This is a genomic window from Pseudomonas sp. 15C, assembly GCF_055484735.1.
In genome coordinates this window covers 1-52,067 of record NZ_JBUDGD010000043.1, presented here as the reverse complement: position 1 = coordinate 52,067, position 52,067 = coordinate 1, and the positions used below count along the sequence as shown (strand labels likewise).

Genomic DNA, 52,067 nt, shown 5'->3' with positions numbered 1-52,067 from the left:
CACAGCGGAAGTAGGTGCAGCGAAGCAAACCGTAGCCGCTGCGCCCGGATCGATCCCGCAGCGAAGGAACCCGAGCCTGCGAGGGCCGAACGCAGGAGCCAAGCCTTTTGGTTCCTTTTTGGCGTTTGAAAAAGGGACTCGCCGTAAGGGCGAAACCGCCAGCCGCAACACCCGAAGCAACGGATATTCACCCAAAACACCAAGAGCCTGGTCGGCCCAGAGGCCGCCAAGGCCAAGAAAAAAACGACCTACCGCCGCTCCTCGACCCGCCCCTGACTCTTGCTCCAGTCCGTCAACAAACTATAAGCCACCGCCAACAAAGTAGGCCCGATAAACAACCCGATAAACCCAAACGCAATCAACCCACCGAACACCCCAAGCAACACAATCACCAGCGGTAAATTCCCCCCGCGACTGATCAGATACGGCTTGAGCACGTTGTCCACCCCACTGATGATAAACGTGCCCCAGATCCCCAGAAATACCGCCATCCCGTACTCGCCCTTCCATGCCAGCCAGGCCGTGGCCGGCACCCACACGAGCGGTGGCCCCATCGGAATCAGACTGAGCAGAAAGGTCACGATCCCCAGCACCAGCGCGCCCGGCACCCCGGCAATCAGAAATCCGATCAACGCCAGAACTGCCTGCGCCGCCGCTGTACCGATCACCCCGTTGACCACCCGCTGCACCGTACCCGCCACCAGCTCGATGTAATAGCCTGCACGCTCGCCGATCAAGCGTTCCAGCAGACTGTGCACGAACGCCGCCAGCCGTGGCCCGTCACGGTAGAAAAAGAACACGAAGACAATACTCAACGTCAGTTCGAGAATACCGCCGCCGATCTGCGCACTGCGCGCCAGCAGCCAGTTACCGACCTGCCCCAGATAAGGCTTTATTGACACCATCAGCGCCGCGCCCTGCTGATCGATGCTGTTCCACAACCCGACCAGCCGTTCCCCCACAAACGGCAAAGTCCCGAGCCAGTCCGGCGCCTCCGGCAGCCCGTCGACCTGCACATCCTTGATGAATGCGGTGGCATCGCGCACATGATCGGCAAGATTGAAGCCCAGCCAGACCAGCGGCGCCGCCACCAGCAGCATCCAGCCCAGGGTCAGAATGGCCGCAGCCAGCGACTCTCGGCCATTGAGCCAGCGCGTCAACAGGCGCATCAGTGGCCAGCTGGCGAACGCCAGCACCGCGCCCCAGAACAGCGCCGACCAGAACGGCGCCATTACCCACAGGCTGGCCCCGAACAGCACCAGCAGGAGGATTTGCACCAGCAGGCGATCGTTATTGAGCATGTGAGATCTCGGAAAAATCAGTCAGGCAAAGAGTAGGCGAACACGCCGTGCATGTTCGCCCGGTAGCTTATCGCAACAGGTCGATGCGCAGACCTTTGCCTTCGACAGTGCCGGTTTCCATGCGCGCCGCTCGCACTCCCTGACTGATCAGCGCCTGACGCCACGCTTCGGCCTTGGGCCCGGACAGCGTCACGCGCAACGTGGTATCGAGGTTGAGGCCACGGGAGATCAGCCTTAGCCAGGTATCATCCGGGGCATCGACGCGGTCCGGGAAATCCAGCTCGCCGGTGCTTTTGAGCTGGCGCAGCAGGGTTGCCGAGGTCGGCAGCAACTCACCTAATGGCGCCACTGCCTCGAACTGTTCGACATGCAGATAGGCTTTGCGATTGCCACGAGTGATGCTGTACAGCGCCACCAGTGTGTTGTCCCGCGGTGCGGCCAGGCGCAACAGCAGATACGCCTGTTGCTCATCGGCGCCATACAGTTTGGCGTTGCCGAATACCTCGTTGGCCCACAGGCTGCTTTCACCGCAATCACGCGCCTGACACCAGAACAGCAACTCGGCGTCCTGTTTCTGCAGGGCCTTGCGCGCCTCGGTGAAGGCTTCGGTGGCGGAATGTTCGGGCGGCAACTCGTAGGTGACCGCCGTGGTCTGGCCGCGTGCTGTGACCTGGCCGTCGAAGCGCAACTGGCCGCTGATCTTGCGGATCGAACCCAGCGGGTAGATCCGCTCAAGCTCGACTGGCGGGCGATAGTCGACGATCTGCGCGTCGGCCAGACGCGGCACGATCGGCAAATCCTGACTGCCCGGCACGTCGGCGGCGAACGAAACGGTGCTGAAACAGCACAGTGCCCACAGACTGATCAAGCGCATCGTCAGGCTCATCGGATCGGCATGACTGGGTGATTCGGGGTCGCAGCGGTGTAGAAATCCATTGTTGTCGTCTCCCATTTCAACCCGACCAGCCTCGACAGTTGCCCGCTGCAAGTCAAGGAATGGCGAAGAAGCGATTGAAACAGTCTGCGACAAGATCCGCGCCGGCCTCATCGTTGAGGTGCAAATGGTGCCCGCCCGCCAACTGTTCCCGGCCAAAGGGCAGACGCTCCAGCAGCTCGGGATGTTTGGCCAGCATGCCATCGGCTGCTATCACCAGTTGCGTCGGACAAGCGATGCGCGCAACGAAGGCCAGCGCCTGTTCCTGGGTCAGGCGTAATGGCGAGGGCAAGGTCAGGCGATTGTCGGTGCGCCAGGTGTAACCGCCGGGCACCGGCATCAGGCCGCGCTGGGCCAAAAGCTCAGCCGCTTCCCGACTCACGGCTACCAGCCCCTTCATGCGCGCTTCGATGGCGCGGTCGAGGGTCGGATAAACCGGTTTGCGCTTGTCACGCAGATCCAGTTGCGCTTGCAGGGCCATGCCCATGCGTTCGGCAGCATTTTCGCCTTTGTCTGTAGGCGGAATCACACCGTCGATCAGCGCCAGATGGCTGATGCGCTCCGGTAATGAGCCAGCCAACACCAGGGAAACGATTGCGCCCATGGAATGCCCGAGCAGGCCGAAACGCTTCCAGCCCAATTGCTCAGCGACCTGCAGCACATCGTGGGCGTAATCCCACAGCGCATATCCGGCACCGTTCGGCCGGTGCCCGGAGTGACCGTGCCCGGCCATGTCCAGCGCGATGATGCGCAATCCCTTGAGCCTGGGTGCCAGACGCGCAAAGCTGTTGGCGTTGTCGAGCCAGCCATGCAGAGCAATGACCGGCAAGCCGTCCTCAGGACCGAACAAATGCGCGGCCAGCTCGATATGCGGCAGGCTCAGGCGCACTTCTTCGAAGATCGGGCTCATGCGCAGTCCTTGTCCTGACGGATTTGCCAGCGGCTGAACAGGGTCTTCAACAAGCGCGCCGTATCCTGCGGGCGTTCGAGCGGGAACATGTGCCCGCCGGGCATGCTCAACGCCTCGCCTTGGGCCAGGCGCGAAACGAAACGGGTGTGATGGCGCATCACCACGCGGCTCTTGTGCCCGCGCACCACCGCCAGCGGCACCTGCAATTGCCGGGTATGAGCGGGACTGGTGTGCGGCACGCCGCGATAGATGCTGATTTCGGTGGCCGGATCGAAACGCAGGCGCAATTTGTCGCCGACCTTGTGCAAACCGTGGTGCAGATAGGCGTCGAAGCATTCCGGGTCAAAACCGCGAAACAGTGTCTTGCCGGCAAAATAACTGCGCGCGCTGTCGAGGTCGGCGAACTCTTCACGCCGGCCCAATGTGCGTCCGGCGGGCGTCAAGCGGTCGATAAAACCAAAGCGCTTGGCCGCACGGATGACCCATTGATCGGTGCGGGTCAGCACCGGCGAATCGAGCATCACCACACCGCGATACAACTCGGGGCAACGCAGCGCCGCGTGCAGGTGCAGCACACCGCCAAACGAATGGCCGACGCCCCACACTGGCTGATCCTGTTGCTGCAAGTGATGGATGAGTTCGTCGACGAGGTTGTACCAGTTGTCGTCTACGGGAAAACGCGGGTCGTGGGCATGCTGTTCCAGATGCGCTACCCGATATTCCGGCGCCAGCGCCGCGAACAACTTGCCGTAGGTGCCCGAAGGGAAGCCGTTGGCGTGGGCGAAGAAGATCGGTTGCGACATGCTGGGCAAATCCATGGATGGAAAACGTGGCGTTGATTGTCCGTAAGAGCGGCGCTCACAGCAATGACTGTAAGTGCCAGGAATGATGACAGTCTGGTCAGGGCGATGGGTGTCAATCAGATCGTCCCCCCTCACCCCAGCCCTCTCCCCCAAGGGGCGAGGGGAAAGGGAGCAGGTCGGGGGAGTATCCGGGACCTGAGCTCGACTCGATTTATCAGGTCGACGAGGATTGCGAAAACCACACGGTAGGCCCCCTCTCCCTCTGGGAGAGGGCTGGGGTGAGGGCTCGCCCTGACGGAACCCGATAAATGTCAACGCAGCGGCGGCTGCTCACCCAACGGCACCACCGCCATGGTCAGACGCGACACACAACTGGCCTTGCCCTCATCGCTGGTCAGGCGGATGTCCCAGACATGCGTGGTGCGGCCAATATGGATCGGCCTGGCCACTGCCGTCACCCGGCCACTGCGCAAGCCGCGCAAGTGGTTGGCGTTGATCTCAAGCCCCACGCAATAAAATTTGCTCGCATCGATGCACAGATAACTGGCCATCGAACCGACCGTTTCCGCCAATACGACCGAGGCGCCGCCGTGCAGCAAGCCGTAGGGCTGATGGGTGCGATGGTCGATGACCATGCTCGCCGTCAGCGAGTCGTCATCGAACGCCTCGAAACGAATGTCGAGCACTTCGCCGATGGTGTTTTTCTGAATCGCGTTCAACTGCTCGATATTCGGAGTGGTACGCCACACGCTCATCGCAGACTTCCTTTTGTTGTTCTGGTCGTCGCTCAATCCTGCCACAGCACCGCCTCGTTGCGCTCACTCCATTCTTCGAAGCGGCTGCCATAGGTGTCTTCGATGACATTGCGCTTGATCTTCAGGGTCGGCGTGAGGAAGCCGTTTTCCACCGCCCAACTGTCTTTGACCACCACCAGCCGGCGCAGGCGTTCATGCTTGTCGAGGGCGGCGTTGACCTCTTCCAGCAACTTTTCCAGACTCGAATGCAGGCTCGCCCGCCCCTCTTCCTGATTGACGCTCGACAACACGCACAAGCCCAACGGCGCGCTCAATCCGTCACCGACGACACAGACCTGCTCGATGCGCGAATGCACTGCTAGACGATTTTCGATCGGCGCAGGAGCAACATATTTGCCCTTGCTGGTCTTGAAGATTTCCTTCAGTCGCCCGGTCAGGCGCAGGCGCCCTTCGCCGTCCTCTTCACCCTTGTCACCGGTGCGCAGGAACCCGTCTGCGGTGATGGTTTCGGCGGTTTTCTGCGGCTCCTTGAAATAGCCGAGCATGGTCGCCTGACTACGCACCTGCACTTCGCCCGACTCATCGATGCGCACCTCGACCTGCGGGCACGGCTTGCCGATCCAGCCTTGGCGGTATTGCCCCGGCAGGCAGATGTGCGAATAGCCGCAGCCCTCGGTCATGCCGTACACTTCCAGCACGTCGAGTCCAAGTTTCTGGTACCAGGCGAGCAAGGTCTGCGGCACTGGCGCGGCGCCCGACAACGCCACGCGCAGGGCATCCAGACCGAGCCCGGCAAGGACTTTGTGGCCGACGCGCTTGCCGATAAACGGCAGACCAAGAAGAAAATCCAGACGCTTTGCCGGCATCTTGCTGTACACGCCCATCTGGAATTTGGTCCAGATCCGCGGCACACCGAACATCGCGGTCGGCCGCGCGCGCTTCAGGTCAGTGATGAAGGTGTCGAGGCTTTCGGCAAAGAACACCGTCTGCCCGGTATAGATCGACGCCAGCTCGACGAACATCCGCTCGGCGACGTGGCACAGCGGCAGGTAAGACAGCAGCCGGTCGTTCTCGTTGAGCCCGAACAATTGCGTGCCATGCGTCGTGGCGAACCCGAGATTGGCGAAACTGTGCATCACGCCTTTCGGCAGACCCGTGGTGCCGGAGGTGTAGATGATCGTCGCCAGTTGCTCGGCGGGCGGGCGCGGGTCGTCCTGGATCGGCGAACTTTTCAGCAGATCAGCCCAACTGAAATCAAATTCGCCGGGCGGATGCAGCGGCAGGCTGATCGTCGGCAGACCGGCCGGGATGCCCTTCGACATGCCCGGCCAGTCATCAAGCTTGCCGATAAACGCAAGCACGCTTTCGGAGTGCGTCAGCACCTGCGCCACGGAATCGGCAGTGAGATTGGGATACAGTGGCACCGAGACATGCCCGGCCATCCAGATGGCCAGATCGGCGATGATCCAGTGCGCGCAGTTTTTCGAGATCAGGGCGATGTGGCTGCCGGGTGGCAATTCACGCGCACGCAGCCAGTGCGCGGCGCAGCGGGCCTGATGGCCGACATCAGCCCACGTCAGGGTCTCGACCTGCCCGCCGCCGATCGGCTGCACCAGAAAGCGCTGGCGCGGGTGCCGGGCTTCCCGTTCGTAGAACACGTCCAGCGGCAAACGGAAGGCGGCAGACATGCGACTCGCTCCTGTTTTTTTGGTCTGGAGCAAGCGTAGTCAACCAAGCAAGTGCTTGGTTGGATTTTTCAAACAAATATTTCAGATGAATGCGTTCACCTGTAGGAGTGAGCCTGCTCGCGATAGCCATTCAATATCAGCGGTGAGTGACACACCGCTATCGCGAGCAGGCTCACTCCTACAGGGGGCGGTGTTTACAGCTTAAGGGTGTTTCAGGCTGTTGAGGGTCATGGAACCAATCAACAATTCGCTGTGCTCAAGCTCGGCCAGGCCAGCGGTGCTGACCCGCTCCGGCGGATGTCCGGCGCCATGCTGCAGATAGCTGAGCAAATTGCCCACCAACGGGTTGTGGCTGACCAGCAAGACATTGCTCACCGACACCAGTTGCTCGGCGACCTTGTCCGGATCGGACTCCGGAGTCAGCCACTCGACCGTGCGAATCTCCGGCTGGAATCCCAGTGCCTCGCGCACGATCTGCGCGGTTTGCTGTGCACGTATATAAGGGCTGGCATAAATGGCCGTCAGCGGCTGGCCGAGCAAATGCGCCGCGCTACGCAAGACTTCCTGGCGACCGTGTTCGGTCAATTCGCGCTCGGGGTCGACTTTCGAGCCATGAGGCACCGCCTCACCGTGACGCAATACCCAGAGTTTCATAGCTTCGGTTCCTCATCTCGAACCGGATGCGCGGCTGGCGCCACGGCATGCGGCGCTTCGCCTTCCGGGGTGCGCGGCGCCGGCCAGTCGGCGAACGGCCAAGGCTTCTGGTCACTGTGGAAGGTGCCGAAGCGGCCGATCTGCGCGAGAAACTGGCTCAGACTGTCACCGAAATTCATCAGGCTGGCGCTCGGCGCGCCGTAGATCAAACGGTAGATCAGTTGCACCAGGACCACGGCGCCGAGGATGAACTGCGCCACTTGCCAGACCAGCAGGTAAACGATCATCCACAACACCCGCAGAAGGATGGATTCGTACTGGGCTTCGGTTTTCGGATCTTGCATGGCTTGCTTCCTGTCCGTGTAACAGCTGAGTCAGTTGAACCCGCTGGTGGAAATAAAGTCGACGTCGGTTTTCGGCTCGGCGCGCATCAGTAGACCGATCACCTGCTCCAGCGTGCGGCCTTCGAACAGAATTGCATGGAGCCCGGCGACCAGCGGCATATAGACGCCGACTTCCTGCGACTTGGCCTTGAGCACTTTCAGGGTATTGACCCCTTCGGCGACTTCACCCAGACGCGACACCGCTTCATCGAGGCTCAAGCCCTGACCGAGAGCGAAACCGACCTGATAGTTGCGACTCTTCGGCGATGAACAGGTGACGATCAGATCACCGACGCCGGCAAGCCCGAGGAAGGTCATCGGGTTGGCGCCCTGATTCACCGCAAAGCGGGTCATTTCCGCCAGCGCGCGGGTGATCAGCATGCTCTTGGTGTTTTCGCCCATTTCCAGCGCCACCGCCATGCCGGCAATGATCGCGTAAACGTTTTTCAACGCCCCGCCCAGTTCGACGCCGAAACGGTCGGCGCTGGCGTACACACGAAAAGTCCGGCCGTGCAGCGCGACCTGCACCGCTTTGCACAGTTCTTCATCTTCGCTGGCGACCACCGTGGCGGTGAGCGCATGCTCGGCGATTTCCCGCGCCAGGTTGGGCCCGGACAACACGCCGATGCGCGCTTGCGGAGCGATTTCTTCGAGAATCTGGCTCATCAGCTTGAAGGTCTGCGCTTCGATGCCTTTGGTCAGGCTGACCAGCATCTTGCCGCTCAACCGCTCGGCGTGGGCGGCGAGTACCGTGCGCAACGCACTGGAGGGCAGCGCGACGAAGCACAAATCACAGGCGTCGAGGGTTTCCTGCAGGTCGGTGACCGCGGTCACTCCCGGGAGAATCTTGATGCCTTTGAGGTAACGCGGGTTTTCGCGATTGACCCGGATGGCTTCGGCCTGCTCGGGGTCACGCATCCACTGCCGGACTTGATGGCCGTTTTCGGCCAGCAGATTGGCCACGGCGGTACCAAAACTTCCGCCTCCCAGGACCGCAATCGGGCGCTGTTCAGTCATATGCAATCCGTTAATCCATACCAGTGGCGATGGCGGCATTATACGGGGCGACCCGGTCGCGGCCAGCCCCAGCAACAATTACCGACACTTGTAGGAAGAAGACCAATAAAACCTAGGAAAATGCCTGCAACGTAACTGGAAAAGTCGCTGCCCTCGGTTAACATGCGCGCCAATTCTTCGCTTTCAAGGCTCTGTCGTGTCCGCCGGTTCTCTTCCTTCGCGTTCATCCCTGTTGCTGGCGCTGCTGGTCTGCCCGGCCGCGCAGGCGGATGACCTGTTCGTTGACAGCGAAGCACTGCCGCAAGTGCTGACGGCCACGCGCCTGAAGCAAACGCCCGCAGAAGTGCCCGGCAGCATGACCGTACTCGACAACGAATTGATCAACGCCAGCGGCGCCCGCGACATCAGCGAACTGCTGCGCCTGGTGCCGGGCATGATGGTCGGCAACATCAGCGGCAATCAGGCCGCGGTCAACTATCACGGGACCAACGCCAGCGAAGCACGGCGCATGCAGGTGCTGATCGACGGTCGTTCGGTGTATCGCGCCGGGCTGGCGACGGTGGACTGGAGCGATATTCCGGTGGCCATCGAAGACATCGAGCGCGTCGAAGTCTTTCGCGGCCCGAATACCGTCAGCTATGGCGCCAATGCGCTGATGGCGGTGGTCAACATCATTTCCCGCCACCCGGCAGACAGCCACGGCACCCGGCTGAAGTACACCCGCGGTCAGCGCGGCATCAATGACTTTTATGCCAGCCAGGGCAGCAGCTGGAATGGCGGCGACTTGCGCCTGTCGTTGTCCGGTCAGGAAGATGATGGCTTCGACAGCGATCGCAGCGGCGCCGATTATCGCGACAGCCGCCGCCTGAATCGCCTGAGCCTCGCCGTCAGTCACACCCTCAGCGATGATCAGAGCCTCGATTGGCAGATCAACGCCAAGGACGGCACCAACCAAAGGCCATATACCTACCAACCGGTGTTCTCCGGGATTACGGCCGCCGGGAACAATTCGGACGTAGTGGCCAAGGATTACGCCGGCTCGGTGCGCTGGAACCTCGACATCAACCCGCAGCACAGCCTGTATGTTCAAGGCTCGGCGCAACACTGGGACCGTCAGCAAACCTGGCGCGCCTGCGATGCCGAGGTATCGTTCAGCCCCGAGCTGACGCAATTGTGGCAACTCAACCCCAATTACACCGAGCGGCTGGCGCGTAACATCACCCGTTTCACCGGCCCCGGCGCGGCACCCGGCACACCACAGGAAATGGCCCTGGCCAATCAGGTGCTCGACCAATGGCGCAACGGCGCGAGCCGAACCCTGTGCGGTGACATCGACCAGAGCGCACGTGAATCGCGCTATGACCTCGAACTGCAGGACACCCTCAGCCTGTCCGACAGCCTGCGCCTGGTCAGCGGCCTGAACTACCGTTACGACCGCGCCGACTCCGAAACCTATTTCAACGGCACGCTCGACGACACCACCTGGCGCGCGTTCGGCCAACTGGAATGGCGCGCGACCGAACACTGGCTGTTGCAGGGCGGCGCAATGTTCGAAGACACCCGACTGGTCGGCAATTCGCTGACCCCGCGCTTCGCCGTTAATTACCTGATCAACCCGCGCCACAGTCTGCGCGCGGTGTACTCGGAGGCGATCCGCTCGCCGGACATGTTCGAGAACAATGTCAACTGGAGCTATCAGGTCAGCAACCTGCGGCCCTCGGCCTATGGCCAATCCTCGGCACGCTACTTTGTCAAAACCCGTGGCCCGGGTGATCTCGATCAGGAGCACATGCGCTCGCGAGAGCTGGGCTATAACGGTTATTTCGCCGAAATCGGTCTGGCGCTCGACGTAAAGCTGTTTTACGACGAGATCACCGGAATGATCAGCGAGCCGCTGCGCAACAACCAATACATCGCCAGCAATGCCAATAATTCACGGTTTCGCGGCACCGAGACCCAGCTCGACTGGCGCGTGAGCCGCGCCGATCGTTTGCGCTTCACCTACGCCTTTGTCGAAGCCGAGGCGAGCAATCCGCTGGATCAGCAATTCACCTCGCGCAACAGCGGCTCGGCCGGCTGGCTGCGCGATTGGGGCCACGGCTGGAACAGCGCCCTCTTCTATTACGGCGACAACGCGCTCAATGGCTACCGCTTCGAGCGGGTCGACACGCGTATCGCCAAACGCATCCCACTGGGCAAGGCGCAACTGCAACTGGCCGGCGTGTTGCAGCAGCGCCTGGACCATGAACCGAACACCTTCGTCGACAATAACTACGACGAGCGCCGGGTCATGTATTTCAGCGCCGAGCTGGAGTTCTAGGATGCGCTACGGCCGGTCACGGAAGACGCCGACCCTGAGTCACTGGCTGGCCGGGGTGTTTCTGTTCGTCAGTGCGTGGCTGCACGGGGTCGCGGTGCAGGCCGCCGACATTCTGTTGACCGGCGCCGAAGACAGCCCCGGCGTGCAAGCCTTCGTCCAGGCGCTGAGCGAGTTGCGCCCGACCGACAGCGTGCGTTTCCAGCCATTGGCCAGTCTGCCGGCGCCGGGCAAATTACCGGCCAGCCTGCGCTTGGTTCTGCTGGATCTGCCGAGTCTGGACTGGCGCCTGCAAGAACCCCAGGGCCCGGCGACGCTGGTGTTGCGCATCAGCCGCTTGCAGGCGCGGCAACGCTTGGGCAGCAGCCAGCCGGCGCGCTTGAGCCTGCTCTGGAGTGATCCGCCGTTGAGCCGGCAATTGCAATTGATCCGGCAAATTCTGCCGCAGGCGCGACGCGTGGGTGTGCTGTTCGGCGAGCACAGCGAATTTCTCCTCAAGGAACTCAACCTCGCCGCCGAACCGTTGGGCCTGCACGTGTTCAGTCAACGCTGGGACAACATCCACGACAGCCGCCCGTTGCAAGCCGTGCTGAAAAACAGCGATGTGCTGCTCGGCCTCGACGATCCCGACCTGTACAGCCCGAAAACTGCGAAAAACCTGTTGCTCAGCAGCTACTCGCGGCAGACGGCACTGGTCGGCCCCAACATCGCCTTCGTCCGGGCCGGCAGCCTCGCCAGCACCTACAGCGATCAGCACGACTGGCTGAGCCTGCTCGACCAATTGCTCGACCAGCCACCGGCCAGTTGGCCGCGAGCGCTCTATCCCGCACGCTTCAAAGTCTCAAGTAATGCGCAGGTGGCTCGTTCTCTGGGTATCGAACCGCCCGATGATGTGTCTGTCGCCAGCCTGCTGGCCGAAGGAGAGCGCCGCCCATGAATTTCCGTCGCCGTTGGGACATCAACACCCGTACCCAGTTGATCAGTCTGGGCCCGGCGCTGTTGCTGACCTTGCTGTTGATCAGCTTCTTTACCTTTGTGCGGATTCAGGATCTGCGTCAGGAACTGACTCACACCGGCCAGTTGATTGCCAATCAACTGGCGCCCGCCACGGAATACGGAGTGATTTCCGGCAATAACGAGGTGCTGGAAAGCCTGCTCAAAGCCACACTCGCTACGCCCAACGTGCGTTTTCTTGAGGTCCAGGACAGCGCCAACCGGATTCTGGTCTACGTCGAGCAACCCGCCGATGCGCACCGCCGACCGCATCAGGTCGAAGTGTTCCAGGCACCGGTGCGCCTGCAACGCATCGCTCTGCACAATGATTTTTTCCAGGATGGCAAAGTCAGCAATGGCGGGACCGGCGAGGATTATCTGGGGCGGGTGATCGTCGGTCTGTCCAACGATGCGTTCAGTCAGCGCCAACAGGAAATCCTCCTCAAGGCCGCCATTCTCGCGTTGTTCGCCCTGCTCTTCACGTTTGTGCTGGCGCGGCGCCTGGCCGGCAGTCTGTCGCAGCCGATCCGTGAAATCGGCGATGCGGTCAAGGCGATCCAGGACGGTGACTACAAAGCCCCGCTGCCGATTGTCGATGACACCGAACTCGGCGCCCTGTCGCAACACATCAACAACCTCGCCCAGGCTCTGGAACAGGCCAGCCGTGAGCAGCATCAGGCGATGGCGCAGCTGATCCAGACCCGTGAAGAGGCAGAAAAGGCCAACAACGCCAAATCCGACTTTCTGGCGATGATGAGCCATGAACTGCGCACGCCCATGAACGGTGTGCTGGGCATGCTGCAATTACTTGAAACCACCGAGATGACCGAGGAGCAGGTCGAATACGCCGCCCTCGCCTCGGAGTCCACCGAACACCTGCTGAAGGTGATCAACGACATTCTCGACTTCTCGCGCATCGAGCGTTCGGAACTGGAGCTTGAGCACATTCCGTTCAACCTTGCCGAACTGATCGGCGCCTGCGCCCAGTCGTTCCAGCACAGCGCGGCGCAACGTGGCCTGGCCTTGAACCTGCGCATCCCCGATGACCTGCGCGGCCTTCAGGTGCAGGGTGATCCGACGCGGATCCGACAGGTTCTGGTCAATCTGGTCGGCAACGCGCTGAAGTTCACCGAACAGGGCCGTGTCAGCATCGAGGCGCAGTGGCAATCGCTGGATCACGAACTGCTGTGGTTCACCTGCTCGGTGCGCGACAGTGGCATCGGTATCTCTTCGGAAAGTCTGGAGTTGATGTTCAACGCTTTTCAGCAGGCCGACAGCTCGATTTCGCGGCGTTACGGTGGCACCGGTCTCGGCTTGCCGATCGCCCGTACGCTGGCCGAGCGCATGGGCGGCACGTTGCGCGCGCAAAGCGAGGAAGGTCGCGGCTCGGTATTCACTCTGGAAATCCCCCTGGCGCTGTACAAGCAGGCCTTGCCGCCGCTGGCCGCGCCGCGTGCACTCAACGCCAGGGAACACGGCGAAGGCCGCCATGTGCTGCTGGTCGAAGACAACCCGGTGAACCAGACGGTGATCGAAGCGATGCTGCGCAGCCTGGGTTTTGCGGTCAGCGTCGCCACCGATGGCGCGCAAGCGGTGCGCAGTGCCGAGAGCGCCGACTTCGAAGCGATTCTGATGGATTGCCGCTTGCCGATCATTGATGGCTACGAGGCTACGCGGCAGATCCGCCGCCTGCCCGGACGCAGCGAGGTGCCGATCATCGCCCTGACCGCCAACGCCTTGCAGGGCGACCGCGAAACCTGCCTCTCGGCGGGGATGAACGATTATCTGGCGAAGCCGTTCAAACGTAATGATCTGCAGCAGATTCTGCAGCGCTGGGTGTCGTAACGTGGGCCTTTCGACCATCTGCGACTGGCGTGAAAAGCGAAAGTGCGGCAGTCTTAGGCACCCGAACGAGCCCCAAAAGGGGCTTGAATAAAAATTTCAGTGCACAAGTGTACATTCATGTCCTTGGTGCTGTGACTTTCACCACAACGCAATAGTCTATGAGTAGGCTGCCGGTTCGAGGCATGAACGCTTCGAACGGTCGGGAAGATTTGCCCCACCTGCCGCATGGGATTATTGAGGAGCTCGCATGACCAAACAAAACGCCTTTACTCGGGAAGATCTGCTGCGCTGCAGTCGCGGTGAGCTGTTCGGCCCAGGTAACGCGCAACTGCCCGCCCCGAACATGCTGATGGTGGATCGCATCACCCTGATCAGCGAAGAAGGCGGCAAGTACGGCAAAGGTGAATTGGTCGCCGAGCTGGATATCAACCCTGACCTGTGGTTCTTCGCGTGCCACTTCGAAGGCGATCCGGTGATGCCGGGCTGCCTGGGTCTGGACGCCATGTGGCAACTGGTCGGCTTCTTCCTCGGCTGGCAAGGCCTGCCGGGCCGCGGCCGTGCGCTGGGTTCGGGCGAAGTGAAATTCTTCGGCCAGGTCCTGCCGACCGCCAAGAAAGTCACCTACAACATTCATATCAAACGCGTCCTCAAGGGCAAGCTGAACCTGGCCATCGCCGATGGTTCGGTGACTGTCGACGGTCGCGAAATCTACACCGCCGAAGGCCTTCGCGTCGGCGTGTTCACCTCCACTGACAACTTCTAAGGGTTATTCGCATGCGCCGCGTCGTTATCACTGGTCTGGGCATCGTTTCGTGCCTGGGCAATGACAAAGAGACCGTCTCCGCTAACCTGCGTGCAAGCCGCCCTGGCATCCGGTTCAACCCGGAATACGCCGAAATGGGTCTGCGTAGCCAGGTTTCCGGCTCCATCGACCTCAACCTTGAAGAACTGATCGATCGCAAGATCTATCGCTTCGTCGGTCACGCAGCGGCTTACGCCTACCTGGCCATGAAAGACGCCATTGCTGACTCCGGCCTGACCGAAGAGCAAGTGTCCAACCCGCGCACTGGCCTGATCGCCGGTTCCGGTGGCGCCTCCACGCTGAACCAGATGGAAGCACTGGACATCCTGCGCGAGAAAGGCGTGAAGCGCGTTGGCCCGTACCGCGTGACGCGGACCATGAGCAGCACCGTTTCCGCTTGCCTGGCCACCCCGTTCAAGATCAAGGGCCTGAACTACTCCATCGCTTCTGCCTGCGCCACCAGTGCTCACTGCATCGGTACCGCCATGGAACAGATCCAGATGGGCAAGCAGGACATCGTCTTCGCCGGCGGCGGTGAAGAAGAACACTGGAGCCAGTCGTTCCTGTTCGACGCCATGGGCGCGCTGTCCAGCAAGCGTAACGAAACGCCTGAACAGGCTTCCCGTGCCTACGACGCCGACCGTGACGGTTTCGTCATCGCGGGCGGTGGCGGCATGGTCGTGGTCGAAGAGCTGGAACACGCTCTGGCCCGCGGCGCAAAAATCTACGCGGAAATCGTTGGCTACGGTGCGACTTCCGACGGCTACGACATGGTTGCCCCAAGTGGCGAAGGCGCGATCCGTTGCATGCAGCAGGCGCTGTCCACCGTCGACACCCCGATCGACTACCTGAACACCCACGGCACCTCGACTCCGGTCGGTGACGTTGCGGAAATGAAAGGTGTGCGTGAAGTGTTCGGCGACAAGGCTCCGGCGATCAGTTCGACCAAGAGCCTGTCCGGTCACTCCCTGGGCGCCGCCGGCGTTCACGAAGCGATCTACTGCATGCTGATGATGGAAGGCAACTTCATTGCCGGCTCCGCCAACATCGACGAGCTGGACCCTGAAGTGGCCGATCTGCCGGTGCTGACCAAGACCCGCGAAAACGCCACCATCAACACCGTGATGAGCAACAGCTTCGGCTTCGGCGGCACCAACGCCACGCTGGTGCTGAAGCGCTGGGAAGGCAAGTAATTCCCCGCAGCTGAGCCGCACATGAAAACGCCCCGACTGGTTCGGGGCGTTTTTTTTAACCTGCAGAAAACCCAGCACACCTCTGATCCCTGTGGGAGCTGGCTTGCCAGCGATAGCGGAGTGTCAGGTAACGAAGATGTTTGTTGTGCCGACGTCATCGCTGGCAAGCCAGCTCCCACAGGGGTTCTGCGGTGCGCTGGAGATGAAACGTTTGTCATGAAACCAAACGCCCTGCGACCGAATGCCGCGGATTACGCGGGCTGCAGCACTCTTGCAAAATACGCAACAACACCTTGCGCGAATCGGCCGTTTACTTAGCTGACTAACAAATTCTATAACAGAGTCCTGCACAGGCCTTGCTGCAGACAACCTGAGATTTGGAGCTAGCAGATGACTGTAAAAGTAACTGAACGCGACGATTCACACATGTCCCACGAAGGCGTAGCCGCCGGTATCCGCATCTGGGATGTGCATCAACAAGACTTGCTGGTCGGCATGTTCCACAGCGAAGTCGATGCCCACAACTACAAGGCCGAACTCGAAGTCCAAGAGCAGCAACGCGACGCCCGCTCCTCCTGAAGCCACCACAGCATTGAAAACGACAAACCCCGCCATGAGCGGGGTTTGTCGTTGTAGCTTTCAGCGGATTACCACATCAGGTCATCCGGGATCTGGTACGCCGCGTACGGATCGTCCTCGGTGCTGACCTCTTCGGTCTTCACGTTGAGCTGGACGATGCGCTGTGGGTCGCGCTCCTGAATCTTCAGCGCCGCTTCACGCGGGATCACTTCGTAACCGCCGTTATGATGGACGATTGCCAGCGAACCATTGCTGAGCTTGTTGCGCATCAGCGTGTTGACCGAGATGCGCTTGACCTTCTTGTCGTCGACGAAGTTGTAGTAGTCCTCGGTGGTCAGCTTCGGCAGACGCGAGACTTCGATCAATTGCTTGACCTGCGCGGCACGCGCCTTGGCTTCGGCCTTCTCTTTCGCCTGACGGTTCAGCTCCTGGTCGCGCTTGACCTTCTCGGCCATGGCTTCCTGGGCGGCGCGCTGCTGCGAGTCATCCAGTTCGATCTGACCCTTGTGAGCCAGGCGCTGCTGCTTCTGCTTGTCCTTGCTGACCTGCTTGGCCTGCTTTTGGTTGACCAGGCCTGCTTTGAGCAACTGGTCGCGAAGGGAAATACTCATGGTGCTTACTCACTTGGGCAGTGGCTCAGCCGCAGCCGGGCACATTCTTTTCCTGACGTTTGGCTTCGCCCCAGAGGGCGTCCAACTCTTCGAGGGTGCAATCTTCCATGGGACGGTGGGTGTCGCGCAATGCCTGTTCGATAAAACGGAAACGTCTTTCAAACTTGCCGTTGGCGCCACGCAATGCGGTTTCCGGATCGACTTTCAAATGGCGGGCCAGATTGACCACGGAAAACAGCAGGTCGCCGATCTCGTCAGCCACCGCGACGGGGTCGTTTTCGGACATGGCTTCGAGCACTTCGTCGAGCTCTTCACGCACCTTGTCGAGCACCGGCAAGGCGTCCGGCCAGTCGAAACCGACCTGCGCGGCGCGCTTCTGCAATTTCGCCGAACGCGACAATGCCGGCAGCGCGGACGGCACATCGTCGAGCAGTGACAGTTGCTCGGGCGCTGCGGATTTCTCGGCGCGCTCCTCAGCCTTGATTTCCTCCCAGCGCTGCTTGACCTGCTCTTCGCTCAGACGCGGCACGTCGAGCGGCGCGTACAGATCGCCGGTGGGGAATACGTGCGGATGCCGGCGGATCAGCTTGCGGGTGATGCTGTCGATCACCCCGGCGAATTCGAAGCGACCTTCTTCCTTGGCCAACTGGCTGTAATACACCACCTGAAACAGCAGATCGCCGAGCTCGCCCTGCAAGTGATCGAAATCGCCACGCTCAATGGCGTCGGCCACTTCGTAGGCTTCTTCAAGGGTGTGCGGAACGATGGTGGCGTAAGTTTGCTTGATGTCCCACGGGCAACCGAACTGCGGATCGCGCAGGCGGGACATCAGGTGGAGCAGGTCTTCAAGGCTGTACATCATTTCTCAGTCTCACCACAAAACCCTGTGGGAGCTGGCTTGCCAGCGATTGCATCACCTCGATTCTCCTGAGAGACCGAGTTGTCTGCATCGCTGGCAAGCCAGCTCCCACATGGGATCAGAGTCATCTTCACGGGGTGCGGTTACGCCGCGTTTCGATGATGTTCGGCAATTGCGAAATCCGCCCCAGCAAGCGCCCCAGCGCGTCCAGGCCCGGAATCTCGATGGTCAGCGACATCAGCGCGGTGTTGTCTTCCTTGTTCGAGCGGGTGTTGACCGCCAGCACGTTGATGCGCTCGTTGAGCAGCACCTGCGAGACGTCACGCAGCAGACCGGAACGGTCGTAGGCGCGGATGACGATGTCCACCGGATAGGTGAGCACCGGCACCGGTCCCCAGCTGACCTGGATGATCCGCTCGGGCTCGCGCCCGCCCAGTTGCAGCACCGAGGCGCAGTCCTGACGGTGAATGCTCACGCCGCGGCCCTGAGTGATGTAGCCGACGATCGCATCGCCCGGCAGTGGCTGGCAGCAGCCGGCCATCTGCGTCATCAGGTTGCCGACGCCCTGGATCTGAATGTCGCCACGCTTGCCCGGTTTGTAGCCGGTGGCCTTGCGCGGAATCAGTTCCAGCTGTTCGTTGCCGCGCTCCGGCTCGACCAGTTGCTGCGCGAGGTTGACCAGTTGCGCCAGGCGCAGGTCGCCGGCACCGAGGGCGGCGAACATGTCTTCGGCGGTTTTCATGTTGGCCTTGTCGGCCAGCTTGTCGAAGTCCACCGCCGGCAGGCCGAGACGGGTCAGTTCGCGCTCGATCAGGGTCTTGCCGGCCGCGACGTTCTGGTCGCGCGCCTGCAATTTGAACCAGTGCACGATCTTCGCCCGTGCCCGCGACGTGGTGACGTAACCGAGGTTCGAGTTCAGCCAGTCGCGGCTCGGCGTGCCGTGCTTGCTGGTGATGATCTCGACCTGCTCACCGGTCTGCAGGCTGTAGTTGAGCGGGACGATGCGCCCGTTGATCTTCGCGCCACGGCAGTTGTGGCCGATCTCGGTGTGTACGCGGTAGGCGAAGTCCAGCGGCGTCGCGCCTTTGGGCAGGTCGATGGCGTGACCGTCGGGGGTAAAGATGTAGACCCGGTCCGGCTCGATATCGACACGCAGCTGTTCGGCCAGCCCGCCGATGTCGCCCAGCTCTTCATGCCACTCGAGGACCTGACGCAGCCAGGAGATTTTCTCTTCGTAGTGGTTGGAGCCGGATTTGACGTCGGTGCCCTTGTAGCGCCAGTGCGCACAAACGCCGAGCTCGGCCTCTTCGTGCATCGAGTGCGTACGGATCTGTACTTCGAGAACCTTGCCTTCCGGGCCGATCACCGCAGTGTGCAGCGAGCGGTAGCCGTTCTCTTTCGGGTTGGCGATATAGTCGTCGAATTCTTTCGGAATGTGGCGCCACAAGGTGTGGACGATGCCCAGCGCGGTGTAGCAGTCGCGCATTTCCGGAACCAGCACGCGCACCGCACGCACGTCGTAGATCTGGCTGAACTCCAGCCCCTTGCGCTGCATTTTGCGCCAGATCGAATAGATGTGTTTGGCCCGCCCGCTGATGTCGGCCTCGACACCGGTGGCCTGCAATTCGTCCTTGAGCTGGGTCATCACGTCAGCGATGAAACGCTCGCGGTCCAGCCGCCGCTCGTGGAGCAACTTGGCGATCTGTTTGTATTGATCGGGCTCCAGGTAACGGAAGGACAAATCCTCCAGTTCCCACTTGATATGACCGATGCCGAGGCGGTGCGCGAGCGGCGCATAGATGTCGAAGACTTCCCGGGCGACGCGGTTACGTTTTTCGTCGTCGGCGGTTTTCACCGCACGGATCGCGCAGGTGCGTTCGGCCAGTTTGATCAGCGCGACGCGCACGTCATCGACCATGGCCACGAGCATTTTGCGCAGGTTCTCTACCTGCCCCTGCGTGCCCATGACCATCGACTGGCGCGGGCTGAGGCTGGCGCTGATGGCGGCCATGCGCTGCACGCCGTCGATCAGCTTGGCCACCACCGGGCCGAAACGCTGGCCGACGGCGGCGAGTTCGATCTGGCCCTCGCGCACGCCGCGATACAGCACCGCTGCAACCAGCGAATCCTGATCGAGCTTGAGGTCGGCGAGGATCTCGGCGATTTCAAGCCCGGTGCTGAAACTGCCGGAGCCCTCGGCCCACAGATTCTTTTTCGCGTTGGATTGCTGCTCCGCCTCGCGAGCGAACTCGCAGGCTTCTTTCAAGGCTTCGCGATCCAGTGCCAGATCGACACTGACCGCATGATCGAGCCAAGCCTCGAGATTGATACTGCCGTCGGTGTTGATCGGCTGGTGTGCTCTCACCTGTACCATGTCGCTTTACCTTCCCTACGACGCAGATTCAATGCGTCAAATCGCTGATCCTCATCGCCCGGTTGCGCTCGCGGGGCTCAGGCGAGCGCGGCACGGACAGATCAGACGGATTCAGACGAGCCATCCTGGCTCGCTTCAAATAACGCCATGGCCTCGACATGTGCCGTCTGAGGAAACATATCGAGAATCCCGGCACGTTTTAACCGGTAGCCCTGCTTGATCAATTCGACCGTGTCGCGTGCCAGAGTTGCAGGGTTGCACGACACATACACCAGCCGTTTGGCACCCAGGCTCGCCAGCTTGCGCACCACCTCGAAAGCACCGTCACGGGGTGGGTCCAAGAGTACCGCAGAAAAGCCGTTTCCGATCCACTGGGCATCGCTCAAAGGCTGGGATAAATCGGCTTGAAAAAATTTTGTGTTATGCAAATTGTTACTGGCGGCGTTGGCTTCGGCACGCTCGACCATGGTCTGCACGCCCTCGACTGCCACCACTTCACGCACGCTTTGGGCCAAGGGCAACGCAAAGTTGCCGAGACCGCAAAACAGGTCCAGCACGCGTTCCTCGGCCCTCGGCTGCAGCCAGTCCAGCGCCTGAGCGACCATCGCCTCGTTGACGCCGGCATTGACCTGAACGAAGTCGCCGGGGCGGTAGGCCAGATCAAGGTCCCATTGTTCCAGGCGATAGCCCAGCGCCTGGCTGGCGTCGACCGGTTGCGGTTCGCCGTCGCCATGCAGCCACAATTGCGCCTCATGGAACTGGCAGAAATCCTTGAGGATCGTCAGGTCTGCTTCGGAGAGCGGCGCCATGTGCCGCAGCAACACGGCCAGTGACGAGCCGCAGAACAATTCGACATGCCCCAGCGCTTGCGGCTTGCTCAAGCGACGCAGCATCTCCGGCAATCGGGTCATGATCGGTTGCAAGGGCTGTACCAGCACCGGGCATTCGCTGATCGCCACGATGTCCTGACTGCCGGCGGCGCGGAAACCCACTTCAAGTTGCTTTGCCTTCATGTCCCAGCGCACCGCAATTCGCGCGCGACGGCGATAGCCGAATTCCGGACCGGTCAACGGCGCGGCCCATTCTTGGGGCTCAACGCCGGCAACGCGCGACAATTGCTCGGCGAGCATGCGCTGTTTCAGGGCGAGCTGTTCGTCGTGGGGCAGGTGCTGCACGCTGCAACCGCCGCAGCGACCGGCATGCGGGCACGGTGCCGGGCGGCGCAAGTCGCTGGGCTTGAACACACGCTCGGTGCGCGCCTCGACGACTTTGCCGTGGGCGCCAAGCACTCGCGCCTCGACTTCTTCGCCGGCGAGCGCGCCGAGAACGAACCAGGTTTTGCCTTCGAAAAATGCGATACCGCGACCGTCATTGGCCAGGCGCTCGATGTTCAAACGCTGCTTTTTGCCGGTCGGGATTTGTGCGGCCTTGCTACCGCCGGTGGGCTGGAAGCGCAGGCCTCTCTCGTGTTTGGCCATCAGTTGGGCGCGTCGAAAATGCCGGTCGACAGGTAACGGTCGCCACGGTCGCAGATGATCGCGACGATCACCGCGTTTTCAACTTCTTTGGACAAGCGCAGCATCGCTGCCACCGCACCGCCCGAAGACACGCCGCAGAAGATGCCTTCTTCGCGGGCCAGGCGACGGGTGACGTCCTCGGCTTCGCTTTGCGCCATGTCGACGATGCGGTCGACGCGGTCGGCCTGATAGATCTTCGGCAGGTATTCCTGCGGCCAGCGGCGGATGCCGGGAATGGCCGAGCCTTCCATCGGTTGCAGGCCGACGATCTGCACGCTGTCGCTCTGCTCTTTCAAGTAGCGCGAAACGCCCATGATGGTGCCGGTGGTGCCCATGGAGCTAACGAAATGGGTAATGCTGCCCTGGGTCTGGCGCCAGATTTCGGGACCGGTGGTGGTGTAGTGCGCTTCGGGGTTGTCGCCATTGGCGAACTGATCGAGCACCTTGCCACGGCCTTCGGCTTCCATGCGCTGCGCCAGATCGCGCGCGCCTTCCATGCCTTCTTCCTGACTGACCAGAATCAACTCGGCGCCATACGCGGTCATCGCCGCTTTACGCTCGGCGCTGGAATTGTCCGGCATGATCAGGATCATCTTGTAACCCTTGATCGCGGCCGCCATGGCCAAGGCGATCCCGGTGTTACCGGAAGTCGCCTCGATCAGCGTATCGCCGGCGTGGATCTGCCCGCGCAACTCGGCACGGGTAATCATCGACAGCGCCGGACGGTCCTTGACCGAACCCGCCGGGTTGTTCCCTTCGAGCTTGAGCAAAAGGGTGTTGCTGGTAGCGCCGGGCAGGCGCTGCAAACGCACCAGCGGCGTGTTGCCGACGCAATCGGCGATGGTTGGGTACTGCAGGGTCATGGCGTATTCGCAATCCAGACGTGCGGGGGCGCCTATCATACCGGCAAACCCGCGCAGGCCATATCACGCAAAGTGCGGTGCTTATGGTTTATGGGAATAAGCGCACGCTAGTCAGTGTTTTCTATGTGGGCGGTATCCAGTGCGTAGAACTCATGCAACTTGGCTTGCAGCAACTGCTTATCCGGCAAACAGGTTTGATATTGCGCAATCAGCGCAGGCGAGAGGCTACGATTGAGAGCGTACTCGACCACCTCGTCTTCCTTGCTCGCACAAAGCAGAACTCCGATCGCCGGGTTTTCGTGAGGCTTGCGCACGTTGCGATCGAGCGCCTCCAGATAGAAATCCAGCTTGCCGAGGTATTCCGGCTCAAAACGGCCGACCTTGAGTTCAATGGCTACAAGGCAGTTGAGCCCTCGGTGGAAGAACAAAAGATCGAGTGAGAAATCCCGGCCGCCGACTTGCAGCGGATATTCGGAACCGACAAAGCAGAAGTCGCGACCAAGTTCGATCAGGAATTCCTTGAGGCGGGATAGCAGACCCTGGTGCAGATCGGTTTCGGAATGAGCAGAGGGCAGATCTAGAAATTCGACCATGTAGGAATCGCGGAAGATCTCGAGTACTGCCGGGTGGGCTTGTTTAAGTGCGGCGGAGGCTTTTGCCGGATCGGTGACGCTTCGCTCAAACAGCGCTGTTTTCAGCTGCCGCTCCAGCTCACGTCTGGACCATCGCTCTTGAACGGCCATTCTTACGTAAAACGCGCGTTCCTCGGGTCGTTTGCACTGGCTGAAGATGACCAGATTGTGCGACCAGGATAATTGTCGCACCAGTGGTGCGACTTTCTCTTCGGCGTGATAAGTCTCATAAAACTGGCGCATTCGAAACAGGTTCGAACGAGTAAAACCGCGCAACCCTGGTTGTGTCATGGCCAAATGATCGGCCAATTGACCCACCACCGAATCCCCCCACTCCGCCCGCGCGATCTTGAGACTGATATGCGCCCCCACCTGCCAATAAAGCTCAATCAGTTGTGTATTGACCGCTTGCATGGCCTTATGTCTGGAACTGTGAATCAGCGCGAGCACTTCGTTGAAACGTTCGCCATCCGGGCTGCCAGTAAGGCTGGATACAGTCATGCGCAATTCCTTGAAGATCAGTGGGAAGCACGAGCCTAACCCCTTCAGGAAGCTTGAAATGACCGCCGATGCAGCTTGGGAAATGTCACACAGAAAAAGGCGAGCGCTCCGTCAACCCAGCGGTATTGAAGCCATGGATGGACTACATCGCGAGCAGGCTCACTCCTACAAAGGAGTTATGTTGTTCACACAACCTGAGGCGAACCGAGTTCCACTGTGGGAGCGGGCCTGCTCGCGAAGGCGTCAGACCTGGCGACACCATCATCCGCCAGCAAGCGCAAATTCAACCGCAGCCCCGCCCCGGTATTTTCCGCCCAGAGCAACCCGCCCTGGCGCTGCACCGCATTGCGCGCAATGCTCAAGCCCAAACCAAACCCGCCATCCCCTGGCCTCGAGCCGTCGAGTCGGATGAACGGTGAAAAAATCCGCTCCAGATCTGCTTCAGCCACACCGCCGCCCTGATCCTCCAGCCACAAATGCCAATAATCGCCATCGCGCTGTCCATCGAGCCGGACAATTGCGCCCTCGGGCGAATGCCGAATCGCATTGCGCAAAATATTCTCCAGCGCCTGCGCCAGGGTATTCAGATGGCCGCGTACCCAGCACGACGCATCGACCGAACATTGCAACTGCAAGCTCGGCCAGCCGCTTTCGTAACAGGCATTGTCGGTAAGCATTTCCCAGAGGGCCTGAATCTGGATCGCTTCGTCGGGCAGTGGCGTGCGGTCAGTGTCGAGCCAGGCCAGTTGCAAGGTGTCTTCGACCAGCCGCTGCATGCCGTCGACCTCGCGGCCGATGCGTTCGCGCAACTGTGGCAGCCCTTGCTCGCCTTCACTGGCGACGCGCAGGCGGCTCAGCGGCGTGCGCAGTTCATGGGATAAATCGCGCAACAGCTGCTGTTGCACGGCGACGGTGGTTTGCAGGCGTTCGGACATCGAATCGAATGCGCGGGCCAGCTCACCGAGTTCGTCGGGGCGCTGGGTCATGCCGCTCGACAGGCGCACATTCAATTGGTCGGCGCGCCAGGCGTTGGCCTGTTCACGCAGGTTGTTCAGAGGTACCACCAGCAAACGGTACAGGCCGACACACAACAACAGCGTGAACAGCCCGGGAATCACGCCATTGGTAATGACGCGCCAGAACACCCGGTATTTGCCCGGCACAAAGCGTTCCGGCAACTCGATGACGAGGATGCCGGCGGACGGTTCTTTGGGAAACGGCACGCGCAGCCACGGTCGGCCCTTTTTGTGGATAGGCCAGTCGAGGCCGCGTAGAAAGGTCAGGTGCTGCACTTCTGCCTCGTTCAACGGCTCGCTGCTCAGCGACTGCAAATTGCCGCCAATCACCCCGACCCAACTGGCCTCGCGCAATTCCATGCTTTGCAGCCAGTCATCCACGCCGTGGCGGCCGCCGTGCTGCCAGGCCTGCTCCGCTTGGGCGGCATAGCGACTGAGCGTGCCGCGCGCTTCGTCGGAGAGAAACTGATTGCGCTCCTCCATGTAGCGCCCCCACGACCAACTCAGCCAGATCATCAGCAAACAGAACGCCATCAGCAGCAGAGCCAGTTTCCAGAACAGCGAATGCCGCCCCGGCAGTTCAGAGCGTTTCATCAGCGCCACTCAATACGTAGCCCTTGCCCCAAACCGTGCGCACTTCGCGCTCGGTGTAACCGATGGCCTTGAGTTTGCGGCGGATCTGGCTGATGTGCATGTCGAGGCTGCGGTCGTGGGCGGCATAGCCGCGTTGCAGGACATGCTGATAAAGGAAGGCTTTGCTCAGCACTTCCTCGTCGTTGCGGTTGAGGGTGTCGAGCAAGCGGAATTCGCTGCGGGTCAGCCCGGCGGCCTGCTCGCGGAAAAACACCTCGCATTGCTCATCGTCGAAACGCAGCGTACCGCTTGCCGCCGGCAGCGCAGCCGCCGCCGGACGGCGATCGAGGGCGACGCGGCGCAGGATCGCTTCGATGCGCACATGCAACTCGGCCATGCTGAACGGCTTGGGCAAATAATCATCGGCGCCGAGCCGAAAGCCGCTGATGCGATCAGCCTCGGCGCCGAGGGCCGACATCAACAGCACCGGGGTCGAATGGCTCTGGCGCAATTGCGTCAGCAGCTTCAAGCCGTCGAGCCCCGGCAGGAGAATGTCCATTAAAACCACGTCGAACGGCTGGTGCCTGGCAATGTTCAGGCCTTCCTCACCATTCTGGCACCAGGTCACCTGAAAGCCGCTGCGGCCCAGATGCTCATGCACGTAGGCGCCGAGCACCGGATCGTCTTCGATGGAAAGAATGCGTGGCTGGCCAACGGAAACAGGAGTCATGAGTATCTGCAAGTAATTCTCAGTTGAGCGCGATTATTCAAGATTGCCGGGCTTGCGGCAACTCTAGGTTCGGTCATCAGACCAACGCGCTTGTGCGGGCCTCGCCATCGCTGGCACATTTTTCCGGAGATTGCCTGCGAGCAAATCGCTACACTGCGCCCATGTCGCGTGCCGGATGCACGCATGAGTCAACAGATCAGCGGGATGCAGGAGACGGGCGTGCTCAAGAAACTGGGAATCAAAGGTCGGGTATTGTTGCTGACCTTGTTGCCGACCAGCCTGATGGCGCTGGTGCTGGGCGGGTATTTCACCTGGACGCAGCAGTCCGACTTGCAGACCCAATTGATGCAGCGCGGCGAAATGATCGCCGAGCAACTGGCGCCGCTGGTCGCGCCGGCCATGGGCCACGGCAACACCGAACTGCTCGAGCGCATCGCCACGCAGTCGCTGGAACAACCGGACGTGCGCGCGGTGACATTCCTCGCCGCGGATCGCTCGCCACTGGCCCACGCCGGCCCGACCATGCTCAATCAGGCGCCAAGCGGCGACAGCGCGCAATTGCAACGACGCAGCGGCAATGACGCCACACGCTATCTGATGCCGGTGTTCGGCAAGCACCGCAACCTTGCTGGCGAGCTGATCCCGGAAGAGTCCGACCGCCTGCTCGGCTGGGTCGAGCTGGAGCTGTCGCACAACGGCATGTTGCTGCGCGGCTATCGCAGTCTGTTCGCCAGCCTGCTGCTGATCGCCGCCGGGCTGGCCGGCGCGGCGCTGCTGGCATTGCGCATGGGCCGCACGATCAACCGCCCGCTCGGGCAGATCAAGCAAGCCGTCGCTCAATTGAAGGACGGCCACCTGGAAACCCGTTTGCCGCCGCTCGGCAGTCAGGAACTGGATGAACTGGCCTCGGGCATCAACCGCATGGCCGGCACCCTGCAGAACGCCCGCGAAGAATTGCAGCACAGTGTCGATCAGGCCACCGAAGACGTACGTCAGAATCTCGAAACCATCGAGATCCAGAACATCGAGCTGGATCTGGCGCGCAAAGAGGCACTGGAGGCGAGCCGGATCAAATCGGAATTTCTCGCCAACATGAGCCACGAGATCCGCACGCCGCTGAACGGTATTCTCGGCTTCACTCATTTATTGCAGAAAAGTGAACTGACCCCGCGCCAGCTCGACTATCTGGGCACCATCGAAAAATCTGCCGACAGCCTGCTGGGGATCATCAACGAGATTCTCGATTTCTCGAAAATCGAGGCCGGCAAACTGGTGCTGGATCATATCCCGTTCAATCTGCGCGATCTGCTCCAGGACACCCTGACCATTCTCGCCCCGGCCGCGCACGCCAAGCAGCTGGAACTGGTCAGCCTGGTCTACCGCGACACGCCACTGTCGCTGGTCGGCGATCCGCTGCGGCTCAAGCAGATCCTCACCAACCTGGTCAGCAACGCGATCAAGTTTACCCGCGAAGGCACCATCGTCGCTCGGGCCATGCTGGAAGATGAACACGAAGACAGCGTGCAACTGCGCATCAGCATTCAGGACACCGGCATCGGCCTGTCCAATCAGGACGTGCGCGCGTTGTTCCAGGCCTTCAGCCAGGCGGACAACTCGCTGTCGCGCCAGCCCGGCGGCACGGGTTTGGGGCTGGTAATTTCCAAACGTCTGATCGAACAGATGGGCGGTGAGATCGGCGTCGACAGCACGCCCGGCGAAGGCTCGGAATTCTGGATCAGCCTGAGCCTGCCGAAAACCCGCGACGACGCCGAAGACATGCCCGCCCCGCCACTGCTCGGGCGCCGCGTCGCAGTGCTGGAAAACCACGAACTGGCGCGGCAGGCCCTGCAGCATCAACTGGAAGATTGCGGCCTCGACGTCACCCCGTTCAATACCCTCGAAAGCCTGACCAATGGCGTCACCGGCGCGCACCAGACTGATCAGGCGATCGATCTGGCGGTCATCGGCATCACCAGCAACGACATGCTGCCCGAGCGTTTGAATCAGCACATATGGGACCTCGAACACCTCGGCTGCAAAGTGCTGGTGCTGTGCCCGACCACCGAGCAGACGCTGTTTCATCTGTCGGTGCCCAACCCGCACAGCCAGTTGCAGGCCAAACCGGCGTGCACACGCAAGCTGCGTCGGGCCTTGTCCGATCTGGTCAACCCGCGTCAGCCACGCCATGAACCGGGCGAACCGCTGTCGAGCCGGGCGCCAAAAGTGCTGTGCGTCGACGACAACCCGGCCAACCTGCTGCTGGTGCAAACGCTGCTCGAGGACATGGGCGCCAAGGTCCTTGCGGTGGAAAGCGGATATGCCGCGGTCAAAGCGGTGCAGACTGAATCCTTCGATCTGGTGCTGATGGACGTGCAGATGCCGGGCATGGACGGTCGCCAGAGCACCGAAGCGATCCGCCAGTGGGAAAGCGAGCGACACAGCACCCCGCTACCCATCGTCGCCCTCACCGCCCACGCCATGGCCAACGAAAAACGCGCGCTGCTGCAAAGCGGCATGGACGATTACCTGACCAAGCCGATCAGCGAACGGCAACTGGCGCAGGTGGTGCTGAAATGGACCGGTCTGGCCCTGCGCAATCAAGCGCCGGAGCGCGGCAGCGACAGCGCTGCGAACAGCAATGAATTGCCGGTGCTCGATCATGAAGAAGGTTTGCGTCTGGCCGCCGGCAAGGCCGACCTGGCTGCGGACATGCTGGCAATGCTGCTCGCCTCGCTCGAAGCCGACCGCGAAGCCATCCGCGCCGCTCGCGACAGCCACGATCAGAACGCGCTGCTCGAACGCGTGCATCGCCTGCACGGCGCCACGCGTTACTGCGGCGTACCGCAATTGCGCGCGGCCTGCCAGCGCAGCGAAACCCTGCTCAAGCAAGACGACCCGAAAGCCACTCTGGCGCTGGATGAACTGGAACGGGCGATCAACCGATTGGCGGCGCAGGCGAAGATCAGCGCCTGATCCACGGCAATACCGGGCGGCGCTGTCAGCGCTACAGTGGCTGACGATGATTCAACCCTGTCGATGTTCAAGGAGGATTGCATGCGCACCATCGTTTTCAGCAGCCAGACGTATGATCGCGACAGTTTCCTCGGCGCCGACTGCCCGGCAGGCATCGAGCTGCACTTTCAATCGGCGCGGCTGAGCCTCGACACGGTGGCGCTGGCCGATGCGCATGAGGTGGTTTGCGCGTTCATCAATGACGACCTCAGCGCGGCGGTGCTGGAACGTCTGGCCGCCGGTGGCACACGCCTGATCGCCTTGCGGTCGGCAGGTTACAACCATGTCGACCTGATCGCCGCCAAACGTCTTGGACTGGCGGTGGTGCGAGTGCCGGCGTACTCGCCACATGCGGTCGCCGAACATGCGGTGGCGCTGATCCTCGCCCTGAATCGACGCCTGCACCGCGCCTATAACCGCACCCGCGAAGGCGATTTCAGCCTGCATGGCCTGACCGGTTTCGATCTGGTTGGCAAAACCGTAGGGATCGTCGGCACCGGGCAGATCGGCGCGACGTTTGCGAAAATCATGCACGGCTTCGGCTGTGAATTGCTCGCCTACGACCCGTATCCGAATCCGAATCCGGATGTGCTCGCTTTGGGCGCGCGCTATCTGAGTTTGCCGGAACTGCTCGCGCAGTCGCGGATCATCAGCCTGCATTGCCCGCTCAATGAGCAGAGCAAGCACCTGATCAACCGTGATTCGCTGGCGCACATGCAGCCCGGCGCCATGCTGATCAATACCGGGCGCGGCGGTCTGGTCGACACGCCCGCGCTGATCGACGCGCTGAAGGACGGCCAACTGGGTTATCTGGGGCTGGATGTGTATGAGGAAGAGGCGCAGCTGTTTTTCGAGGACCGCTCGGACTTGCCCTTGCAGGACGATGTGCTGGCACGCTTGCTGACCTTTCCCAACGTGATCGTCACCGCGCACCAGGCCTTTCTGACGCGCGAGGCACTGGGCGCGATCGCCTCGACAACCCTGAGCAACATCGCGACCTGGGCGGCAGGCACGCCGCAGAACCAGGTCGAGGGTTGAGCCGGGCCGGTTACTTCGGCGACAGCGAAGACGCCAGAATCAGCAGGGCCAGCCAGCCGAAACCGAACAGCCGCTGTTTCGCCGAATGGCCGTTGCGCAGCAGAAACCAGACGAAGACCATTGGCAGCAGAAACACCATGATCTTCAGCCAGCCTTCCACCGGGCGGCTGCCGTCGGGGTTGGCGGTCTGCTCAAGCGCTTGCTCGGCCTGCTGGCGACGGCGTCGCCCCGCAGCGGCCGGCATCACTTTCGGCAGTGGTTGCACAGCGGGGGCAATCGCCGCCTCCGGCACCGCGTTGTTGCGAGGCAGGCTGCCGAACGAAATCGTCGCCGCCTGTGCCGCCGCGGCTACAGGCTGCGCTTGCACTGCGGCGTATTCATCGATCGGCGCGCCGCAATGAATGCAGGCCGACGCTTCGGAGCTGATGCTCTTTTTGCATTCATAACATTCGATCAGCGCCATGTTCCGTTCCTTCAGATTCGAGGCCGGCAGTTTGCCATGAGTGCTGGCCGATTTGAACCGGATCGAAGGTCGCACGCGCGCATCATTCTGCAATCGGGGCCGTGCTAGCATGTCGCGCATATTTGGAGGACCCATGGTCGAACACGATTTCCGCTACACCCTGATGAACCCGCAACACACCCTCACCGAATGCCGCGCCCTCGTACCGGGCCGCTATCAGGTCACCGGCAACGGTGGCTCGATCCGCATCGGTGATGTCCTGCTGGTGACCCTCAAAGGCAGCAAGGATTTGTCCATGCGCCTGACCGTCGACACCGTTCGCCACCTGATCAACCCGCCGGGCCAATGGACCGCGATGACCTCCGGCCCGCTGTTCGGTGAACTGGCGATCCACACCTGGCAGGTCAACTGCGACAGCTGCGCCAAAGAGCTGAGTTTTGAATTCGCGGTCGATGCCAAACTCGGCAAGACCGCTGAAAAACCGGCCGCCACCGCGCGCATCGCCGAGCTGGGCTGGCAAGCCGTGGGCGACAAGCACCTGTGTCCGAAATGCCAGGAGCCCGCGTGATGAAACGCTTTGCCCTGGCCGCTCTGGTCGGTGTCGGTCTCGCGGGCTGCGCCGCCGAGCCTGTGCAACTGCAACACAACCGCAGCTACATTCTGGAATGGATCGGCGAGCGGCCGCTGATGGATTACAGCCATCTGACCGTGACCCTCGGCGACGATGGCCGCGCCTACGGCAACGGCGGCTGCAACCATTGGTTCGCGCCGTACACGCTGGAGGGCGACAAGCTGTCGTTCGGCAAGATCGGCAAGACCCGCAAACTTTGCGCCCCGGCCTTGATGGAGCAGGAACAACGGTTCTTGCAGGCGCTGGAAAAGGTCGAGCGCTGGGACATCTCGCCGATCGAGCAGATGCGTTTCTGGCCAGCCGAGGGCAAGCCGTTGCGCTGGTGGCTGGAAGAGGGTTGAACCTCAATACCGCCAAAGCCCTCACCCTAACCCTCCCGAAACGTCGGACCGCCCAAAGGGAGAGGGAACTGATTGGGGGATGCTCAGGATTGGCGCCGACATGAACGTTATCTGGTGAATCCATAATCGACTCGGTGTTTCAGGTCGATGTACCTCGCCAAACACTTCGGTCGGCCCCCTCTCCCTCTGGGCGGTCGGACGTTTCGGGAGGGCTGGGGTGAGGGGCTTCTGGCGGCTTACTTCGTCGCCTGCAACGCCTCGAGTTTGGCCATCACCCCCGCCGCCGTCTGCTCACCCAGCAACTGCTCCCGCACCTTGCCCTTGTCGTCGATGATGTAAGTTACCGGCAACGCCTCGCTGCGCGGCAATTCGAACAGCTCAGCCGGATCCTGCGCCAGCACGGTGAACTTGATGCCCAGTTTCTCGCTGGCTTCTTTCAGTTCCGCGCCTTGCACGTTGTCGAAGTTGACGCCGAACACGCCGACATTCTTGCTCTTCAGTTCCTCGGCCAGGTGATTGAGTTCAGGAATCTCCGTGCGACACGGGCCGCACCATTCGGCCCAGTAATTGAGCACCACCCATTGTTTGTCGAGACGCTCGGACGCGACTTTCTGGCCGTTCTGGTCAATCCCGTAATCATTGCCGCAGCCCCCCAGCATCAACGCCCCGATTACCGTCAATGCCGCTGCCAATCGCCGTGTCATGTCGTGTTCCTTGAGAAAATTCGAAGGCGCCTGCGACCCATCGCCTCTGACGGTTCTGGATTGCGCGCTGCACAGTTAGAATAGCCGCCACTTTACGCCAGAAGCGACCCGCCATGACCGATCTGACGCTTTATCACAATCCGCGCTGCTCGAAATCCCGCGGCGCACTGGAACTGCTCGAAGCCCGCGGCCTGACGCCAACCGTGGTGCGTTACCTCGAAACCCCGCTGAATGCTGCGCAAATCAAGGCGCTGCTCGGCAAGCTCGGGATCAGCGCACGGCAGTTGCTGCGCAGCGGGGAAGATGAATACAAAATACTTCAGCTCGCCGATGAAAATCTCAGCGAAGCGCAATTGATCGACGCCATCGCCGCGCATCCGAAACTGATGGAACGGCCGATCCTCGAAGTCGGCGACAAAGCGGTCATCGGCCGTCCACCGGAAAACATTCTGGAGTTGCTGCCGTGAGCGCGCCTTACATTCTGGTCCTGTATTACAGCCGCAGCGGTTCGACCAACGAGATGGCCCGGCAGATCGCTCGCGGTGTCGAACAGGCTGGACTTGAGGCGCGACTGCGCACGGTGCCGGCGATTTCCACCGAATGCGAAGCCGTCGCCCCGGACATCCCCGCAGAAGGCGCGCTCTACGCGACCCTCGATGACCTGAAAAACTGCGCCGGTCTGGCACTGGGCAGCCCGACGCGATTCGGCAACATGGCCGCCCCGCTGAAATACTTTCTCGACGGCACCAGCAACCTTTGGCTGACCGGTGCTCTGGTCGGCAAACCGGCCGGTGTGTTCACCTCCACCGCCAGCCTGCACGGCGGTCAGGAAACCACCCTGCTGTCGATGATGCTGCCGCTGCTGCACCACGGCATGCTGATTACCGGCCTGCCGTACAGCGAGTCGGCACTGCTGGAAACCGAGGGCGGCGGTACGCCTTACGGTGCCAGCCATCATGCCGGCGCCGACGGCAAGAGCGGCCTCGATCAACACGAAGTGGCGCTGTGCCGCGCCCTCGGTCTGCGTCTGGCGAAAACCGCACAGAAACTGGTGAGCTGAGATGGCGAAGAAGCCGAAGATCCTGCCCTCAATCGAGTGGCTGGAGCCGCGGGTGAAGGCGATGCGGGTGCTCAGCCTGCTGAGTTTTTTCGCCCTCGCCGGCCTGCTCGCGGCTTATTACCTGGTCTTCGCCGACCTGCACGGCGCGCGACCGTGGGTGATCCTGCTGGTCGAACTGATCCCGTGGCTGGTGCTCGCACCGGCAATGATCATGGGCAGCGCCCGTGGCCATTCATGGATGTGTTTTGTGGTGAATCTGTATTTCATCAAAGGCGCACTGGCGGCGTATGACCCGAACCGGCAGTGGTTTGGTGTGCTGGAAATGGCGGCGAGCCTGGCAGTGTTCTGCTCGGCGCTGCTGTATGTGCGCTGGCGTTATCAGCTTGATCGCAAGCTGGCGGGCGAAGGCGAAATCAGCGTTTCCTGACAAATAGCTATCGCGAGCAGGCTCACTCCTACAGGGGATCTGTGGCGTCCACAAATCCCCTGTAGGAGTGAGCCTGCTCGCGATTGGCGCGACGCGGTCTCAATGATTGACGGTGTAGGCGAGCATCATCGAAATCTGGCTCATCGGCCGGCCGCCGCTCTGTTCGTGCCACTGATTGAACGCGTTCTGCACCGTCGCCAGATCGCGCAGACTGGTTGGCACCTTGTCAACGATCTTCTGGGCATTCAATGCGGCGACCACGTCATAGCTCGGCACAAAGGTGTCCTTGCCGACCATGCGCAAAAAGCGCGGCGCTGACAGCCCGCCCAATTGATGACCGTGCTTTTTCAGGTATGTCCACAGGCCGACGATGTCGGTCACCGGCCAGTCGGCGATCAGCGCGCCGAAGCTGCCCTTGTCCTGCTCCACATCAAGAATGAACTGCGCATTGCGCGGCACGCTCTTCAGCTTGCCCAAGTGGCGGATGATCCGCGCGTCCTGCATCAGGCGCTCAAGGTGCTCGGCGCTCATCAGCACAACTTTTTCCGGGTCGAACTTGAAGAACACTTCTTCGAAGGCCGGCCATTTGGCGTCGACCAGACTGTGCTTGAGTCCGGCGCGAAACACCCGCAGGGCCATTGTCGAGAGGTAGCGGTCGTCGCTGATCTTGCGCAGTTGCGTCGGGGTTTTCGGAACAGGCAGATGGGCTTCCAGTGCAGCCGCCGAACCGAAACGGTTCAGACAGTATTCGTGCAGCCACTTGTAATCGCGCATGCCCTCTCCCGGGAATTGAAAGAAAATCCGTTGTAGGAGTGAGCCTGCTCGCGATAGCGCTGTGTCAGTCGATATCAAAATATCTGACAGACCGCTATCGCGAGCAGGCTCACCCCTACAGGTTTTAATTAAAGGTTTACGACGTTGACGAAGCGCGACGCCGCGGTTTCGTCGATTTTCAGGCTGGTGAAGTCGAACAGGTTGCGGTCGGCCAGTTGCGACGGGATCACGTTCTGCAGGCTGCGGAAAATGCTCTCGGTGCGGCCCGGGGTCTTGCGCTCCCAGTCCTGGAGCATTTCCTTGACCACCTGACGCTGCAGGTTTTCCTGCGAACCGCAGAGGTTGCACGGGATGATCGGGAATTGCTTGAGGTCCGAGTAGGCCTGAATGTCCTTCTCGTTGCAGTACGCCAGCGGACGGATCACCACGTTGCGCCCGTCGTCGGCGCGCAGCTTCGGCGGCATGGCCTTGAGGCTGCCGTTGAAGAACATGTTGAGAAAGAACGTTTCGACTATGTCGTCGCGGTGATGACCGAGGGCCATTTTTGTCGCGCCGATTTCGTCGGCAAAGGTGTACAGCGTGCCGCGACGCAGGCGTGAGCACAGCGAGCACGTGGTCTTGCCTTCCGGAATCAGTTCCTTGACCACCGAGTAGGTGTCTTTCTCGACGATGTGGTACTCGACGCCCAGCTCTTTCAGGTAGGCCGGCAGCACGTGCTCGGGAAAGCCCGGCTGTTTCTGGTCCATGTTCACCGCGACGATTTCGAACTTGATCGGTGCAACCTTCTGCAGGTGCAGCAACACGTCGAGCATGGTGTAGCTGTCCTTGCCCCCGGACAGGCAGACCATGACCTTGTCACCGTCTTCGATCATGTTGAAATCGGCGACCGCTTCGCCGGCCAGCCGGCGCAGGCGCTTTTGCAGTTTGTTCTGGTTGACCGTAAGAGTGCCCATGACGCGAAATCCGTGAGGTGTGACGAAAGGCCGGCATTTTACGCAAAAACCCCGCCGCTGTGGGGACGTGTTGTCGGCCGCCACAGGACACTTGAGACAGACCCCGAGGCGATTATCCGCCCGGTTTACAGCGCGATTTGCTCTAAGCCCCTGATACCGGTGCGGTTCAGTCCTTTCTATACTGCGACATAAGGTCGCACACATCTGAAGACCTGTATTTGCTCGGCCGCCTGGCCCGTAGGCGCTCCGTTGGGGGGCGATGGCAATATCAAGAGGAGTGAATGGCATGATCCATCACGTAGTGGGACTGTTTACCCACCCCGATCAGGAATGGAAGGAAATCCGTGGCGACCAAGAGGAAAGCATCAGCCACATGTACCTCACGCACACGCTGATTCTGGCGGCGATCCCCGCCGTCTCGGCGTTTATCGGTACCACCCAGGTTGGTTGGGTGATCGGCAACCGCGCGCCGGTGATGCTCACCTTCGAAAGTGCGCTGTGGATGACGATCATGTCGTACCTGGCGATGCTCGGTGGCGTTGCGGTAATGGGCGCCTTTGTCCACTGGATGGCACGCACGTATGACGCCAACCCCAGTCTGGCCCGTTGCGTGGCCTTCGCCACTTACACCGCGACGCCGTTGTTCGTCGGTGGCCTGGCGGCGCTGTATCCGCACATGTGGCTGGGGATGATCGTCGGTACGGCGGCCATCTGCTACACGGTATATCTGCTGTACGTGGGCTTGCCGACGTTCATGAACATTCCTCCGGACGAAGGCTTTCTGTTTTCCAGCTCGGTACTGGCGGTGGGTCTGGTGGTGCTGGTGGCGATCATGGCGTTTACCGTGATCGTCTGGGGCCTGGGCGTAGGGCCGGTGTACACCAACTGACGATATCCGCCTGTTGAGAGAGGCCGCCGCAAGGCGGCCTTGTCATTTGGGCGATGACCATTCGGCAGCTCGGCGATTCGCAAGCGCCCGGGGTTGCGGCATACTCGGCGTCTCTGGAGATCCATCAAGCATGCCCGAGCAACTCAATACCCGCGTCGAAGATTGTTACCAACTCGCTGAATCCTTTTTCAAACGTTCCTTCAAACGCCCCGTCGTCAGCCTCAAGCTGCGCGGGCAGAAAGCCGGTGTCGCGCATTTGCACGAAAACAAGCTGCGCTTCAATCCGCAGCTGTACCGGGAAAACACCGAACACTTCCTCAAGCAGACCGTGGCCCACGAAGTCGCGCACCTGATCGCCCACCAATTGTTCGGCGACCGCATCCAGCCCCATGGCGAGGAATGGCAATTGATCATGCGCGGCGTTTACGAATTGCCGCCGGATCGCTGCCATACCTACGAAGTCAAACGCCGCAGCGTGACCCGCTACATCTATAAATGCCCGTGTCCCGAGAGCGATTTCCCGTTTACGGCACAGCGCCATAGTCTGGTGCGACAGGGGCGACGGTATTTCTGCCGGCGCTGCCGCACGACGCTGGTGTTCAGTGGTGAGATGCGGGTGGAATAGGTGGTTTCCGCGGTGCTCTGACTGGCCCCATCGCTGGCAAGCCAGCTCCCACAGGTTTTGTGAACACCTCGGAACCTGTGGGAGCTGGCTTGCCAGCGATGAGGCCCTTACAGGCGCTAAAGAATGACTTTGTTGTGACGCAGGTTTTCAATTTTCAACGGGCTGAATCCCAATTCCCTCAACACCTCATCCGTATGCTGCCCCAGCGCCGCCCCGACATGCCGCGGCGCTGGCAATGCCTCGGAAAACTTCAACGGACAAGCCATCTGCGCCTGCGCCGTACCCTCCCCGCGCGGCACTTGCGTCACCAGTTCGCGCGCCTGCACCTGCGGATGACGCACCGCCTCACCGAGGCTCAACACCGGCTCGACACACGCATCGACCCCGGCGAACAACTCGCACAACTGCGCAAAATCATGCTTTTCAAACTCAACCCGCAACGCCTCCTTCAGCGCCTGCTGTTGCTCAGGTTTGGCTGACAGCCCCTGCGCCGCCAGCTCCGGTCTACCCAGCGCTGCACACAAGGCCTGCATGAATGCCGGCTCCAGACTGCCGACCGACATCCAGCGCCCGTCCCGCGTGCGGTAATAGTCATAAAAGCTACCGCCATTGAGCATCTGATCTTCGCGCCCCGGCTCATCTTCGCAGGCGAGATAACCGGCGCCGGTCATGGCGTTCAGGCTGAACGCGCAGTCGGTCATGCTCACATCGACATGCGTGCCCTGCCCGGTTTGCTGGCGGGCGATGACGGCGGCGAGCAAACCGATCACCCCGTGCAGCGAGCCACCGGCAATATCCGCCACTTGCATGCCCAACGGCAGCGGCCCGCTGTCGGCGCGGCCGGTATAACTGGCCAGCCCTGCCAGGGCCAGATAATTGATGTCGTGGCCGGCGCGGTCCTTATAGGGCCCGGTCTGGCCATAACCGCTGATCGAGACGTAGATCAATTTCGGATTGATCGCTTTCAGCGCTTCATAACCCAGGCCCAGACGCTCCATCACACCGGGGCGGAACTGTTCGAGGACGATGTCGTACTCGATCAATAACTCGCGGATGATTTCCATCGCCGCCGGCTGTTTCAAGTCCAGCGCCAGACTGCGTTTGTTGCGGTTCAGGTAGGCATGACTGGCCGACACGCCGCCATCGTGCGGTGGCAACACGCGCAGCAGATCCATGCGGGTCGGCGATTCGATGCGCAGTACCTCGGCGCCCATGTCCGCCAGCAATAACGAGGCAAACGGCCCCGGCAGCAGCGTCGAGAAATCGAGAACCTTCAGTGAGGCCAGCGGTGCGGACATGGGCGAACTCCTTGGGCGATGCACTCAGCCTAGGCAGCGATCAGCGATGCGGCAATCACCGAAAATGTCAGCGGGCATGACCGTTGCGCTCAAAACGCAGGCATGAAAAAACCCGCCGAAGCGGGTTTTTCCAGACAAGCGATGCTTACTTCACATGGCTCGGGGTTGCGCCTTCAGCCACACCCAGGTCGTCTTCAGGACGGGTTTCGGCGATACCGCGACCACCCGAAGCCAGTTCGGCTTGCAGTTGATCGGTGTCCAGCTCCTTGACCCACTTGGCAACCACGATGGTGGCTACCGCGTTACCGACCAGGTTGGTCAGCGCGCGGGCTTCGGACATGAAGCGGTCGATACCGAGGATCAGCGCCAGACCGGCCACCGGCAGGTGACCGACCGCCGACAGGGTCGCGGCCAGCACGATGAAGCCCGAACCGGTCACACCGGCTGCGCCTTTGGAGGACAGCAGCAGTACCAGCAGCAGAGTGATCTGGTGAGTGATGTCCATGTGCGTGTCGGTCGCCTGAGCGATGAACACAGCCGCCATGGTCAGGTAGATCGAAGTACCGTCGAGGTTGAACGAGTAACCGGTCGGGATCACCAGACCGACAACCGATTTCTTCGCGCCCAGACGCTCCATCTTGATCAGCATGCGTGGCAGTGCCGATTCCGACGAGGACGTGCCCAGTACGATCAACAGCTCCTCACGAATGTAACGCACCAGCTTGAACACGCTGAAACCGTGAGCACGGCAGATCGCACCCAGCACCAGCACCACGAACAGCACGCAGGTGATGTAGAAGCAGATCATCAGCTGGCCCAACTGCACCAGCGAGCCCACGCCGTAGGCACCGATGGTGAAGGCCATCGCACCGAAGGCACCCAGCGGCGCCAGTTTCATGATCATGTTGATGATGTTGAACATCACGTGGGCGAAGCGATCGATCATGTCCAGCAGCGGACGACCGTACGAACCCAGGCGATGCAGGGCGTAGCCGAAGATCACCGAGAACATCAGCACTTGCAGAATGTCACCGGTGGCGAACGCGCCGACGATGGTGTTCGGGATCACATTGAGGAGGAAGCCGACAATGCTCTGGTCTTTACTGGCCGTCACGTAGGTGGCGATTTTCGAGGCGTCCAGGGTGGTGACGTCGATGTGCATGCCGGCGCCCGGCTGCACAACGTTGACCACGACCAGACCAATCAGCAGGGCAATGGTCGAAACGATTTCGAAATACAGCAGCGCGTAGCCGCCGGTCTTGCCCACCGATTTCATGTTCTGCATGCCGGCGATGCCGCTGACAACGGTACAGAAGATGATCGGGGCGATGACCATTTTGATCAGCTTGATGAACCCGTCACCCAGCGGCTTGAGCGCCACACCGGTCTGTGGGTAGAAGTGACCGAGCAGGATGCCGATGGCGATGGCAACGATCACCTGGAAATACAGGGATTTATACAGTGGCTGACGAGTCGTCATTGCAGGTTTCCTCAAGCGTCCCGCGACAACATCCATCTGTTGGCCGCGAAACCTTAATTGCGAACCCTCCTGCACTGGAGGGATTTGTTGTTGGAGCGGCGTTTTCCCACGGGATAAATGCACGCTTCTGTCGCTTGTATCGCAAACGCCGTGCCAGATTGGTGCGATGGGCAGCCAGCCTTTTGATATCAGGGCTCAGCCACATTTTTGTGTCACCGCGCGGTGACCTGCGCATGGCGGATTTCCGCCAACTGGCCCGCCCTCGTCCTGCAATTTGGCGGAAATCCGCCTTGTTGCCCACTGGCCTCGCCGCTACCATCGGTCGCCTGAACAGGACCTGCCGCTCATGCGTGAACGCACCATCGCCAGCCATTTCGCCCGTGCCGCCCTCGGCGGCGCGCGCCGCCAAGGCTTTGATTATTCAGGCCTGCTCGAGCATTTGGGGATTAGCCCGGAACTGCTTGAAGAGCCACGTGCGCGCCTCGCACCGGAACAATTCGCCCGTTTGATCCAGGGCCTGTGGCTGGCGCTGGACGACGAATACCTGGGATTTGGCAACGCACCGAGCAAGCCCGGCAGTTTCGCCATGATGTGCCATGCCTCGATCCACTGCCGCAACCTGGAGAAGGCGCTGCAGCGCGGCCTGCTGTTTTACAGCCTGTTCCCCGACGCGCCACGGCTGACGCTGAGCCGCGAAGATGAATGGGTGCGTTTGAGTCTCGACGATTCGCGGTTGTGGGACCCCGATCACTTTCTCACTGAAAGCCTGCTGGTGATCTGGCATCGCCTCGGCAGTTGGCTGATCGGCCAGCGGATCCGCCTCGAGCAGGCGACCTTCAGCTACCCGCGCCCCGACCATGGCGCTGAATATGACTTGCTGTTTCCGTGCCCGCTGAGCTTCGGCGCCGAGCACAGCAGCCTGCTGTTTCACAGCCGTTATCTGCCGATGCCGTTGTTGCAGGACGAGCGCACGCTCAAGCATTTCCTCGAACGCTCACCGGCGGACCTGCTCTCACGCCCGGACGATGGCGACAGCCTGAGCAGTCGCCTGCGCCGCTTGCTCAGCCGCGACAGCAGTCACTGGCCGGACCTGGAAGCGGTTGCGGCACACCTGCACATCAGCCCGCAGACCCTGCGCCGGCATTTACGCGAGGAAGGCACGAGTTTTCAGGAGCTCAAGGATCAACTGCGGCGGGATATCGCCATCTATCATCTGGGGCGCGCGGATCTGTCGTTGCAGCAGATTGCCGAGCAGTTGGGTTTCTCTGAGCCGTCGGCGTTTCACCGGGCGTTCAAGAAGTGGACCGGGTTGACACCGGGGGCTTATCGGGCGCGGGAGTTGTAGGTAGCAGGATCAAAGGCCCCTCACCCTAGCCCTCTCCCAGAGGGAGAGGGGACTGATTGGGGATTGAATCCGAATGCGCTGCCATCGCCCAGGTCGACAATTTTCACCAGACACTTCGGTCAGTCCCCTCTACCTCTGGGAGAGGGTTAGGGTGAGGGCAAGCGCCATTCACACCGCCGGAAAATGAATCCTGAACGCCGCCCCGCCCAACGGTGAGTCGCCCAGTGCCAGTCGGGCGTTGTAGCTTTCGATGATGTCCTTGACCACCGCCAGCCCGATGCCCTGCCCCGGATGTTGTGCATCCAGCCGTTCGCCGCGTTCAAGAATCCGTGCGCGCTGATCCGACGGCACACCGGGGCCGTCGTCCTCGACGCATAGCTCGACCCCGGCCAGCGACTCGCGCACGCTGATGCGCACTTCGCCCAGGCACAGCCGGTAGGCATTCTCCAGCAGGTTGCCGAGCATTTCCAGCAAGGCGCCCTGCTCGATCGGCACGTAACAATGTTCAGGCAGATCGAAAACCACGCGCACCTGCTTGTCGCGATAGACCTTGTCCAGCGTGTCGCACAGGCTTTTGAGCACCGGTCGCAGCTTGACCTGATGGCGCACCAGACCGCTTTTGCGCAGGCTCGCCCGTTGCAGTTGATAGCTGATCTGCTGGCTCATGCGTTCGATCTGACTTTGCAGCACCCACGCCTGATCGCGTTCCTGAGGACGCTGGGCCATGTCTTCGCTGACCCCTTGCAGTACCGCCAGCGGGGTTTTCAGGCTGTGAGCGAGATCGTCGAGGGAATCGCGGTAGCGGCTGCGCTGCTGACGTTCGCTGAGCAGCAAGCGGTTGAGCGAGCCGGTCAGGCGCAGCAGTTCGCGCGGGTGTTTTTCGGTCAGGCTTTCGCGAGTGCCGCCCTCGATTTCATCGAGCTCCTGGCTGAGGCGGCGCAAGGCCTTGAGGCCCCAGGTCAGGCCGATCCACAACAGCGCCAGCAACACCAGGAGTGCCGCGCCGAAGCCCAGATAAAGATTTTCGCGCAAGCCTTCGAGGGTGGTTTCGTATTCACGCACCGGTTGCAGGGCGACGATGCTGAACGCGGCGCTTTTGCCGCCGAGCAATTTCACCTCCACGTCGTAAACGAAGAACTCCTGGCCGTTGCTTTCGCGAATGCGCGCGAACTCATTGCCGAGACCGTCATAGCGCGGCTTGTAGTTGATCTGTTCTTCCTGAGTGGCCTTCGAACGCCAGACCAGACGGCCTTCGCGATCATAGATGTAGCCAAGCAAGCGGAAGTCCGTGAGGTTGAAACGCTCGTCCGGCAACTGCGTCGGCATCACCAGCCGACCGTTTTCAATGCGCGCGGCGGAAATCAGGGTGGTCACGTCCGAGGCCAGGCGCTGCTCGATCGAATCCTGCAAGGCCAGGCTGAACGCGCCTTGCATGGCCGGGAGCAAGGCGAGCATGAACAACACCGCCAACGTGGTGGCGGCGAGCATCAAACGAACGCGAAGGGAACGGATCAAGTGCAGCGCTCATTGAACAAGTAGCCGAGGCCGCGCACGGTATCGATCGGCTTGAACCCGGCCGGTCCCTCAAGCTTGCGGCGCAGACGGCCGACCAGCACTTCGATCACGTTCGGATCGCGCTCGTCGTCGTCCGGGTAGAGTTGTTCCATCAGGCGATCCTTGGGCACCACCTGCTGGTGGTGGCGCATCAGGTATTCGAGAATGCGGTACTCGTAGGCTGTCAGCGCCAGCGGCTGCTCGTCGAGGCTGGCCTGCTTGCGATTGAGGTCGAGCAGCAGCGGCCCGGCAACAATGGTCGACTGAGTGAAACCACTGGAGCGGCGCAGCAAGGCATTCAGGCGTGCGTCGAGTTCTTCGAACTGGAACGGCTTGACCACGTAATCATCGGCGCCCGCAGCGAGGCCTTCGACCTTGTCCTGCCAGTTGCCGCGCGCCGTGAGAATGAGGATCGGGAAGGTCTTGCCGCCCGAGCGCAACTGGCGGATCAGGTCGAGCCCACCCATGCCCGGCAGGCCAAGGTCGATCACCGCCAGGTCGAAGTTGAACTGTCCGGTCTGGTACAGCGCCTCCTCGGCATTGGCCACGGATTCGACCACATGACCGCTCTCGGTGAGGCGGGTTTGCAGATGATGGCGCAACAGCGCTTCATCTTCGACGACCAACAGTTTCATAAAGCTCTCCCAGGCAATTCAAAAATCTCCAGACAACCCCTGTGGCAGCCGGCCTGCTGGCGATTGCAATTTGGCAGCCGACAAATATCGTCGAATGTCAGGGCGCTATCGCCAGCAGGCTGGCTCCCACAGGTACCGAGGCGACCGACTTAGAAATAATAGTTGGCCGACAGATAAGTCTGCGCGCTGCTGGTCAAGTCCAGCGAGCCCTGCTTGCTGCCGCCACTTTCTTTCATCTCGGTGCTGGCGTTGCTGCGCAGGTAACGGTAACCGAGTTCGACCGAGGTGTTCTGCGAGACTTGCTGCAACACACCGAGCTGACCGCCGACGGCGTAGCCGATGTCACTGTCGCGGCTGTAGCCTGGCGAATCCTGGGTCAGCTTGGTCAAGCCTGCGGTGGCGCCGCCGAACAGTTTGGTGCTGCCGCCCACCGGGTAGAACAGATCGTAGCTGCCCAGCAGGTTTTCCTGGCGCAGTTTAATGCCATTGTGCGAGCCCGACACGTTGTCGTAAGTGGCGTAGTAGCGGCCCTGGCTGTTTTGCTGACCGAGGCGCACGCCGTAGGTATTGTTACCGTCGATGGCACCGGTGGCGTTCGGATGGTCGAGGTTGTTGTTCAAGGAGCGGGACTTGTCGATCTTGTCACTGGTCTGGCCGAAGGTCAGGCCGGCGAAGTTCGAAGACGTGTCGGCCTGGGCCGCGATACTGGCGCTCATGACGCTCAAAGCCAGCAACAGTTTGTTCAAACGAGTCATGGGTAGTTCCTCTTGCACAGTGCTGTTGGGGTATGGCGCAAGATTACTGAGCGGCCCCTGTACCGGCCCTGAACCGTCTCTGAACCTGACCTGAATCAAATCGACTAGGCTGTTCTGACCACTTTCGCAAAGGAGACCCGATCATGCGCTTGTTCCTTGCCCTCACCTTGCTGGCCGTCAGCAGCCTCACCCAGGCGGCGATCAAAACCGAAGAAATCCCCTACCAGAGCGCCGACGGTACAAAACTGATCGGTTACTACGCCTATGACGACGCCATCAAAGGCAAGCGTCCCGGTGTCGTCGTGGTTCACGAGTGGTGGGGGCTGAACGATTACGCCAAGCGCCGTGCCCGTGATCTCGCCGCGCTGGGCTACAGCGCGATGGCGATCGATATGTACGGCGACGGCAAAAACACCGAACACCCGAAAGACGCGATGGCGTTCATGCAGGCGGCGACTCAGGATGCGGCGGCGGCCAGCAAGCGCTTCGAGGCCGGGCTGAATTTACTGAAGAAACAAGCACAGACCGACGCGGATAAAATCGCCGCGATCGGATACTGCTTCGGCGGTGCTGTGGTGTTGAACGCGGCGCGTCAAGGTGTGCCGCTGGCGGGCGTGGTGAGTTTCCATGGCGCGCTGGCCACCAAGACCCCGGCTACGCCTGGCAGCGTCAAGGCGAAGATTCTGGTCGAGCACGGCGCGCTGGACAGCATGGTCACCGCCGACAACGTCACTGCGTTCAAGGCGGAAATGGACAAGGCTGGGGCCGACTACAAGTTTGTCAGCCTTGATGGCGCCAAGCATGGTTTCAGCAATCCCGATGCGGATCGCCTGAGTCATGGTGAGCATGGCGGCCCGGATATTGGTTACAACAAGGCCGCGGATGAAAAGTCCTGGGCGGACATGCAGGCGTTTTTCAAGTCGATCTTCAGCTGATAGCGTCTACCCCGATCGTTCCCACGCTCTGCGTGGGAATGCATCCTGGGACGCTCTGCGTCACGCATGTGTGGGACACGGAGCGTCCCGGGCGGCATTGCCACGCGGAGCATGGGAACGATCTGTACGACGGTCGTAGGAGCCTGCTCGCGAAGGCCGCACCGCTGTTCTCGACCTTGCCCCGACTAACCGGCAAAATGCCCGCCATGAACCTAGCCCCCACCCTCCCCGCCTGCTGCACCGCGCTCGACAGCCACTGGCCGTTGCCGATCGTGTTGCCCGACACCGTGCTGATCAGCACGCAATTCGATCCGGCCCAATTGCTGGCTGATGATTTTCAGCGCAGCGCGATCGTGGCGCCGCCAAGCATTCAGCGCTCGGTAGCCAAGCGTCAGGCCGAGTTTCTCGCGGGGCGAATTTGCGCCCGCGCGGCGTTGCAACAATTGCAGGGCAACGGCGCGGCTCCGGCGATCGGCGAAGATCGCGCACCGGTGTGGCCGGCGCCTATCTGCGGCTCGATCACCCACAGCAGCGGTCGCGCCGCCGCGATCGTCGCCAACAAGCAGCACTGGCGCGGCTTGGGCATGGACCTGGAAAACCTGCTGAGCGATGACCGCGCCGCGCGTCTGGCCGGAGAAATTCTCACGCCGGCGGAAATGCAGCGCATGGCTGCCGGTTCGAAAGAGCTACGGGCGCTGTGGGTGACGCTGACGTTTTCGGTCAAGGAAAGTTTGTTCAAGGCGCTCTACCCGATCGTGCAGCAGCGCTTTTACTTCGAGCATGCCGAAGTGCTGGAATGGACCGAGGCGGGTCAGGTCAGGCTGCGGTTGTTGACTGATTTGTCCAGCGAATGGCGCAACGGATCGGAGCTGGAGGCGCAGTTCGGCGTGCAGGATGGGCAGTTGTTGAGTCTGGTGAGCATTCAGGCCTGAAGTTTTGCATTGCCTGCAGGGTCCTCATCGCTGGCAAGCCAGCTCCCACAGTATTCCCGGTAAACACAGAATCCATGTACACCCGCGAAATCTGTGGGAGCTGGCTTGCCAGCGATGAGGCCGGTACTGCCACCACACAACCTACCGCCGTTCCTGATTCCTCGGCCAGCTCAAACTGAAACACGCCCCACCCAGGCTTTTGCTCTTGCCGATGATCGCTCGGCCGTCGTGCCAGTGAATGATCCGCCGCACGATCGACAACCCCAGACCATGCCCGCCCGACGCCCGCGTGCGGCTGTCATCCAGGCGCAGGAACGGCGTGAAGATTCGCTCCCAGGCCACTTCCGGCACACCCGGGCCATCATCCTCGACATCGACCCGGCAGCGTAATTGCCCGACCTGATAACTCACCGTCACGTTGCCGCGGGCATGGCGCATGGCATTGCTCACCAGATTCTGCAACGCACGGTGCAGATAACGCGGCTCAGCCTCGACCCAGGCATCGTCATTATCGGCGGCGGACAGGCACAAACCGCGCTGCACGGTGACTTCGGCGCGCAGGGGCGCCAGCTCTGCGATCACTTGATTGACCAACGCATCGAGGTCGACACGCTGGAAGGTCAACGCCGGCGAACCCTGCTCCAGGCGCGCATAGGTGAGCATTTCATCGACCAGCTTATCGAGGTCCTCGATGTCGTGGTCCATGCCCTCGCGGTACTTTTCCAGGGCTTGCGGCGTGGTTGCCGAGCCGATCATCTCCAGACCGAAACGCAAACGCGCCACCGGCGTGCGCAATTCGTGGGACACCGCGCGCACCAGTTCGCGCTGGATCGCCAGCAATTGCTGCAAGTGCTCGGCCATGCCATTGAACGCCGCGGCCAGCCGCCCGACCGAGTCGGCACCGCGCGCCGGCACCCGGGTTTCGAGGCTGCCCTTGGCGATGCGCGTGGCTGCGGCTTCAAGGCCACGCAAACGCCGCTCGAGCTGCCGCACCAGCAGATAAACGATCAGCCCGATCAACGTCAGGCCCAACGCGGCGATCAGCACCAGCCATTCCGGCGGGTACGGGTTCATTTGATACAGCGGGCCGATTTCCAGCACCCACGGCGTGCCGACCATGCCGGCAAACACCCGGATCGAATCGCCGCCCTTGCCCAGCGCCATCACCGTGTCGCCCTCCGAGACCCGCCGACTCTGGTCCTCGTCCATGTCGGCGTCGTCCACCGTGACCAGACGCAAGTCGAACCCGAAGCCTTTTTCTTCCTTTATCTGCGCTAGGCGTTTCGGCTGCTCGGCAACCGGTACGCGCACCAGTTCGTCGGCCAAGAGATAAATCGTCGCCCGCGCCAGTTGCTCACTGATCTGCTGCACTTCACCGGTGAGCACCAGTTGTTCCTTGTCGCTAACCAGCCGATATACTTTGGCCGCGTGCGGGCCGGTTTGTTCGACCAGCGCCTGCCCGCGCTGCACTCGGGTGCGCTGGGTCAGATCGAGGTCCGTTTCGGTAAATTTCTTCAGCGCCAGCGGGATGCCGAGCAAACGCTCCCACACCAGCAGTGCGCGATGGCGCTCGGTTTCGTTCATCGGCTGCAGATTGTCGGCCATCAGCGAAAATGTGCCGTGGGCCAGGCGTTCACGGTATTGCTCGCTGCGCACCTGATTGAGCAAGTGCAGCGCCAGCACGCCGAGCACAGCGACCAGAATCAGCGCGGCGCACATGCCGCCATAGATGCGCAGGAATATCGAGTTCACAACGAAAGGTCTATGCAGGCTTCGGGAACGAACAGATAGCCTTTGCTGCGAATGGTCTTGATCAGGCGCGGATGGTCGGGGTCGTCGCCGATTTTCGGGCGGATCCGCGAAATGCGTACATCGATCGAGCGGTCCTGGCCGTCATAGCCGATACCGCGCAACGCAGTGAAGATTTCTTCGCGGGACAAGATGCGCCCGGCGTTGGCGACCAAAAGCCAGAGCAGGTCGAATTCGGCGCTGGTCAGTTCGATGCCAATGTCATTCAGCCAGGCTTCGCGCAAGGCGTTATCGACCACCAACGGCCCGAATTGCAGACGACGGGATTTCTCCGCGGCCGGTTCCGCGCTGTCACTGCGCCGCAGCAACGCCTGGATCCGCGCCAGCAACAGGCGCGGGCGCACCGGCTTGCACACGTAATCGTCGGCCCCGAGGTCCAATCCCTGAATCTGGTCGGCGTCGTCGGTTCGCGCGGTGAGCATCAGGATCGGCCCGTCGAACTGAGTGCGTACCTTGCGACAGATGCTCAGACCGTCTTCGCCGGGCAGCATCAGGTCAAGGATGACCAGGTCCGGCTGTTCCTTGATGATCCGTGCCGCCGCCAGCGCGCCATTGCCTTCGATATCCACGCGCAATCCATTGGCTTGCAGGTAGTCACGCGTCAGCTCGGCCAGACGCTGGTCATCCTCGACGATCAATACCTGAAAGGCTTGTTGCTCCACCGGTGACCTCTGCTTGCTGTTGTTATTGATAATGGAGGATCTGCTGACTAACACGGGACCTGTAGGACTTTCGCCATCCTCCCGTCTTTTTGTCATGTTCAAGGAGGATAAGAATGCCCACGCCGCCAGCGATTGTATAAACGCCGATCACCCGGAAAACAAGTCGGTAAATGCGTTCGGACCAGGCGAAAAACTATGGTAGGGTTCGCGCCCTTAAAAAACCGCTGAAGCGTTTTTTCCGGGCAAAAAAACAGTGACAAACGGTCTGGCTCAGCCGGTTCGCGGCCTACACGCGTTTTCCCTGTTTCTTACACAATTTACGCACAGGCTTATCCACAGCCAGTACGTTGCAAGCCCCCTCAAAACGCATTATCTTGTAGCACGGCGAAAACAGAGACCCTACATGTAGGGTTTTTGCCTGAAGCGCCCAACCACATTTCAGACCTGAAACTCAAGCGCTTTATTGCGAGTTTCAGGTGGAACGAAGCAAGTTTTTCGAAGCCCAAACCGCGCTTGCGGATGGCACCGTTTTTTTAGTTCCAAGCGGACAAAACGGTATGGGTGTTGCAGTCATTACTGTCACCCGGGAGGGAATCCGGTTTCGGGCATTGGCCCGCAACCAGAACTTCGGCAGGGACGCGGCGTTGCAGCCTTTTTCGTCTGTTCCGAAGTGGTAATTGCCGACGCAAGTCGGTTGCAGTGCTTCGGTACAGAACGGTGAGCACCATGACGGTGCCAAACAAACATAGAGAATGTGGAGACCACCCCCCATGCAAACCGACACAACTCGCGAGAACCCGCAGGGCACCTTGCCGCAGGCCGCCGATTCGACTTCGGATCTGGCAGCTACCGCGCCTGGCCAGCTGCGCGTGATCAAGCGTAATGGCACTGTCGTTCCTTACACTGATGACAAGATCACCGTCGCTATCACCAAAGCGTTTCTCGCAGTTGAGGGCGGCACCGCTGCCGCTTCGTCGCGAATCCATGACACCGTGGCCCGCCTGACCGAACAGGTCACCGCGACCTTCAAGCGTCGCATGCCGTCGGGCGGCACCATCCACATCGAAGAAATCCAGGACCAGGTCGAACTGGCCCTGATGCGTGCCGGCGAGCAGAAAGTGGCCCGTGACTACGTGATCTACCGCGACGGTCGTTCGAAAGAACGCGCTGCCCACGCGCCGGCCGAAGCCGCCGTCAACGCACACCCGTCGATCCGCATCACCCGCACCGACGGTAGCCTGGCGCCGCTGGACATGGGCCGCCTGAACACCATCGTCACCGAAGCCTGCGAAGGCCTGGAAGAAGTCGACGGCGACCTGATCCAGCGCGAAACCCTGAAAAACCTCTACGACGGCGTGGCGCTGACCGACGTCAACACCGCACTGGTCATGACTGCGCGTACCCTGGTCGAGCGTGAGCCGAACTACTCGTTCGTCACCGCCCGCCTGCTGATGGACACCCTGCGCGCCGAAGGCCTGGGTTTCCTCGGTGTCGCCGAAAGCGCCACTCACCACGAAATGGCCGACCTGTACGCCAAGGCACTGCCGGCCTACATCGCCAAAGGTATCGAGTTCGAACTGCTGAACCCTGTGCTGGCCTCCTTCGACCTGGAAAAACTGGGCAAGGCGATCAACCACGAGCGCGATCAGCAATTCACCTACCTGGGCCTGCAAACCCTGTACGACCGTTACTTCATCCACAAGGATGGCGTGCGTTTCGAACTGCCGCAGATCTTCTTCATGCGCGTGGCCATGGGTCTTGCGATCGAAGAGAAGCAGAAAGAAGACCGTGCAATCGAGTTCTACAACCTGCTGTCCTCGTTCGACTACATGGCGTCGACCCCGACCCTGTTCAACGCCGGCACCCTGCGTCCACAGCTGTCGAGCTGCTACCTGACCACCGTGCCGGATGACCTCTCGGGCATTTACCACGCGATCCACGACAACGCCATGCTGTCGAAATTCGCCGGTGGCCTGGGCAACGACTGGACCCCGGTACGTGCTCTGGGCTCGTACATCAAGGGCACCAACGGCAAGTCGCAAGGCGTGGTGCCGTTCCTCAAAGTAGTGAACGACACCGCTGTGGCCGTGAACCAGGGTGGCAAGCGCAAAGGCGCTGTGTGTGCCTACCTGGAAACCTGGCACATGGACATCGAAGAGTTCATCGAGCTGCGCAAGAACACCGGTGACGATCGTCGTCGTACCCATGACATGAACACCGCCAACTGGATCCCTGACCTGTTCATGAAGCGCGTCTTCGATGACGGCAAGTGGACCCTGTTCTCGCCATCCGAAGTTCCGGACCTGCACGACCTGACCGGTAAAGCCTTCGAAGAGCGTTACGAGTACTACGAAGCGCTGACCGAATATCCAGGCAAGGTCAAATTGTTCAAGACCATCCAGGCCAAAGACCTGTGGCGCAAGATGCTGTCCATGCTGTTTGAAACCGGCCACCCATGGCTGACCTTCAAAGACCCGTGCAACCTGCGTAGCCCGCAGCAGCACGTCGGCGTGGTCCACAGCTCGAACCTGTGCACCGAGATCACCTTGAACACCAACAAGGACGAGATCGCCGTCTGCAACCTGGGCTCGATCAACCTGCCGAACCACATCGTCGACGGCAAGCTCGATACCGCCAAGCTGCAACGCACCGTCAACACCGCCGTGCGCATGCTCGACAACGTGATCGACATCAACTACTACTCGGTGCCGCAAGCGAAGAACTCCAACTTCCGCCACCGTCCGGTCGGTCTGGGCATCATGGGCTTCCAGGACGCTTTGTACCTGCAGCACATCCCTTACGGTTCCGACGCGGCTGTCGAGTTCGCCGACAAGTCGATGGAAGCGGTCAGCTACTACGCAATCCAGGCCTCCTGCGACCTGGCCGACGAGCGCGGTGCGTACGAGACGTTCAACGGTTCGCTGTGGTCCAAGGGCATCCTGCCGCTGGATTCGCAACAGATCCTGATCGAACAGCGCGGCCAGAAGTACATCGATGTCGACTTGAACGAAAGCCTCGACTGGGCACCGGTTCGCGCCCGTGTACAGAAAGGCATCCGTAACTCGAACATCATGGCCATCGCACCGACCGCAACCATCGCCAACATCACCGGCGTATCGCAGTCGATCGAACCGACCTACCAGAACCTGTACGTGAAATCGAACCTGTCGGGCGAATTCACCGTGATCAACCCGTACCTGGTTCGCGACCTGAAAGCGCGCGGCCTGTGGGACTCGGTCATGATCAACGACCTGAAGTACTACGACGGTTCGGTTCAGCAGATCGAACGCATCCCGCAAGAACTCAAAGAGCTCTACGCGACCGCGTTCGAAGTGGACACCAAGTGGATCGTTGACGCCGCCAGCCGTCGTCAGAAGTGGATCGACCAGGCCCAGTCGCTGAACCTGTACATCGCCGGCGCCTCGGGCAAGAAGCTCGACGTGACCTACCGCATGGCCTGGTACCGTGGTCTGAAAACCACCTACTACCTCCGTGCCCTGGCCGCGACCAGCACCGAGAAGTCGACCATCAACACCGGCAAGCTGAACGCTGTCTCCAGCGGCGGCAACCATGGTGATGATTCGGTCCTGGCCGCTCCAGCCGGTCCGGCACCCGTGCCAAAGGCCTGCGCGATTGACGAGCCGGATTGCGAAGCTTGCCAATAAGCTGAGCTGACTCGGGCGTTGCGAGACGCCTGAGACTGCCAGAAAAAAGAAAAACCCCCGACAGACTTCTGGTTTGTCGGGGTTTTCTTTTTTGGGGTTGGGAGCACCCGGATCAATCCCTTCACTCAGCCTTCCGAAGGGGCAAAAGATCAAAAGCCAGATCAAGAGCCGGATCAAAGACAAAATCAAAAGCCCCTCACCCTAGCCCTCCCGAAACGTCGGACCGCCCG

At 61.1% G+C, this 52,067-nt stretch carries 47 protein-coding genes; 19 read left to right on the top strand and 28 right to left on the bottom strand.

The genetic code is table 11. The features are described 5' to 3' along the window. Positions 1-248: 248 nt before the first annotated feature. The 9 genes from ACYYKW_RS19810 to ACYYKW_RS19770 form a co-directional block, all read right to left on the bottom strand. On the bottom strand, positions 249-1,301 hold the full coding sequence (locus ACYYKW_RS19810; RefSeq protein WP_093099349.1) for an AI-2E family transporter: 1,053 nt from the start codon (positions 1,299-1,301) through the stop codon (positions 249-251). 67 nt (positions 1,302-1,368) lie between these two features. Next, complete coding sequence (locus tag ACYYKW_RS19805; RefSeq protein WP_464990912.1) at positions 1,369-2,175, bottom strand: DUF4892 domain-containing protein; 807 nt, start codon at positions 2,173-2,175, stop codon at positions 1,369-1,371. Positions 2,176-2,290: 115 nt separating this feature from the next. Then, the gene (locus ACYYKW_RS19800) at positions 2,291-3,145 is read right to left on the bottom strand and encodes an alpha/beta hydrolase (protein ID WP_464990911.1); all 855 of its coding nucleotides are present in this window, start codon (positions 3,143-3,145) and stop codon (positions 2,291-2,293) included. Then, on the bottom strand, positions 3,142-3,948 hold the full coding sequence (locus ACYYKW_RS19795) for an alpha/beta fold hydrolase (protein WP_464990910.1): 807 nt from the start codon (positions 3,946-3,948) through the stop codon (positions 3,142-3,144). The genes ACYYKW_RS19800 and ACYYKW_RS19795 overlap by 4 nt, the downstream gene beginning before the upstream one ends. Positions 3,949-4,259: 311 nt before the next feature. Next, positions 4,260-4,703, bottom strand: coding sequence for a hotdog fold thioesterase (locus ACYYKW_RS19790; RefSeq protein ID WP_093099337.1), 444 nt, complete (start codon positions 4,701-4,703; stop codon positions 4,260-4,262). Between the two features lie 32 nt (positions 4,704-4,735). Then, positions 4,736-6,391: an AMP-binding protein gene (locus ACYYKW_RS19785; protein ID WP_464990909.1), complete on the bottom strand. Its 1,656-nt coding sequence runs from the start codon at positions 6,389-6,391 to the stop codon at positions 4,736-4,738. 201 nt (positions 6,392-6,592) lie between these two features. Continuing rightward, a complete protein-coding gene (gene sixA / locus ACYYKW_RS19780; RefSeq protein WP_093099332.1) occupies positions 6,593-7,045 on the bottom strand; it encodes a phosphohistidine phosphatase SixA in 453 nt (150 codons plus the stop codon). Then, positions 7,042-7,389 (bottom strand): DUF4389 domain-containing protein, encoded by a 348-nt coding sequence (locus tag ACYYKW_RS19775; RefSeq protein WP_090285288.1) that lies wholly within the window; start codon positions 7,387-7,389, stop codon positions 7,042-7,044. Before ACYYKW_RS19775 ends, sixA begins: the two co-directional genes overlap by 4 nt. Before the next feature lie 30 nt (positions 7,390-7,419). After that, on the bottom strand, positions 7,420-8,445 hold the full coding sequence (locus ACYYKW_RS19770; protein WP_464990908.1) for an NAD(P)H-dependent glycerol-3-phosphate dehydrogenase: 1,026 nt from the start codon (positions 8,443-8,445) through the stop codon (positions 7,420-7,422). Between the two features lie 196 nt (positions 8,446-8,641). On the opposite strand from ACYYKW_RS19770, the gene ACYYKW_RS19765 reads away from it, so the two are divergent. The 6 genes from ACYYKW_RS19765 (at position 8,642) to ACYYKW_RS19740 (ending at position 16,174) form a co-directional block, all read left to right on the top strand. Then, a complete protein-coding gene (locus tag ACYYKW_RS19765) occupies positions 8,642-10,765 on the top strand; it encodes a TonB-dependent receptor plug domain-containing protein (protein WP_464990907.1) in 2,124 nt (707 codons plus the stop codon). A gap of 1 nt (position 10,766) precedes the next feature. Further along, the gene (locus ACYYKW_RS19760) at positions 10,767-11,699 is read left to right on the top strand and encodes an ABC transporter substrate-binding protein (protein ID WP_464990906.1); all 933 of its coding nucleotides are present in this window, start codon (positions 10,767-10,769) and stop codon (positions 11,697-11,699) included. Further along, positions 11,696-13,600 carry an ATP-binding protein gene (locus ACYYKW_RS19755; protein WP_464990905.1) on the top strand — a complete coding sequence of 635 codons (1,905 nt, stop codon included), beginning with the start codon at positions 11,696-11,698 and terminating at the stop codon, positions 13,598-13,600. The genes ACYYKW_RS19760 and ACYYKW_RS19755 overlap by 4 nt, the downstream gene beginning before the upstream one ends. Before the next feature lie 247 nt (positions 13,601-13,847). Then, a complete protein-coding gene (fabA, locus tag ACYYKW_RS19750; protein WP_003227150.1) occupies positions 13,848-14,363 on the top strand; it encodes a 3-hydroxyacyl-[acyl-carrier-protein] dehydratase FabA in 516 nt (171 codons plus the stop codon). Between the two features lie 11 nt (positions 14,364-14,374). Continuing rightward, positions 14,375-15,595: a beta-ketoacyl-ACP synthase I gene (gene fabB, locus ACYYKW_RS19745; RefSeq protein ID WP_090285297.1), complete on the top strand. Its 1,221-nt coding sequence runs from the start codon at positions 14,375-14,377 to the stop codon at positions 15,593-15,595. Between the two features lie 390 nt (positions 15,596-15,985). After that, the gene (locus tag ACYYKW_RS19740) at positions 15,986-16,174 is read left to right on the top strand and encodes a hypothetical protein (RefSeq protein ID WP_093099317.1); all 189 of its coding nucleotides are present in this window, start codon (positions 15,986-15,988) and stop codon (positions 16,172-16,174) included. Positions 16,175-16,242: 68 nt separating this feature from the next. On the opposite strand, the gene ACYYKW_RS19735 is transcribed toward ACYYKW_RS19740, so the two are convergent. From ACYYKW_RS19735 to ACYYKW_RS19700, 8 genes are all read right to left on the bottom strand, one after another. Next, complete coding sequence (locus ACYYKW_RS19735; protein WP_090285301.1) at positions 16,243-16,785, bottom strand: DUF2058 domain-containing protein; 543 nt, start codon at positions 16,783-16,785, stop codon at positions 16,243-16,245. A gap of 25 nt (positions 16,786-16,810) precedes the next feature. Further along, positions 16,811-17,644, bottom strand: a complete 834-nt coding sequence (gene mazG / locus ACYYKW_RS19730; RefSeq protein ID WP_332769275.1) for a nucleoside triphosphate pyrophosphohydrolase — start codon at positions 17,642-17,644, stop codon at positions 16,811-16,813. 130 nt (positions 17,645-17,774) lie between these two features. Next, the gene (relA, locus tag ACYYKW_RS19725) at positions 17,775-20,018 is read right to left on the bottom strand and encodes a GTP diphosphokinase (protein ID WP_090285304.1); all 2,244 of its coding nucleotides are present in this window, start codon (positions 20,016-20,018) and stop codon (positions 17,775-17,777) included. 101 nt (positions 20,019-20,119) lie between these two features. Further along, positions 20,120-21,496 carry a 23S rRNA (uracil(1939)-C(5))-methyltransferase RlmD gene (gene rlmD, locus ACYYKW_RS19720; RefSeq protein WP_464990904.1) on the bottom strand — a complete coding sequence of 459 codons (1,377 nt, stop codon included), beginning with the start codon at positions 21,494-21,496 and terminating at the stop codon, positions 20,120-20,122. Continuing rightward, on the bottom strand, positions 21,496-22,398 hold the full coding sequence (gene cysM, locus ACYYKW_RS19715; RefSeq protein WP_163004698.1) for a cysteine synthase CysM: 903 nt from the start codon (positions 22,396-22,398) through the stop codon (positions 21,496-21,498). The genes rlmD and cysM overlap by 1 nt, the downstream gene beginning before the upstream one ends. A 107-nt stretch (positions 22,399-22,505) precedes the next feature. Beyond that, positions 22,506-23,531, bottom strand: a complete 1,026-nt coding sequence (locus tag ACYYKW_RS19710; protein ID WP_464990903.1) for a PDDEXK nuclease domain-containing protein — start codon at positions 23,529-23,531, stop codon at positions 22,506-22,508. Between the two features lie 185 nt (positions 23,532-23,716). Beyond that, complete coding sequence (locus ACYYKW_RS19705; RefSeq protein ID WP_464990902.1) at positions 23,717-25,141, bottom strand: histidine kinase sensor domain-containing protein; 1,425 nt, start codon at positions 25,139-25,141, stop codon at positions 23,717-23,719. Then, entirely contained in the window at positions 25,128-25,850 is a 723-nt protein-coding gene (locus tag ACYYKW_RS19700) for a response regulator transcription factor (protein WP_464990901.1), read from the bottom strand. The genes ACYYKW_RS19705 and ACYYKW_RS19700 overlap by 14 nt, the downstream gene beginning before the upstream one ends. A gap of 219 nt (positions 25,851-26,069) precedes the next feature. On the opposite strand from ACYYKW_RS19700, the gene ACYYKW_RS19695 reads away from it, so the two are divergent. Both ACYYKW_RS19695 and ACYYKW_RS19690 read left to right on the top strand, forming a co-directional pair. Next, positions 26,070-28,823 (top strand): response regulator, encoded by a 2,754-nt coding sequence (locus ACYYKW_RS19695; RefSeq protein WP_093106549.1) that lies wholly within the window; start codon positions 26,070-26,072, stop codon positions 28,821-28,823. 81 nt (positions 28,824-28,904) lie between these two features. Next, complete coding sequence (locus ACYYKW_RS19690) at positions 28,905-29,900, top strand: 2-hydroxyacid dehydrogenase (protein WP_464990900.1); 996 nt, start codon at positions 28,905-28,907, stop codon at positions 29,898-29,900. A 10-nt stretch (positions 29,901-29,910) separates the two neighbouring features. On the opposite strand, the gene ACYYKW_RS19685 is transcribed toward ACYYKW_RS19690, so the two are convergent. Beyond that, a complete protein-coding gene (locus ACYYKW_RS19685) occupies positions 29,911-30,363 on the bottom strand; it encodes a hypothetical protein (RefSeq protein ID WP_336356316.1) in 453 nt (150 codons plus the stop codon). A 133-nt stretch (positions 30,364-30,496) separates the two neighbouring features. Here ACYYKW_RS19685 and ACYYKW_RS19680 point away from each other — a divergent pair, with 133 nt between their 5' ends. Continuing rightward, positions 30,497-30,931, top strand: coding sequence for a hypothetical protein (locus ACYYKW_RS19680; RefSeq protein WP_464990899.1), 435 nt, complete (start codon positions 30,497-30,499; stop codon positions 30,929-30,931). Then, positions 30,931-31,335: an META domain-containing protein gene (locus ACYYKW_RS19675; RefSeq protein WP_090285318.1), complete on the top strand. Its 405-nt coding sequence runs from the start codon at positions 30,931-30,933 to the stop codon at positions 31,333-31,335. The genes ACYYKW_RS19680 and ACYYKW_RS19675 overlap by 1 nt, the downstream gene beginning before the upstream one ends. Positions 31,336-31,571: 236 nt before the next feature. Here ACYYKW_RS19675 and ACYYKW_RS19670 read toward each other — a convergent pair whose 3' ends face one another. Continuing rightward, complete coding sequence (locus ACYYKW_RS19670) at positions 31,572-32,039, bottom strand: TlpA disulfide reductase family protein (RefSeq protein WP_090285320.1); 468 nt, start codon at positions 32,037-32,039, stop codon at positions 31,572-31,574. A 113-nt stretch (positions 32,040-32,152) separates the two neighbouring features. Here ACYYKW_RS19670 and arsC point away from each other — a divergent pair, with 113 nt between their 5' ends. From arsC to ACYYKW_RS19655, 3 genes are read left to right on the top strand one after another with little or no spacing between them, the layout of a single operon-like run. Beyond that, positions 32,153-32,506 (top strand): arsenate reductase (glutaredoxin), encoded by a 354-nt coding sequence (gene arsC / locus ACYYKW_RS19665; RefSeq protein WP_336356314.1) that lies wholly within the window; start codon positions 32,153-32,155, stop codon positions 32,504-32,506. Further along, positions 32,503-33,099: an NAD(P)H:quinone oxidoreductase gene (gene wrbA / locus ACYYKW_RS19660; protein ID WP_093099288.1), complete on the top strand. Its 597-nt coding sequence runs from the start codon at positions 32,503-32,505 to the stop codon at positions 33,097-33,099. Before arsC ends, wrbA begins: the two co-directional genes overlap by 4 nt. Before the next feature lies 1 nt (position 33,100). Next, a complete protein-coding gene (locus ACYYKW_RS19655) occupies positions 33,101-33,526 on the top strand; it encodes a DUF2069 domain-containing protein (RefSeq protein WP_464990898.1) in 426 nt (141 codons plus the stop codon). Between the two features lie 99 nt (positions 33,527-33,625). On the opposite strand, the gene ACYYKW_RS19650 is transcribed toward ACYYKW_RS19655, so the two are convergent. Then, positions 33,626-34,300: a DNA-3-methyladenine glycosylase I gene (locus tag ACYYKW_RS19650; RefSeq protein WP_464990897.1), complete on the bottom strand. Its 675-nt coding sequence runs from the start codon at positions 34,298-34,300 to the stop codon at positions 33,626-33,628. Positions 34,301-34,428: 128 nt separating this feature from the next. Then, complete coding sequence (gene ttcA, locus ACYYKW_RS19645) at positions 34,429-35,253, bottom strand: tRNA 2-thiocytidine(32) synthetase TtcA (RefSeq protein ID WP_090285330.1); 825 nt, start codon at positions 35,251-35,253, stop codon at positions 34,429-34,431. Between the two features lie 286 nt (positions 35,254-35,539). Here ttcA and ACYYKW_RS19640 point away from each other — a divergent pair, with 286 nt between their 5' ends. After that, entirely contained in the window at positions 35,540-36,142 is a 603-nt protein-coding gene (locus ACYYKW_RS19640; protein WP_090285332.1) for a Yip1 family protein, read from the top strand. Between the two features lie 130 nt (positions 36,143-36,272). Next, positions 36,273-36,767 (top strand): SprT family zinc-dependent metalloprotease, encoded by a 495-nt coding sequence (locus ACYYKW_RS19635; RefSeq protein WP_090285334.1) that lies wholly within the window; start codon positions 36,273-36,275, stop codon positions 36,765-36,767. 116 nt (positions 36,768-36,883) lie between these two features. Here the strand turns inward: ACYYKW_RS19635 and ACYYKW_RS19630 are convergent, their stop codons facing one another. Continuing rightward, on the bottom strand, positions 36,884-38,065 hold the full coding sequence (locus tag ACYYKW_RS19630; protein WP_464990896.1) for a CaiB/BaiF CoA transferase family protein: 1,182 nt from the start codon (positions 38,063-38,065) through the stop codon (positions 36,884-36,886). A gap of 145 nt (positions 38,066-38,210) precedes the next feature. Continuing rightward, a complete protein-coding gene (locus tag ACYYKW_RS19625) occupies positions 38,211-39,545 on the bottom strand; it encodes a dicarboxylate/amino acid:cation symporter (RefSeq protein WP_093099277.1) in 1,335 nt (444 codons plus the stop codon). Between the two features lie 346 nt (positions 39,546-39,891). Here ACYYKW_RS19625 and ACYYKW_RS19620 point away from each other — a divergent pair, with 346 nt between their 5' ends. Beyond that, positions 39,892-40,890, top strand: coding sequence for an AraC family transcriptional regulator (locus ACYYKW_RS19620; protein ID WP_464990895.1), 999 nt, complete (start codon positions 39,892-39,894; stop codon positions 40,888-40,890). Positions 40,891-41,058: 168 nt separating this feature from the next. On the opposite strand, the gene ACYYKW_RS19615 is transcribed toward ACYYKW_RS19620, so the two are convergent. The 3 genes from ACYYKW_RS19615 to ACYYKW_RS19605 all read right to left on the bottom strand — a co-directional run bounded on the left by ACYYKW_RS19615 (position 41,059) and on the right by ACYYKW_RS19605 (position 43,834). Further along, a complete protein-coding gene (locus ACYYKW_RS19615) occupies positions 41,059-42,405 on the bottom strand; it encodes an ATP-binding protein (protein ID WP_093099270.1) in 1,347 nt (448 codons plus the stop codon). Continuing rightward, the gene (locus ACYYKW_RS19610) at positions 42,402-43,079 is read right to left on the bottom strand and encodes a response regulator transcription factor (protein WP_042560510.1); all 678 of its coding nucleotides are present in this window, start codon (positions 43,077-43,079) and stop codon (positions 42,402-42,404) included. The genes ACYYKW_RS19615 and ACYYKW_RS19610 overlap by 4 nt, the downstream gene beginning before the upstream one ends. A 149-nt stretch (positions 43,080-43,228) precedes the next feature. Then, on the bottom strand, positions 43,229-43,834 hold the full coding sequence (locus ACYYKW_RS19605; RefSeq protein ID WP_090285344.1) for a porin family protein: 606 nt from the start codon (positions 43,832-43,834) through the stop codon (positions 43,229-43,231). Positions 43,835-43,977: 143 nt separating this feature from the next. Between ACYYKW_RS19605 and ACYYKW_RS19600 the strand changes: the two genes are divergently transcribed. After that, a complete protein-coding gene (locus ACYYKW_RS19600; protein ID WP_093099263.1) occupies positions 43,978-44,769 on the top strand; it encodes a dienelactone hydrolase family protein in 792 nt (263 codons plus the stop codon). A 206-nt stretch (positions 44,770-44,975) separates the two neighbouring features. Beyond that, positions 44,976-45,701 carry a 4'-phosphopantetheinyl transferase family protein gene (locus tag ACYYKW_RS19595; protein ID WP_464990894.1) on the top strand — a complete coding sequence of 242 codons (726 nt, stop codon included), beginning with the start codon at positions 44,976-44,978 and terminating at the stop codon, positions 45,699-45,701. Positions 45,702-45,842: 141 nt separating this feature from the next. Here the strand turns inward: ACYYKW_RS19595 and ACYYKW_RS19590 are convergent, their stop codons facing one another. Both ACYYKW_RS19590 and ACYYKW_RS19585 read right to left on the bottom strand, forming a co-directional pair. Beyond that, positions 45,843-47,453 carry an ATP-binding protein gene (locus tag ACYYKW_RS19590; RefSeq protein ID WP_464990893.1) on the bottom strand — a complete coding sequence of 537 codons (1,611 nt, stop codon included), beginning with the start codon at positions 47,451-47,453 and terminating at the stop codon, positions 45,843-45,845. After that, positions 47,450-48,172 (bottom strand): response regulator, encoded by a 723-nt coding sequence (locus tag ACYYKW_RS19585; protein WP_093099254.1) that lies wholly within the window; start codon positions 48,170-48,172, stop codon positions 47,450-47,452. The genes ACYYKW_RS19590 and ACYYKW_RS19585 overlap by 4 nt, the downstream gene beginning before the upstream one ends. Positions 48,173-48,942: 770 nt before the next feature. Between ACYYKW_RS19585 and ACYYKW_RS19580 the strand changes: the two genes are divergently transcribed. Further along, positions 48,943-51,837, top strand: a complete 2,895-nt coding sequence (locus tag ACYYKW_RS19580) for a ribonucleoside-diphosphate reductase subunit alpha (RefSeq protein ID WP_093099251.1) — start codon at positions 48,943-48,945, stop codon at positions 51,835-51,837. Positions 51,838-52,067: the final 230 nt, after the last annotated feature.

What these genes read in the sequence shown, in the direction of transcription:
- ACYYKW_RS19810 (WP_093099349.1), bottom strand. Translation starts at nt 1,301, where the DNA reads ATGCTCAATAACGATCGCCTGCTGGTGCAAATCCTCCTGCTGGTGCTG.
- ACYYKW_RS19805 (WP_464990912.1), bottom strand. Translation starts at nt 2,175, where the DNA reads ATGCGCTTGATCAGTCTGTGGGCACTGTGCTGTTTCAGCACCGTTTCG.
- ACYYKW_RS19800 (WP_464990911.1), bottom strand. Translation starts at nt 3,145, where the DNA reads ATGAGCCCGATCTTCGAAGAAGTGCGCCTGAGCCTGCCGCATATCGAG.
- ACYYKW_RS19795 (WP_464990910.1), bottom strand. Translation starts at nt 3,948, where the DNA reads ATGTCGCAACCGATCTTCTTCGCCCACGCCAACGGCTTCCCTTCGGGC.
- ACYYKW_RS19790 (WP_093099337.1), bottom strand. Translation starts at nt 4,703, where the DNA reads ATGAGCGTGTGGCGTACCACTCCGAATATCGAGCAGTTGAACGCGATT.
- ACYYKW_RS19785 (WP_464990909.1), bottom strand. Translation starts at nt 6,391, where the DNA reads ATGTCTGCCGCCTTCCGTTTGCCGCTGGACGTGTTCTACGAACGGGAA.
- sixA (WP_093099332.1), bottom strand. Translation starts at nt 7,045, where the DNA reads ATGAAACTCTGGGTATTGCGTCACGGTGAGGCGGTGCCTCATGGCTCG.
- ACYYKW_RS19775 (WP_090285288.1), bottom strand. Translation starts at nt 7,389, where the DNA reads ATGCAAGATCCGAAAACCGAAGCCCAGTACGAATCCATCCTTCTGCGG.
- ACYYKW_RS19770 (WP_464990908.1), bottom strand. Translation starts at nt 8,445, where the DNA reads ATGACTGAACAGCGCCCGATTGCGGTCCTGGGAGGCGGAAGTTTTGGT.
- ACYYKW_RS19760 (WP_464990906.1), top strand. Translation starts at nt 10,767, where the DNA reads ATGCGCTACGGCCGGTCACGGAAGACGCCGACCCTGAGTCACTGGCTG.
- ACYYKW_RS19755 (WP_464990905.1), top strand. Translation starts at nt 11,696, where the DNA reads ATGAATTTCCGTCGCCGTTGGGACATCAACACCCGTACCCAGTTGATC.
- fabA (WP_003227150.1), top strand. Translation starts at nt 13,848, where the DNA reads ATGACCAAACAAAACGCCTTTACTCGGGAAGATCTGCTGCGCTGCAGT.
- fabB (WP_090285297.1), top strand. Translation starts at nt 14,375, where the DNA reads ATGCGCCGCGTCGTTATCACTGGTCTGGGCATCGTTTCGTGCCTGGGC.
- ACYYKW_RS19740 (WP_093099317.1), top strand. Translation starts at nt 15,986, where the DNA reads ATGACTGTAAAAGTAACTGAACGCGACGATTCACACATGTCCCACGAA.
- ACYYKW_RS19735 (WP_090285301.1), bottom strand. Translation starts at nt 16,785, where the DNA reads ATGAGTATTTCCCTTCGCGACCAGTTGCTCAAAGCAGGCCTGGTCAAC.
- mazG (WP_332769275.1), bottom strand. Translation starts at nt 17,644, where the DNA reads ATGTACAGCCTTGAAGACCTGCTCCACCTGATGTCCCGCCTGCGCGAT.
- relA (WP_090285304.1), bottom strand. Translation starts at nt 20,018, where the DNA reads ATGGTACAGGTGAGAGCACACCAGCCGATCAACACCGACGGCAGTATC.
- rlmD (WP_464990904.1), bottom strand. Translation starts at nt 21,496, where the DNA reads ATGGCCAAACACGAGAGAGGCCTGCGCTTCCAGCCCACCGGCGGTAGC.
- cysM (WP_163004698.1), bottom strand. Translation starts at nt 22,398, where the DNA reads ATGACCCTGCAGTACCCAACCATCGCCGATTGCGTCGGCAACACGCCG.
- ACYYKW_RS19710 (WP_464990903.1), bottom strand. Translation starts at nt 23,531, where the DNA reads ATGACTGTATCCAGCCTTACTGGCAGCCCGGATGGCGAACGTTTCAAC.
- ACYYKW_RS19705 (WP_464990902.1), bottom strand. Translation starts at nt 25,141, where the DNA reads ATGAAACGCTCTGAACTGCCGGGGCGGCATTCGCTGTTCTGGAAACTG.
- ACYYKW_RS19700 (WP_464990901.1), bottom strand. Translation starts at nt 25,850, where the DNA reads ATGACTCCTGTTTCCGTTGGCCAGCCACGCATTCTTTCCATCGAAGAC.
- ACYYKW_RS19690 (WP_464990900.1), top strand. Translation starts at nt 28,905, where the DNA reads ATGCGCACCATCGTTTTCAGCAGCCAGACGTATGATCGCGACAGTTTC.
- ACYYKW_RS19685 (WP_336356316.1), bottom strand. Translation starts at nt 30,363, where the DNA reads ATGGCGCTGATCGAATGTTATGAATGCAAAAAGAGCATCAGCTCCGAA.
- ACYYKW_RS19680 (WP_464990899.1), top strand. Translation starts at nt 30,497, where the DNA reads ATGGTCGAACACGATTTCCGCTACACCCTGATGAACCCGCAACACACC.
- ACYYKW_RS19675 (WP_090285318.1), top strand. Translation starts at nt 30,931, where the DNA reads ATGAAACGCTTTGCCCTGGCCGCTCTGGTCGGTGTCGGTCTCGCGGGC.
- ACYYKW_RS19670 (WP_090285320.1), bottom strand. Translation starts at nt 32,039, where the DNA reads ATGACACGGCGATTGGCAGCGGCATTGACGGTAATCGGGGCGTTGATG.
- arsC (WP_336356314.1), top strand. Translation starts at nt 32,153, where the DNA reads ATGACCGATCTGACGCTTTATCACAATCCGCGCTGCTCGAAATCCCGC.
- ACYYKW_RS19655 (WP_464990898.1), top strand. Translation starts at nt 33,101, where the DNA reads ATGGCGAAGAAGCCGAAGATCCTGCCCTCAATCGAGTGGCTGGAGCCG.
- ACYYKW_RS19650 (WP_464990897.1), bottom strand. Translation starts at nt 34,300, where the DNA reads ATGCGCGATTACAAGTGGCTGCACGAATACTGTCTGAACCGTTTCGGT.
- ttcA (WP_090285330.1), bottom strand. Translation starts at nt 35,253, where the DNA reads ATGGGCACTCTTACGGTCAACCAGAACAAACTGCAAAAGCGCCTGCGC.
- ACYYKW_RS19640 (WP_090285332.1), top strand. Translation starts at nt 35,540, where the DNA reads ATGATCCATCACGTAGTGGGACTGTTTACCCACCCCGATCAGGAATGG.
- ACYYKW_RS19635 (WP_090285334.1), top strand. Translation starts at nt 36,273, where the DNA reads ATGCCCGAGCAACTCAATACCCGCGTCGAAGATTGTTACCAACTCGCT.
- ACYYKW_RS19630 (WP_464990896.1), bottom strand. Translation starts at nt 38,065, where the DNA reads ATGTCCGCACCGCTGGCCTCACTGAAGGTTCTCGATTTCTCGACGCTG.
- ACYYKW_RS19625 (WP_093099277.1), bottom strand. Translation starts at nt 39,545, where the DNA reads ATGACGACTCGTCAGCCACTGTATAAATCCCTGTATTTCCAGGTGATC.
- ACYYKW_RS19620 (WP_464990895.1), top strand. Translation starts at nt 39,892, where the DNA reads ATGCGTGAACGCACCATCGCCAGCCATTTCGCCCGTGCCGCCCTCGGC.
- ACYYKW_RS19610 (WP_042560510.1), bottom strand. Translation starts at nt 43,079, where the DNA reads ATGAAACTGTTGGTCGTCGAAGATGAAGCGCTGTTGCGCCATCATCTG.
- ACYYKW_RS19605 (WP_090285344.1), bottom strand. Translation starts at nt 43,834, where the DNA reads ATGACTCGTTTGAACAAACTGTTGCTGGCTTTGAGCGTCATGAGCGCC.
- ACYYKW_RS19600 (WP_093099263.1), top strand. Translation starts at nt 43,978, where the DNA reads ATGCGCTTGTTCCTTGCCCTCACCTTGCTGGCCGTCAGCAGCCTCACC.
- ACYYKW_RS19595 (WP_464990894.1), top strand. Translation starts at nt 44,976, where the DNA reads ATGAACCTAGCCCCCACCCTCCCCGCCTGCTGCACCGCGCTCGACAGC.
- ACYYKW_RS19580 (WP_093099251.1), top strand. Translation starts at nt 48,943, where the DNA reads ATGCAAACCGACACAACTCGCGAGAACCCGCAGGGCACCTTGCCGCAG.